Source organism: Georgenia sunbinii, assembly GCF_036421875.1.
Classification (GTDB): Bacteria; Actinomycetota; Actinomycetes; order Actinomycetales; family Actinomycetaceae; genus Georgenia_B; species Georgenia_B sunbinii.
Window position 1 is genome coordinate 683,925 of the sequence record NZ_JAZGOL010000002.1, and the last position, 57,671, is coordinate 741,595.

The window sequence follows — 57,671 nt, forward strand, 5'->3', positions numbered from 1 at the left end:
CGAGTCGGTGACCATGCCGTACTCCAAGCTCAAGGCGGCTATCGCCGAGATCCTCCAGACCGAGGGCTACATCGCCGGCTCGGTCGTCGAGGACGCCCAGGTAGGACAGAAGCTGACGCTGAACCTCAAGTTCGGCCCGCAGCGCGAGCGCTCGCTCGCCGGCATCCGCCGGGTGTCCAAGCCCGGACTGCGCGTTTACGCGAAGTCCACCAACCTTCCCCGGGTCCTTGGTGGCCTGGGTGTGGCGATCCTGTCCACCTCCTCGGGTCTGCTGACAGACCGCGAGGCCGAGAACAAGGGCGTAGGTGGGGAAGTCCTCGCCTACGTCTGGTGACCAGGGAGGAATGTAACCATGTCTCGAATCGGTAAGGTTCCGGTCCCGGTCCCCGCAGGAGTCGACGTCACGATCGACGGCGCGCTGCTCACGGTCAAGGGCCCCAAGGGCACGCTCAGCCACACCATCCCCGCGCCCATCGCGGCGTCGCGGGACGAGGACGGCACCATCGTCGTCACCCGGCCCGACGAGGAGCGCGAGTCGCGCTCCCTCCACGGCCTCACCCGCACGCTCATCCACAACTGCGTGGTCGGGGTGACCCAGGGTTACGAGAAGAAGCTCGAGATCGTCGGTACCGGCTACCGCGCCGTGGCCAAGGGCCAGGGCATCGAGCTCGCGCTCGGCTTCTCCCACCCGGTGTCGGTGACCCCTCCCGAGGGGATCACCATCCAGGTGGAGGGCAACAACAAGCTGACGATCTCCGGGATCGACAAGCAGCTCGTCGGTGAGGTTGCCGCCAACATCCGTAAGATCCGTAAGCCCGAGCCCTACAAGGGCAAGGGTGTGCGCTACGCGGGCGAGCAGGTTACCCGCAAGGCCGGAAAGGCAGGTAAGTGATGGCACTGTCCGTCAAGGGCAAGGGCAAGAACGCTGCGCGTGCCCGCCGCCACGGCCGCGTCCGCAAGCGGATCCACGGCACCCCCGAGCGTCCCCGTCTGGTCGTCACCCGGTCCTCGCGTCACATCGTGGCGCAGCTGGTGGACGACACGACCGGCACGACGCTGGCCTCCGCCTCGACCCTCGAGGCGGACCTGCGCGGGGACGACGGCGAGAAGGTTGCCAAGTCCCGCAAGGTCGGCGAGCTCGTTGCCGAGCGCGGCAAGGCAGCAGGCATCGAGCAGGTCGTCTTCGACCGTGGGGGCAACAAGTACCACGGGCGGGTCGCAGCAGTGGCCGATGGCGCCCGCGAGGGCGGGCTGCGCCTGTGACCAGGGTCAACGCACGAGAGCAAAGGAACATCTGATGGCTGCACCGCAGCGAAGCAGGACCGGCTCCGGTTCCGGTACCGGCAGCGCCGGTGGGACCGGTGCCGCCGGCGGGACCGGCGAGCGCACCGGCGGCGGAGACCGCCAGGGCGGTCGCCGTGGCGACAACCGTCGCGGGCCGGAGGACAAGAACCAGTACATCGAGCGCGTGGTGACGATCAATCGCGTCTCCAAGGTGGTCAAGGGTGGGCGTCGCTTCAGCTTCACCGCCCTCGTGGTCGTCGGCGACGGTGACGGCACCGTCGGCGTGGGCTACGGCAAGGCCAAGGAGGTGCCCGCGGCGATCGCCAAGGGCGTCGAGGAGGCGAAGAAGAACTTCTTCCGCGTCCCGATGATCCAGAAGACGATCCCGCACGCCGTCACCGGCGAGGCCGCAGCCGGCGTGGTGTTCCTGCGTCCGGCCGCTCCCGGTACCGGGGTCATCGCCGGTGGTCCGGTGCGCGCCGTGCTCGACTGCGCCGGTATCCACGACATCCTGAGCAAGTCGCTCGGGTCGGAGAACGCGATCAACATCGTTCACGCCACCGCTCAGGCCCTCAAGGACCTCGAGCAGCCGGAGGCCGTGGCCGCGCGCCGCGGGCTCCCGCTCGAGCGCGTCGCGCCGGCAGTCATGCTGCGCAACCGCGCCCTGGGCGAGGCGAAGAACCGTGACGAGAAGCTGACCCAGGGCGCCGGAAGGGCTGGTGCCTGATGACTCAGCTGAAGGTCACCCAGACCAAGTCCACCATCGGTGGCACGGACAACCAGCGCCACACTCTGCGGTCCCTCGGGCTGCGACGCATCGGCCAGAGCGTCGTGCGTGAGGACCGCCCTGAGTTCCGCGGCATGATCACGACGGTGGCCCACCTGGTCAGCGTCGAGGAGGTCAAGTAACCATGGCCGATTCCAAGAAGGCAGCAGAGGGGACCGACGCCAACGCGGCGCGTCCGCTCAAGCTCCACCACCTCCGTCCCGCCCCGGGTGCCAAGAGCACCAAGATCCGGGTGGGCCGCGGTGAGGGTGGTCGTCGAGGCAAGACCGCGGGCCGCGGGACCAAGGGCACCAAGGCCCGTTACCAGGTTCCCGCCGGCTTCGAGGGTGGGCAGATGCCGCTGCACATGCGGCTGCCCAAGCTCCGTGGCTTCAAGAACCCGTTCCGCACCGAGTTCCAGGTCGTTAACCTCGACCGGCTCGCGTCGCTGTTCCCCGAGGGTGGCACCGTCACCGTCGAGGACCTCGTCGCCAAGGGTGCGGTGCGCGGCGGTGAGCTCGTCAAGGTGCTCGGCACCGGCGAGCTGGCCGTCAAGCTGGACCTCACCGTCGACGCCTGGTCGGCGTCGGCACAGCAGAAGATTGAAGCAGCCGGCGGGTCACTGACCCAGGCCTGAGCTGCCGTCAAGGGCGGTCCGGAGTTCTCGGGCCGCCCTTGTCGTCTCAGCAACCGTGGGTGTCACCGCCAGGTCATCAGGACCAGGTAAGGTACACCCCGGCCCATCCGGTCTCGCTACGATGCGGGACGACGTAAGCAGGAGGAAGTTTGCTCAGCGCATTCGCCCAGGCGTTCCGTACGCCTGACCTGCGGCGCAAGCTGCTCTTCACGCTCGGGATCATGGCAGTCTTCCGGCTGGGGTCGTTCATCCCAGCCCCGGGCGTCTCGTACCCGAACGTGCAGCAGTGCTTGAACCTGGTCGGCGGCTCCAACGACCTCATCGGCCTCGTCGACCTCTTCAGCGGCGGCGCTCTCCTCCAGCTCTCGATCTTCGCGCTGGGCATCATGCCCTACATCACCGCGAGCATCATTGTGCAGCTGCTTCGGGCGGTCATCCCGCACTTCGAGGCGCTGCAGAAGGAGGGCCAGGGAGGCCAGGCCAAGCTCACGCAGTACACCCGCTACCTGACGATCTTCCTCGCCGTCCTGCAGTCGACGACGATGATCACCATGGCGAGATCGGGCAACCTGCTGCCCGGCTGCCCGGTGCCCCTCATCCCGGACGACTCCATCCTCACCATCGTCATCATGATCGTGACGATGACGGCCGGCACCGGTCTGGTGATGTGGCTGGGCGAGATCATCACCGAGCGTGGCGTCGGCAACGGCATGTCGCTGCTCATCTTCACCTCGATCGCCTCGGGCTTCCCGTCGGCGCTGTGGTCGGTCGGAGCGGCCGTCAACGGTCTGGCGAACGTCACGATCGTCGTCGCCCTGCTACTGGTCATCACCCTCATCGTGGTGTTCGTCGAGCAGTCCCAGCGCCGGGTACCGGTTCAGTACGCCAAGCGGATGGTCGGCCGGCGGATGTACGGCGGGTCGAGCACCTACCTGCCGATCAAGATCAACATGGCCGGTGTCATCCCGGTGATCTTCGCGTCCTCGCTGCTGGCACTGCCCGGCCTGTTCGCGCAGTTCGGTGACCAGACCTCCGGCTGGGTCCAGTGGATCACCGTCAACCTGCTCTCGCCGAGCGCGCCGCTGTACATGGTCATCTACTTCGTGCTCGTCGTGTTCTTCACGTTCTTCTACACGTCGATCACCTTCAACCCTGATGACGTCGCGGACAACATGAAGCGCTACGGCGGATTCATCCCGGGCATCCGGGCGGGCCGGCCGACGGCCGAGTACCTGCAGTTCGTCACCTCGCGGATCACGACGTCGGGCGCGCTCTACCTGGGCCTCGTCGCGATCATCCCGGTCATCATCTTCGCCGGCCTCAACCTCGACGACTCGGTGGGCTTCGCACTCGGCGGCACGTCGATCCTCATCGTCGTCGGCGTCGGTCTGCAGACCGTCAAGGAGATCGACTCCCAGCTCCAGCAGCGGCACTATGAAGGGTTCCTGCGATGAGCCAGCGTCTGGTCCTCCTCGGTCCGCCCGGTGCCGGCAAGGGCACCCAGGCGGCCCGGATCAGTGGCGAGCTCGCTGTGCCGGCGATCTCCACCGGCGACATCTTCCGCAGCAACGTCGCTGAGCGCACCGCGCTCGGCCAGCGGGCCCAGCGGTACATGGACGCCGGCGAGTACGTGCCCGACGAGGTCACCAACGAGATGGTCCGTGCCCGGCTCGCCGAGCCGGACGCCGCTGACGGGTTCCTGCTCGACGGGTACCCGCGGACGCTCGACCAGGTCCGCGAGCTCGAGCTCATGCTGCGCGAGCGCGGCGCGGCGCTGACCGCCGTCGTCGAGCTCACCGCCGACGACGAGGCGGTCGTCCAGCGCCTGCTCGGCCGCGCGGCCGAGCAGGGCCGGGCGGACGACACCGACATCGTCATCCGGCGCCGGCTCGAGGTCTACCACGAGCAGACCGCGCCGCTCGCCGGCTACTACGAGGAGCGCGGCCTGCTGCGCCGGGTCGACGGGATGGGCTCGGTCGAGGACGTCACGGCACGGCTGCTGGCCGTGCTGCGACCGCAGCACTGACATGCTCGGCGGCGACCGGATCGAGTACAAGACCCCCGACCAGATCCGCGTGATGCGGCGGGCCGGGCTGGTCGTCGCCGACATCCACGCGGCGCTGCGCGACGCGGCGGCCCCGGGAGTGACGACCGCTGAGCTCGACGACGTCGCGCGTGGCGTCCTCGAGGGCGCCGGGGCGACGTCGAACTTCCTCGGCTACCACGGCTATCCGGCTCACGTGTGCATCTCGGTCAACGAGGAGGTCGTCCACGGCATCCCCGGCAGCCGGGTGCTCGATGACGGTGACGTCGTCTCGTTCGACTGCGGCGCCGTCGTCGACGGCTGGCACGGCGACGCGGCCTTCACGATGATCCTCGGCGAGGCCGACCCGGCGGACGTCGCGCTCAGCGAGGTCACCCGTGACGCGATGTGGGACGCCATCGCGGCACTGGCCACCGGCGAGCGGCTCGGGGTTGTCGGCAGCGCCGTGGAGGACGCTGTCAGCGCGCGAACCGCGGCGGGCGACGGGCCGTACTCGATCCTCGAGGACTACGTGGGCCACGGCATCGGCAGCGCCATGCACCAGCCGCCCGACGTCCTCAACTACCGCACCCGGCAGCGCGGTCCCCGGCTGCGACCGGGGATGTGCCTCGCGGTGGAGCCGATGATCACCCGAGGCGGCCTCGAGACGGTCGTCCTCGGCGACGACTGGACGGTGGTCACCGCCGACGGCGCACGCGCCGCGCACTGGGAGCACACCGTGGCGATCGTCGACGGCGGTGTCTGGGTGCTGACCGCGCCGGACGGCGGCGAGGAGGAGCTCGCGAAGCGGCACCTGTCTGCGGTGTTTCTGCCATGATGACGGTATGGGACGCCTGGGGCGGCAGGGCTCTGTTGCTCTGCCGCGAGCGAGCCGCGGAGCGGCCGTGCACGAGCGCGTCCTCGCAGCGCTGGACCGTCGCACCGCACTGACGATCCTGCGTGCCCCTCGGGGGTTCGGCAAGACCACCTCCATCGCTCGGTGGCTGACGCTGCGCGACGACGACGTCGCCACCGTCTACTGCGCGCTCGACGAGAGCGCCAGGCTGGTTGCCGGTTTCTGGCGGCGGCTGGGCGACGCGCTGGCGGCCGCTAGCAACGGCGACGAGCGGACGGCGGCCGAGCGTACGCGTGAGGATGTCATCGCGTGGCTGACCGGCAACAGCGAGCCGCTGCGGATCGTCATCGACAACTTCCACGAGGCCGGCCACCTCGATGGCACGCTGGCCATCGACGACGACCTGCTCGACATCATCCGCGACAACGACACGATCGAGCTCATCGTGGGCACCCGGGCGCTGCGGTCGCTGGAGACCGCCGGCGCGCTGTCGGTGGACGTGACGGTCGTCCGGCCCGCAGACCTCGCCCTCGACTCGCGCGCGGTGCTCGAGCTGGCGGCCGCCCGCGGCATCACCATCAGCGAGGACGAGGCCGGCGACCTCGTCATGGAGGTCGGTGGCTGGCCCGCCGCCATCCGGTCCTGCCTCGACGCCGCCGCTGTCAGCGAGAGCAACGCGCGGGTGGACAGCACGCTGGTCGACGGCTTCGTGGACACCCTGCTGCGTGACATCCGCTCCGACGACCTGCGGGAGTTCCTCGTCCGGACCGCGGTCCCCGAGGAGTTCTCGGCAGCGGGCGCGAGCGCGATCGTGCCCGGGGGGCGCGCGATCCGCGACCTGCGCAACCTGCTCGTCGGCGGCATGCTGCAGGAGCGGCACACGGTGGCGGGGCTGCGGTACACCTACCCACCGGCGATCCGCGAGTCCATCGTCCGCACCATCGCGGAGCACCGGCCGGAGATCGTGCTCGAGGTCCACCGCGCGCTCATGGTGGTGGCGGCCCGCGAGGATGGGCCGTTCGAGGTGTTCCACCACGCCGTCCACGCCGAGGAGTGGGAGACCGCGCTCCGGGTGCTGGGGGAGGAATGGGCCGCGCTGTCGGTGCAGCACCGCGGTGAGCTGATCGTGCTCGCCCGCCGGTTCCCGCCGGACCTGCTCGCCAACGACCCCCGGCTGGGGGTGATGACCCGGGTGCTGCCCTCGATGCCGTTGGCGGGTGAACGGGACAACGCGTGGTCGCCCGCAGCCCCGCTGTTCCTGGAGGAGGCCGGGCGGTTCCGGGGCGATACCGACACCGTGGCCGATACCGCGATGGTGCTGTTCCAGACCGGCTCCGCGGCGGTGTTCGCGGGCGAGAACGACGGCGCCGGCTATGCCTTCGAGCGGCTGCGCACGCTGGGCCTGTCGACCGGAGATTCCGATGCGTGGCTCATGGGCAGCGCCGGTCTGCTGACGGTCTACGCGATCGTCGGTGAGGTCGACCGGGCGCTGGAGCTGGCGGAAGACCCAGACCTGGCATCGGTAGTGCACGGCGACATGCCGACGAGCGGGGTGGGCGAGATCGTCGCCATCGGCTGTCGGATCGCGGTGGCGCTCGCGGCCGCCGACGGCATGTCGGCAACGGTGGACGAGGCCACCCGGCGGATCGTTGAGCCCCGCCGGCGCGACGAGATCTGGGCGCTGGCGATCTATGCCCGTGCGCTGGGCACGACGGCGAGCCCCTCGGCGGCGGACCGTGACCGGGCGGTGGGCCAGCTCCGGGCCGCGATGCGTCACCTGGAACCGGGCGGCATCACCGAGGCCACCCTGGGTACCACCCTCGTTGAGCTGCTCCTGCTCGCGGGGCAGACCGGTGTTGCGGAGCAGGTGCTCGACCGGCTCGCGCCGTCGCACGTCTCGCAGCCCACCCGGGCACAGCTCTACCTGGCACAACGACGGCTGGCGGAGGCGGTGGTGATCGCCGAGCAGAGCCTGCGGGACCCGCGCCTGACGGTGCGCGCCCAGCTCTGCTGCGACACGACGATCGCCGCGGCGCTGCACGGGCAGGGCCAGCTGACCGCCGCCCGGCGGCAGTTCACCCAGGCGGTGCAGCTGTCCCGGGCTACCGGGCAACGTCGAGGCTTCTTCCTCATGCCCGAAGAGGTGTTCAACGACCTCGCGGCGGGAGATCCGGAGATTCTCGCGCTGCGTGCCCAGCCGCGGGCCTGGAGCGGCACGGGGTCGACGGCGCCGGACGGGATCGCCACGACGTTCGAGGTCGGTACCAACGGTCGCACCGGACCGGCAGGTCATGCTCAGCTCGGGCACCGGTCCGCGGGCGTCCGTACGGTGAGCTCGGCGGCACCGGCACCGACGACGGACCGGCTCAGCCCCCGTGAGGTCGAGGTCATCGCGGCGTTGCGGCAGAACGCGGGGCCGGCGGGCGTTGCCGCCGCCCTCGGGGTGTCGGTCAACACCGCGAAGACGCACGTGCGCAGCGTGTACCGCAAGCTCGGTGCCGCGAGCCGGGAGGAGGCGCTGCGGTTGGCGGACTCGATCGCGCGGGAGGGCAGGTGAGCGGCCAGCACCGACGGTTACCACGGGTGCCCACCAGCTTCGTACCGTCGGCGGCGGTTGCGGAGCTGGCGGCGAAGCTGCCGCCGCTGACGGTGCTGCGCGCACTGCGAGGGTTCGGCAAGACCACCACGGCCGCGTACTGGCTGCGCCGCCGTGAGTTCCAGGACCGTGCCGTCGCCTGGGTGTCGACCGGTGACAGCACGACGGCCGGCGTCCTGTGGCGCGCGGTGCACGACACGCTCGCGCTTGCCGGACTCACGGCCCTGAGGCCGGATCCCGGGCTGCCGGACGTCGAGGACGCCCTGGCGCAGCTCGATGAGCGGCTCGTGCTGGTCATCGACAGTCTCGACGCGGTCGACGACGCCGAGGTCGATACCGCTCTGGTCGAGCTCGTTCAGGCGTCCGACATGCTGCACCTGGTGGTGATGACGCGTCGTCGTCGCCCGATCGTCGACTTCGGTCCGCTGATGGTGGACACCATCGTCCTCACCGAGCGGGAGCTGGCGCTGGACGCCGGCCAGGTACGGTCACTCGCGCGCGAGCTCGGCCGCGAGATCACGGGGGCCGAAGCGCAGCGGCTGACGGAGCGCTTCGCGGGGTGGCCGGCCCCCGTGCGCGGAGTGCTGCTCGACTCCGAGCGTGACGCCCACGGCCGGCTGGACGTCGACATGGGAGCGGTGACCCGGTTCGCCACGCTCGCCATCCGGGACCCGGGCAGCGACGACTGGCACCGGGTGATGGCCGCGCTCGCGGTGCCGGAGACACTGTCCCCAGGGGACCTGGACGCCCTGGTGGAGCTCGGCGAGGACCGGGTCATGGCAGCGGAGCTGATGGACTCACCGTTCGTCGTTCATCACGGTGAGAACGGCAGCTGCGTCGCACCGATGCTGCGGTCGGTGCTGCGCACCGTGCTGAGAGCGGAGGATCCCGAGCGGTTCCGCCGCCTCAACGAGGTCATGGCACGGCGCCGGCGCGACGAGTACCGTCCCGGAGCGGCGCTTGGCCACGCCGTCGATGCCGAGGCGTGGCCGCTGGTCCTCAGCCTGCTCGAGGACAACTGGGCAGAGCTGTACGGCTCCCACCGCGCTGAGCTGAGGGCGGCGGTGGACGCCCTCCCCCGGGAGATCGTCCAGTCCAGCGCACGACTCATCGTCGCCCGGGACTACATGCTCGACAACACGATGGTGGTCAACGCTGCGGACACTGTGCGCAGCGGCCTGCTCGTCCCCGACGCGGACCTGCGGGTGCGCCCGCTGACCACCACCCAGCGCCTCGTCCTGCGCTTCGACGGACGGCCCACCCCGGGGGCGGCCGAGATCCTGCTCGGTCGGCTGGACAGCGACCAGCGTGATCACGGTGACGGACTCCCGCCGCACGTCGCACGCGCGATCCCCGAGCTGCTGACGCAGTGGGGGTTGTCGATGCTCTACGACAACAACGGGGTCGGCGCGGCCTACGGGTTCGCGCTTGCCGGCCGGCTGGCGGCCGACGTGGGGGACGGCGTCGCGGCGCGCGAGGCAGCGATCGGAGCGGGGCTGGCGATGGCGCTGCTCGGGCACCTCCGCGACGCAGAGGCCTGGCTGGCGCGGGCGCTGACCCTCTCCGGCGAGTCGTCGGCCTTCGAGACGGTGGCCGGGCCGATGGCCCGGCGGGTCATTGCCTCGCTGCGGCTGATCGACTCCGGCGAGCTGCCGCTGCACGACGAGGTTGTCGACCACGGGCTCACTCCGCTCGTCGAGCTGACCCGGCTGGCCCGCGCTCAGACCGACCTCTTCCGCGGCGACCTCGCCCGGGCGGCGGCGCGCCTGCGCCGGCCCGACATGCACTCCTTCGGTACCGACCGCCCGTTGGTCGTCTCGACGGCGACCGCGATCCACGCCGAGCTGGCGCTCGTCGAGGGGAAGCTCGACCGCGCAACGACGGTGCTGCGAGACGCCACGGATGACGGGCCGGTGATGCGGTCGGTGCGCGCCCGGCACGCCTTCTACATCGGCGCCCACCGTCAGGTACTACGCATGACGGCGGACGCGCTCGACTACGCCGGCCCCCGTCCCCGTGCCGGTCTCGAGCTCCTGCTCCTGCGGGCGTGCACACTGCTGCGGCTGGGCCGGCACGGAGCGGCCGCCGACATCCTCGGCAGCGCGGTGGCGATCGCGGCCGACAGCGGTGTGCTGCTGCCGTTCCTCACCGTGCCACGCGGCGACCTGCTAGAGATCGCCGCCGCCGACTCCTACGCGCGCGACTTCCTGGCCAGCCCGGCGCTCGCGGACCGGCCGGGCATCTTCCCTGCACCGTTGCGAGTGGACGAGCTGAGCGTCGCCGAGCTCCGGGTGCTGCGCGAGCTTGCCGCCGGGGCGCCGCTCGCCCACATCGGCCGGCGGCTGTTCATTGCCGAGTCGACCGTCAAGACTCACGTGCGCCGCATCTACCGTAAGCTCGGCGTCAGCTCGAGGGCCGAGGCGCTGCACCGGGCGCGAGAGCTGTCACTGCTCAGCGGCCCCGACCCGGCGGATCTGTAGGCGCAGGTGGTCGTCGGACTCGGTTCCTGCTGCCCTGGTTGCTCACCCTCGAGCAGTGTGCGGATCATCTGCTAATCACCCGACATTTCCTCCGATGGGTGGTGGTCCCGGTGGTGAGGTGATGTTCTCGCCGATCACCGAGGAGTCCTGCCGTGCGACATGCTGCCCGTCCGACCCGCCGTCCCACTCGCCTGCGCCGTGGTTCCCGCGCACTGTTCACCGGACTGGTGAGCCTGACCCTCGTGATGGGAGGCAGCTCGTCGATCGCGTCGCCGAGCTCCGATCCACCGACGCCGAACGATTCCGAGGTGGAGGCGCTGCTGCGGGAGGCCATCGAGGCTGACGACGCAGCGCCGGACAGTGAGGTCGTGGGCGACGACACTGCTGATGTCGCAGCACCGGACGAGGAGGCTGCGGCACCGGACGACGCTGCAGCGCCCGAGGGGGAGGTCGCGCCGCCGGCCAGCGTCGTAGACGACGCACCGAGCGCCACCGCCGACGACGTACCCATCGCCGACGACGACGGCGCGGATGTGGCGCCGCAGGCGTCCGACGTGACCCCGTTCTTCGTGCCAGAGGGCCCCCCGGGCGAGGACGAGGCGAAGCTCATCATCCGCACAGGTGGTGACCGGACCGGTACCGGCCCGACGAGCACGACGGTGACCCCCCTCGAGGGCGCTACCTTCGAGTTCTTCCAGACCGACAACCCGAACAACCTCACCGGCGGCACGACCACCGGCGAGAGCTGTACCACCGACGCGACCGGCGCGTGTGGCGTCTTCCTCGACCTGGAGTCCGGGACGAACTACTTCTACGCGGTGCAGACGGATGCCCCGGCCGGCTGGATCATCCCGACCGAATGGGCGGAGGGTACCAACTACCGCTTCTCCACCCGCCTCGGCGTCAACAGCAATGACAGCGCAGCAGAGCGCACCCAGTTCCTGCCCCAGCAGATCCCGGGCACCGCGCCGGACCCGGTGTGGGCGAGCGTGCGGCCCAACCCGACAGCGCCGCCGCAGTGTGGCCTGGACATGGCGATGGTCGTCGACCTCTCGAACTCCGTGACGGACAGCAATGACCTGCTGGCCCAGTACAAGGACGCTGCGACGGGCTTCGTCGATGCGCTGACCGGCACACCGTCGCAGATCGCGTTGCACACCTTCGCTACCAACGCCCCGGCCAACGGCTCGAGCAACGGCGGCATGCCGCTGACCACCGTCGCCACCGCGAGCGGTGCCTCCGCGCTCACCGCCCGCATCAACGGCTTCACCGCGACCCCGGACAACAACGACGGCGGCACGAACTGGGACCGCGGCTTCCACCAGGTCGCAGAGTCCGCTGACGAGTACGACGTCGTCCTGTTCCTCACCGATGGCGCCCCCACCTTCCACCGGAACGCCTTCGGCACCGGCAGCACGACGAACATCCGCGAGGTCAACGAGGCGATCCTGTCGGCCAACGCCGTCAAGGCGACCGGCGCGCAGGTCGTGCTCGTCGGCATCGGTCCGGCGGCAACCCTTCCTGGCGCCGACATCCGCATCCCGTTGGTCTCCGGCCCGGTCGAGGGCACCGACTACTTCGTGACCGCCTTCGACGAGCTCGCCGAGACGCTCGAGGAGATCGCCACCGCGAACTGTGCCGGCACGCTGACCGTGGTCAAGGAGGTCCAGGAGCCCGACGGTGACGTGGTCGACGGCGGCGCGGGCTGGAACTTCACCACCGCCACGGCGGGCGTGACGCCCGCCTCTGCCACGACCGACGCGACGAGCGCGGTCAACTTCGAGGTCTCCTACCCCGACGACTTCACCCGTCCGGTGACCATCACCGAGACGCCGCAAGAGGGGTACGAGCTCGCTCAGGTCGACGGTCAGAACGCGGTCTGCGTTGACACCGGCGCCGGCACCGCTGTGCCGGTGACCAACGTAGGCGCGCTCGGCTTCACCGTCGACGTCCCTGCGGCGGACATCATCAGCTGTACCGTCCGCAACGCCGAGGTGCCGCCGGACTACGACGACCTCACCGTGACGAAGACCGCCCTGCCGAGCTTCGACCGGGACTACGACTGGGAGATCGAGAAGCTGGCCCAGGTGGATCGGATCGAGGTACCTGCCGGTGACGACGCCACCTTCACCTACGACGTCAGCGTCACCCCGAGCGCGCCGGTCGACTCCGGGTTCGAGGTCACCGGCGTCATCTCGGTGACCAACCCGAACGACGACGTCACCTTCACCGGTGTCGACGTCATCGACACGCTCGCCGACCTGCCCGGATCCACCTGCACGGTGACCGGCGGGACCGACCTCGAGATCGCTCCTGGCGCCACCTTCGAGGTGGCGTACTCCTGCACCCTTACCGGCGCCACGGCAACGACGGTCGGCACGAACACCGCCACCGCCACCTGGGACGCCGCGGCGTATCTCGGGACCAGCGGCGAGGCGACCACCTCCGAGCCGTTCGACTTCGCCACCACGGCACCGAGCGTGACCGACGGCGCCGTCGTCGTCACCGACTCCGAGATCGACCTCGCCGACTACGACGACGGCACGCAGGTGGGCAACATCGTGCTGGCCGAGGACGGCCCGGCCGTCTTCACCTACGAGCTCGACTGGCCCGGCGTCCCGGGCCAGTGCGTGGACTACCCGAACACCGCCACCATCGTCAACGCCGTCGGCCCCGCCATCGCGGCCGTCGGTGACATCGGGATCCTCGCCGTCGACGACTCGAGCACCGAGATCGTCACGGTCTGCGCCGGGCTCGACCTGGACGTCGAGAAGAACGTCGTCCACTCCTTCGACCGCACCTACCTGTGGACCATCGACAAGGTCGCCGACGAGACGGTCGTCGACGGCGACCCGGCCACCGGGATCGCCACCTTCGACTACACGGTGACCGCCACCCCGGTGCTGCCGCCGAACGGCTGGACCGACAGCGCCTGGGCGATGTCTGGTGAGATCACGGTGACCAACCCGAACGAGTGGCTCGACATCACCGCGGACATCACCGACGCGGTCGACGTCGGCGGCGGCGCGACGTGTGCCGTCACCGACGGCACCGACGTGCTGGTCGGCGCGGGCGCGTCGGTCACGCTCGACTACCTGTGCACCTTCACCGCGCAGCCCGCCTACGCAGGCACCAACACCGCGACCGCCACCTGGGCGGACTCCGTACCGACGCCGACCAGCTCGGCGACCGGCACCGGGGACGTCGCCGCGGACGCGTGGTCGGTGAACCCGGTCAACAACGTGATCGACGTCGTCGACGACAAGACCGACCCGGCCAACCCGGTCAACCTCGGTCCTGCGACCTGGAACGAGACCGGCACTCCGACCGTCTTCACCTACTCCCTCGAGCTGCCCGGGACCCCGGGCGAGTGCGTCGACTTCACCAACACGGCCTGGATCGCGCAGACGCAGCAGGAGGCGACCGAGGTCGTCACCGCCTGCCTCACCGCACCGCTGGAGGTGACCAAGACCGCCGAGGCGTCGTTCGACCGGACCTACCTGTGGGACATCACCAAGGAGGTCGACGCCACCACGGTGACGGTCGACGAGGAGACCGGCGAGGCGGAGTTCGAGTACACCGTCAGCGCGGTGCCGAACGGGTCGACCGACTCCGGCTGGTCGCTCGACGGCGAGATCAGCGTGACCAACCCGAACACCTTCGAGTCCGCGACGGTCACCGTGACCGACGCCGTGGACGTGGGCGGCGGCGCGGTCTGCACCGTCGCCGACGGCGTGGACGTGGAGATCGCGGCCGGCGCCAGCAAGGTGTTCGACTACTCCTGCACCTTCACCGGCGAGCCGGACTACGAGGGCGTGAACACCGCGACCGTCGTCGCCGGTGGCGAGACGTTCAGCGGCGCCGCCGACGTCACCTTCGACCTGGATGGCGAGACGGACCTGACGGTCGACGTCGTCGACGACCAGACCGACCCGGCCAACCCGGTGCCCCTCGGTCAGGCGACGTGGAACGCGGCCGGCACGCCGGTCGAGTTCACCTACTCGCTCACCCACGTGGGTGTCCCCGGGGAGTGTGTCGACTTCACCAACACCGCCTGGCTCGAGGTCCAGGGTGATGATCCGACCGCCGAGCAGACCGTCGAGGTCTGCGTCGAAGCACCGCTGGTGGTGACGAAGTCCGCCGACGCCACCTACGACCGCCTCTACGAGTGGGACATCGACAAGTCGGTCGACGACACCGACATCGAGGTGGACGAGAACGGCCAGGCCACCTTCACCTACACGGTGGACGCGGTCGCCGAAGGGTTCACCGACTCCGGCTGGGAGATGACCGGCACCATCACGGTCCAGAACCCCAACGAGTACGACTCCGGCAGCATCACGGTGGACGTCGCCGACGTCACCGACGTCGGGGCGACCTGCACCGTCGACGGTGGCACCGACCTCACCGTGGCCCCTGGGGCAACCGAGGAGCTCACGTACTCCTGCACCTTCGACGAGGAGCCGGATTACACGGGCAGCAACACCGCCACCGTGACCTGGACGAACGCTGACGGTGACGTCGATGGAGCCAGTGACACGGTCCCGGTCGAGTTTGTTGCCGATGTGGTCACCGACGAGACCATCGAGGTGTGGGACGACAAGACCGACCCGGCCAACCCGGTGCTCCTGGGCGCGGCCACCTGGTCCGACGAGTCGAGCCACCAGTTCAGCTACGACGTCGTGCACCAGGGCGTCGGTGGTCAGTGCCTGGAGTTCACCAACACCGCCTGGCTCGAGCTCGAGTCCGGACCCGGCGATAACGACTCCACCACCGTGGAGCTGTGCGTGGACTCGCCGCTGACGCACGACAAGACAGCGGTGTCTGCTGACCAGCTGCCTGACGGCACGTGGCAGGTGCGCTACGAGATCGACGTCGTCAACGACGCCCTGTTCGACGCGGTCTACAGCCTCTCCGACACCTTGGAGTTCGGCGAGGGCATCACCCCTGAGTCCGCGATCTGGCTCCTCCAGGGCACTGCCACCGGCGGGGCCTGGTCCGGGCTGCCGGACGAGACCACCACGGTGCTTGCGACAGACGCCACGATCGCTGCCGGTACCACCCACACCTACGTCGTGCTGGTCACCGCCGATGTCGCCGAGGGCGTCACCGGCACCGTGCCCGCGCAGTGCTCGGGCGACGATGGCACGGATGGTGGCGGGTTCCTCAACGCCGCCACCCTCACGTCCGGTGACCTGGAGGAGACGGCTCGCGACTGCGTCGAGCCGGCCGCTCCGTCGATCCTCAAGACCTTCGAGACGCTGACGGAGAACGACGACGGGACGTGGGACGTGGTCTACACGCTCGCGGTGGCGAACCTCGACGAGACGGCGTCGGTCGCCTACGACCTGGTCGACGAGCCGGCGTTCGTGTCCGGTGCGGTGATCGAGGGGGCGTCGGTGGTGAACACCGCGCCCGGTGACATCGTCACCAGCCCGGACTTCGACGCGATCGCCAACGTCGACATCGTGTCCGGACAGACGCTGGCGCCCGAGACCACCGATGTCTACACGGTGACGGTGACGGTCGATCTTTCGGACCTCACTTTGGTCGAGGAGCCGGGGAGCCGCGAGTGTGGCGTCAACGGGTCCAACGGGGGCCGCGGGCTGTTCAACGAGGCCACCATCACCTCGGGCAACGACGACTACGCCGACGAAGCCTGCGTGCCGGTCCCGGGCCCTGAGCTCGACGTCGAGAAGACGGCGGTCTCGGCGATCCAGAACGCGGACGGTTCGTGGACGGTGACCTACGTGGTCGTCGCCGCCAACGTGTCCAGCGTCGGTGCGCTCTACGACCTCACCGACACCATCGAGTTCGGCGACGGCATCACGCCGACCGAGGCCACCTGGACGCTGGCCGACCCGGCCAACGCGGGGGAGTGGGCCGACCCGGCCACCGACCCGACGGCCGTGCTGGCCACCGACCGGCCGCTGGCCGGTGGGGAGACCCACACCTACACGGTCGTCGTCGACGCGACGGTCGGGGCCGGAGTCATCGGCTCCGACCCCGGACAGTGCGAGAACTACCTCGGTGAGGACGGCGGCTTCCTCAACAGCGTCATCCTCACCGCCCACGGCCAGGAGGTCACCGACGAGGACTGCCTCGAGCCGGAGCTGCCGGATCTCGAGAAGCTGTTCGGCTCGGCCGTCCAGCTGCCGGACGGCACCTGGGGCGTGACGTACACCCTGGTCGTGGACAACTCGGGCAATGACTCCCGCGCCTTCTACGACCTGGCCGACGCGCCTCACTTCGCCGACGGCGTGACGATCCTCGACCAGTCGGTCCTGGACGTCACGGACGGGGGGACCCCGGTGGAGATCGCATGGGACGGCACCTCGGCGATCGTCGAGGATGTGGAGGTCGCCGCCGGTGACGTCCACACCTACCAGGTGACCTTCAACGTGCAGGTGTCGGCCGGTATCCCGGCCGATGACCTCGAGTGCGAGCCCGGACAGGGTGGGCGTGGGTTCTTCAACTCCGCGACGCTGACCACCGGGCCGGACTCCATCGAGGACGACGACTGTGGGCCGATCACCGAGTCGGTCGTCCCGACGGTCACCAAGACCGTCGCCGACGGCTCACCAGTCCTTAACGCCGACGGCACGTGGACGATCGTCTACGACGTCCTCGTCACCACCCCGGAGGCGAACACCCTGGTCGCGACGTACGACCTGTCCGACGAGCTCGACTTCGGGGAAGGCATCACGGTCCTCGACGCGGCCATCGCTGCCGGCAACGCGGACACCCCCGACCCGCTCGGCTCGTGGACCGGGATCGTGCCGGACATCGCGGTGACCGACGGCGAGGTCCTGCTGCCGGCCGGCGTGAGCCACGTGTACACCGTCACGGTGGACGCAGCGGTCGGCGAGGGGGTCATCGGGACGGAGGCCGGCGAGTGCTACACCGGTGAGGTGCCGCACGCCGGCGGCTTCCTCAACACGGTCACGCTGACCACCGACGGGATCGAGCGCACCGACGACGCGTGCGCCGAGCCCGTCCCCGCACCGTGGACGCTGGAGAAGACGTCCGACCCGGTCTCCGGATCGACGGTCGACCCGGGTGACGTCATCACCTACACGCTGACCGCGACCCCGACCGGTGAGCACGGGCCGGTGGGCGTGGAGGTGCGCGACAACCTCTTGGACGTCCTGGAGCATGCAGCCGGCTACGGCGACATCGTGGCCTCAACGGGCACGACCAGCTGGGACGGCGACGTGCTGGTGTGGGACATCGGGACGTTGGCGGAGACGGCGACCCTCACCTACGCGGTGATCGTCGACGACGATGCCTGGGACGTCACCCTGGTCAACGTCGCCACCGGCAGTGGGTCAACCCCGCCGACCTGCGTGGGGGACTGTTCCACGACCCACATCACGCCACCCGAGCCGGGGAAGCCGGACCTGCCGACGACGGGTGCGCAGCTGGGCGGATGGATCGCCGCAGCGTTCGTGCTCACCCTCACCGGCCTCGCACTCACGACTGTCCGGCGGCGCCGGCAGACGTGACACGAGCTGGTGCGGACCGCGGCGTCGTTCCCCCCGATGACACCGCGGTCCGCACCACCATCCGGAACCGGACCGATCCCGCCCGATCGGTGAAGGAACCGGGCGGGGACGGTCGAACCGCACCATCGACGTGGCGTTTGTGATCGGCGCCAGTCGACGCGCACCGACCGTCCCAGCGGGCGGGGCAGCTGACAGCTGCCCCGCCCGTTCGTCATTCCCGACGGTCCGCCCTGCCTGGGGGTGAGGACCGCAGCTCACGGGGTGAGCCGCGGCCCTCACCCTCTCTTCGCCCTCGACGAGAAGGTGGTCAGGTGTCGATCACCCCGACATAGCGCCGTTTGCAGGCGATTCCGGTGATGAAGTGACATCCTCGCCGATCACGAGGAGCCCCCTCATGCGCCATGCCGCACGCCCATCTCGTCGCCGTTCGACCACCCGTCGCGGCCCACGTGCCGTCTTCACGGCGCTGGTGAGCCTCACGCTCATCATGGGCGGAAGCTCATCGATCGCCACCCCGGACGACGACCCGCCCCTCGACCCCGCGGAGATCGAGGCGCAGCTCCTCGCCGCGATCGAGAGCGACGCCGAGGTCGAGTCCACCGATGAGGCGGACGTCGCGGGCGGCAACGACGCGGAGGTCGCTGCGCCGGCCGACAGTGACGACGCCGCGGCAGCGGACGGTGCTCAGCCGACGCCCGTGGAGGTGGAAGCACCCGCGGCGGCGGCGGCCGCCACGGACATCGGCGTCATGGCCGTCGGAGTTCCGCCTGGAAACCCAGGGAACAACCAGGCCAAGCTCATCGTCCGGGCGGGCGGTGACCGCACCGGGACGGGTAACACCAGCCAGACGGTGAATCCGCTGGCGGGTATGACGTACCAGTTCCATCGGACGACCAACGGCGGCATCAGCGGAGGCACGAACCTCGGTACAGCGGGGCAGTGCACGACCGACGCCACGGGCATGTGCGGCATCATCACGGGCCTGCCCGAGGCGGGCGGCGGCTGGTTCGGGAACTATGACCACTTCTACGCCGTCGCGATCGACGCACCGGCGGGCTGGCTCGCTCCGTCCTCGTGGAGTGAGGGCAACAACTACCGCTTCGAGTCCGGCCCGATCACTCGGAACGGCAACGCCAGCGACCGCACCGTCACCCTGCCGCCCGCGGGAGTGAGCAACAGGACCGTGTCGAACCCGACGTGGGCGAACGTCCGCGACAACAACCCGGCGCCTCAGCAGTGCGGCATCGACCTCGCGGTCGTCGTCGACCTGTCGAACTCGGTGGCCAACCCGACGCCCGCCAACCCGAGCCTGCTCCTCCAGTACAAGGCTGCAGCGAACGAGTTCGTCGACGCGCTCACCGGCACCCCGTCGCGGATTGCACTGCACACCTTCGCGACCAACGCCCCCGCGAACGGCCCGTTGAACGGGTCGCAAGCTCTGACGTCGGTGGCCACACCGGGCTCGGCCTCGCCGGTCAAGGCACGGATCGACGGCTTTACGCCAACAACGGACAGCAACGACGGTGGCACCAACTGGGACCGCGGCTTCCACCAGATCGTCGAGTCCAACGAGGTCTACGACGTCGTCATGTTCCTCACCGACGGCGCCCCGACCTTCCAGCGCAACGGTCTCGGTCCGGGGAGCTCGACGACGAACCACGAGGTCAACGAGGCGATCCACTCGGCCAACGCCGTCAAGGCACTGCCCAACGCGCCGGCCGTGCTCGCCGTCGGTATCGGTGAAGGTGCAAGCACGGACGCAGCGGCGAACCGTCTCTCGCTCATCTCCGGCCCTGAGGACGGCACTGACTATTTCCGCACCGACTTCGACGAGCTCGCCGAGACCCTGCGTGACATCGCCACCGCGAGCTGCGGTGGGTCGCTGACCGTCGTCAAGCAGATCGTCGACGCCGACGGCGACGTGGTGGACGACTCCCCCGGCGGCTGGGAGTTCACCGCCACGAGCGACGACGCCATCCTCGAGGGCGACAGCGGCCTCACCGGCGTCCTCGCGCGCGACACCGACGCCGACACCGGCGCCGTGAACTTCGGCCTCGACTTCGGGGACAACATGACCGCCGCCCGGTCGGTCGGGGTCACCGAGACCCAGCAGGCCGGCTTCGAGCTCGTGGAGCAGGGCGGCCAGAACGCCGTGTGTACCGCCGACGGCGCAAACCGGACAGTGACCGACGCCGGGGCGCTCGGCTTCACGGTCGACGTCGGCCCGGCAGAGGTCGTCAACTGCATCGTCCAGAACCGCGAGCTGCCGCCGGACTACGACGACCTCGTCGTGTCCAAGACCGTCCTCCCCGCCTTCGACCGCGACTACGACTGGCAGATCGAGAAGCTCGCCCGCGAGGACCGCATCGAGGTTCCCGCCGGGCAGGACGCGACCTTCACCTACGACGTCGCCGTCACCCCGAGCGAGCCGGCCGACTCCGGCTTCGCGATCAGCGGCACCATCACCGTCGAGAACCCGAACGACATCGCGATCAGCGGCGTCGACGTCAGCGACTCACTCGTCGACCTCCCTGGCGCGACCTGCGCGGTGACCAACGGGACCGGTCTCACGATCGACGCCGGCGGCAGTTACGACCTGCACTACTCCTGCACCGTCATCGGAGCAACGGCGGCCACGGCCGGCGTCAACACCGCGACCGCTACCTGGGACGCCGCGGACTACCCGGGCACCACCGGCACAGCGACCACCACGGCGGACTTCGACTTCGCCGCTGCCGAGCCACGAGTCACCGACGACGTCGTCGTCGTCACCGACACGGAGATCGAGCTCGAGGACTACGACGACGGCACGCAGGTGGGCAACCTCGTGCGCGCCGAGGACGGCGCGACGGTCTTCACCTACGGGATGACCTGGCCGAGCGAGCCCGGTCAGTGCGTGGACCACCCGAACACCGCGACGATCTCCAACGGCCCTGGCGCCAACGTGGCGCGGGGCATCGGTCCGATGGCGGTGAGCGACTCGAGCACCGAGATCGTCACCGTCTGCGCCGGTCTCGACCTTGACGTCGAGAAGAACGTCGTCAGCTCTTTCGACCGGACGTACCTCTGGACGATCGACAAGGTCGCCGACGAGACCGTGGTCCACGCGGACCCGGCCACCGGGACCGCGACCTTCGACTACACGGTGACCGCGACCCCCATCCTGCCGCCGAACGGCTGGACCGACAGCGCCTGGGCGATGTCTGGTGAGATCACGGTGAGCAACCCGAACGAGTGGCTCGACATCACCGCGGACGTCACCGACGAGGTGAGTGTGGGCGGCGGCGCGATCTGTACCGTCGCCGGCGGCACCGCTGTCACCATCGGCGCCGACGAGTCCGTCACGCTCGACTACCTGTGCACCTTCACCAGCCAGCCGAGCTACTCGGGCACCAACACCGCGACCGCCACCTGGGCAGACACGGTCCCGACGCCGAACGGCTCCGCGACCGGCACCGCTGATGTCGCCGTCGCCGAGTGGTCGGTGACCCCGATCAACGACGTCGTCGACGTCTACGACGACAAGACCGACCCGGACGCCGAGCCCGTCCACCTCGGTGAGGCCGAGTGGAACGCGACCGGCACCCCGACCGTCTTCACCTACTCCCTCGACCAGCAGGGCACCCCCGGCCAGTGCGTCGACTTCGACAACCGCGCCTGGATCCAGCAGACGGAGCAGGACGCGGACGAGACCGTCGCCGCCTGCCTCACCGCGCCGCTGCAGGTGTCCAAGACCGCTGCGGCGTCCTTCGACCGCACCTACCTGTGGGACATCGAGAAGGACGTCGACCGCACCACGGTGACGGTGGACGAGGAGACCGGCGAGGCCGAGTTCGACTACACGGTCAGCGCAGTACCCGGCGGTGCCGAGGACTCCGGCTGGACCCTCGATGGCCAGATCACGGTGACCAACCCGAACGTCTTCGAGTCGGCGACGGTCACCGTGACCGACGCGGTGAACGTCGGGGGCGGCGCTGTGTGCGTCGTCGTCGACGGCGTGGACGCGCAGATCGCAGCCGGTGCCACCGAGGTGTTCGACTACTCGTGCTCCTTCACCGACCAGCCCTCCTACGAGGGTGTGAACACCGCGACCGTCGTCTCCGACGGCGAGACGTTCACCGGCACCGCCGACGTCGAGTTCGAGCTCGACGGCGAGACCGACAAGACCGTCGACGTCGTCGACGACAAGACCGACCCGACCGACCCGGTCGTCCTCGGTGAGGCCACGTGGAACGCGGCCGGCACGCCGGTCGAGTTCGACTACTCGCTGACGCATGCGGGTGTTCCGGGGCAGTGTGTCGACTTCACCAACACCGCCTGGCTCGAGGTCGCCGGGGACGACCCGACGGCAGACCAGACCGTCGAGGTCTGCGTCGAGGCGCCGCTGCAGGTGTCCAAGACCGCTGCGGCGTCCTTCGACCGGACCTACCTGTGGGACATCGAGAAGGACGTCGACCGCACCACGGTGACGGTGGACGAGGAGACCGGCGAGGCGGACTTCGAGTACGTGGTCGCCGCGATCCCGAACGGCTTCGACGACTCCGGCTGGACCCTCGATGGCCAGATCACGGTGACCAACCCGAACGTCTTCGAGTCGGCGACGGTCACCGTGACCGACGCCGTCAACGTCGGCGGCGGCGCGGTGTGCGAGGTTGTCGGCGGTGCGGACGCGGAGATCGCGGCCGGTGCCACCGAGGTGTTCGACTACTCGTGCTCCTTCACCGGCGAGCCCTCCTACGAGGGTGTGAACACCGCGACCGTCGTCTCCGGCGGCGAGACGTTCACCGGCACCGCCGACGTCGAGTTCGAGCTCGACGGCGAGACCGACAAGACCGTCGACGTCGTCGACGACAAGACCGACCCGGCCAACCCGGTCGTCCTCGGTGAGGCCACGTGGAACGCGGCCGGCACGCCGGTCGAGTTCGACTACTCGCTGACGCATGCGGGTGTTCCGGGGCAGTGTGTCGACTTCACCAACACCGCCTGGCTCGAGGTCGCCGGGGACGACCCGACGGCAGACCAGACCGTCGAGGTCTGCGTCGAGGCGCCGCTGCAGGTGTCCAAGACCGCTGCGGCGTCCTTCGACCGGACCTACCTGTGGGACATCGAGAAGGACGTCGACCGCACCACGGTGACGGTGGACGAGGAGACCGGCGAGGCGGACTTCGAGTACGTGGTCGCCGCGATCCCGAACGGCTTCGACGACTCCGGCTGGACCCTCGATGGCCAGATCACGGTGACCAACCCGAACGTCTTCGAGTCGGCGACGGTCACCGTGACCGACGCCGTCAACGTCGGCGGCGGCGCGGTGTGCGAGGTTGTCGGCGGTGCGGACGCGGAGATCGCGGCCGGTGCCACCGAGGTGTTCGACTACTCGTGCTCCTTCACCGGCGAGCCCTCCTACGAGGGTGTGAACACCGCGACCGTCGTCTCCGGCGGCGAGACGTTCACCGGCACCGCCGACGTCGAGTTCGAGCTCGACGGCGAGACCGACAAGACCGTCGACGTCGTCGACGACAAGACCGACCCGGCCAACCCGGTCGTCCTCGGTGAGGCGACGTGGAACGCGGCCGGCACGCCGGTCGAGCTCCCCTACTCCCTGACGCACGTCGGGGTGCCCGGGCAGTGTGTCGACTTCACCAACACCGCCTGGCTCGAGGTGGCCGGGCAGGTTCCGGCCGCTGGCCAGACCGTCGAGGTCTGTGTCGAGGCACCGCTGCAGGTGGCCAAGACCGCCGAGGCGTCGTTCGACCGCACGTATCTGTGGGACATCAGCAAGGACGTCAACCGGACAACGGTCGAGGTCGACGGCTCCACGGCGAGCTTCAACTACACGGTCAGGGCGGTGCCGAGCGGATTCGTCGACTCCGGATGGACCCTCGACGGCGAGATCAGCGTGACCAACCCGAATGTCTTCGAGCCGGCGACGGTCACCGTGACCGACGCCGTCAACGTCGGCGGCGGCGCGGTGTGCGAGGTTGTCGGCGGTGCGGACGCGGAGATCGCGGCCGGTGCCACCGAGGTGTTCGACTACTCCTGCAGCTTCACCGGCGAGCCCTCCTACGAGGGTGTGAACACCGCGACCGTCGTCTCCGACGGTGAGACGTTCACCGGCACCGCCGACGTCGAGTTCGAGCTCGACGGCGAGACCGACAAGACCGTCGACGTCGTCGACGACAAGACCGACCCGGCCAACCCGGTCGTCCTCGGTGAGGCGACGTGGAACGCGGCCGGCACGCCGGTCGAGCTCCCCTACTCCCTGACGCACGTCGGGGTGCCCGGGCAGTGTGTCGACTTCACCAACACCGCCTGGCTCGAGGTGGCCGGGCAGGTTCCGGCCGCTGGCCAGACCGTCGAGGTCTGTGTCGAGGCACCGCTGCAGGTGGCCAAGACCGCCGAGGCGTCGTTCGACCGCACGTATCTGTGGGACATCAGCAAGGACGTCAACCGGACAACGGTCGAGGTCGACGGCTCCACGGCGAGCTTCAACTACACGGTCAGGGCGGTGCCGAGCGGATTCGTCGACTCCGGATGGACCCTCGACGGCGAGATCAGCGTGACCAACCCGAATGTCTTCGAGCCGGCGACGGTCACCGTGACCGACGCCGTCAACGTCGGCGGCGGCGCGGTGTGCGAGGTTGTCGGCGGTGCGGACGCGGAGATCGCGGCCGGTGCCACCGAGGTGTTCGACTACTCCTGCAGCTTCACCGGCGAGCCCTCCTACGAGGGTGTGAACACCGCGACCGTCGTCTCCGACGGTGAGACGTTCACCGGCACCGCCGACGTCGAGTTCGAGCTCGACGGCGAGACCGACAAGACCGTCGACGTCGTCGACGACAAGACCGACCCGGCCAACCCGGTCTCGCTCGGGACTGCCACCTGGAACGCGGCGAGCACGCCCCGGACCTTCACCTACCCGCTCACCCACGAGGGCGTCCCCGGACAGTGCGTGGACTTCACGAACACCGCGTGGGTCGCGGTCACGGGTGACGACCCCGAGGCCGGCGTCACGGTCACGGTCTGCGCCGAGGACGACATCACCGTCGTCAAGACGGCGACCGCGAGCTACGACCGCCTCTACGGGTGGGACATCGACAAGTCGGTCGACGACACCGAGATCGAGGTCGACGAGGACGGCCGAGCCACCTACACCTACCTGGTCGACGCCGTCACCGACGGCTTCGTCGACTCCGACTGGGAGATGGCCGGGACCATCACGGTCCACAACCCCAACGAGTACGACGACGGTGCCATCACGGTGAACGTCGTCGACGTCACCGACGTGGGGGCGACCTGCGCCGTCGAGGGCGGCTCGAACCTCATCCTGGCACCGGGAGCGACGCAGACCCTCGACTACTCCTGCACCTTCGACGAGGAGCCGGAGTACGAGGGGACCAACACCGCCACGGTCAGCTGGACCGGCGCCGGCGGCAACGCCGACGAGGTCAGCCACACCGTCCCGGTCGAGTTCGCGGCCGACGTCGTCACCGACCTGACGATCGACGTCTGGGACGACAAGACCGACCCGACCACGCCGATCTACCTCGGCGAGGCGACCTGGACCGACGAGGCGAGCCACGAGTTCAGCTACGACGTCGTCCACCAGGGCGTGGGCGGGCAGTGCGTGGAGCTCACCAACACCGCCTGGCTCGACCTCGCGGCCGGTCGTGGACCGGACGACTCGACCACGGTCGAGCTGTGCGTCGACTCCCCGGTGGCCCACGACAAGACCGCCGTCTCGGCGAACCAGCTGGACAGCGGCAAGTGGCAGGTGCGCTACGAGATCGACGTCGTCAACGACGCGCAGTTCGACGCGGTGTACAGCCTCTCCGACACGCTGGAGCTCGGCGGCGGCATCACCCCCGAGAGCGCCTTCTGGCTCCTCCAGGGCACGGCCACCGGTGGTGTCTGGGCCGGGCTGCCGGACGAGACCACCACGGTGATCGCCACGGATGCCACCATCGCCGCGGGCAGCACCCACACCTACGTGGTGCTCGTGACCGCTGACGTCGCCGCCGGCGTCGTCGGCAGTGGGGCCGGGCAGTGCTCGGGCGACGACGGCACCGACGGTGGCGGGTTCCTCAACGCGGCCCGGCTCACCGCCGGCCAGCAGGACGAGACTGCCCGTGACTGCCTCGAGCCGGCCGCGCCGGAGACGAGCAAGACCGCCGGCGATCTCGTCGAGAACGCCGACGGCACCTGGACGGTCAGCTACGAGCTGACCGCCACCAACCCGACCGCCGATCAGGACCTGCACTACTCCCTGGTCGACCAGCTCGACTTCGCCGGTGGCGTCTCGATCGTCTCGGCCACCGTCAGCGGTGCGGCGGGATCGCCGACGCCGAACACCGGCTGGGACGGGATCACCAACGCCTCGGTGGTCGAGGACGAGCCGATCTCGGGAGGCCAGAGCCACACCTACGCGGTGACCGTGGTCGTGGACCTCTCGGGTGACATCGCCGACGCGGACCGCCAGTGCTCGACCGACGTCGGGGGTGGTACGGGCCTGTTCAACGGCTCGACGCTGACCTCCGGCAACGACGACTACGACGACGACGCCTGCGTCGACATCCCCGAGCCGACGGTCGAGGTCGGCAAGACCGCGACGTCGGTGGGCCAGAACGTCGACGGCTCGTGGACAGTGACCTACGAGGTCGTCGCGTCCAACGACACGAGCCTGGGCGGCACCTACGACCTCACCGACACCCTCGAGCTCGGTGCGGGCATCACCCCGACCGTCGCGACCTGGTCGCTGGCCGACCCGGCCGACGCGGGGGAGTGGACCGACCCGGCCGCCGAGCCGACGGCCACGCTGGCCACCGACCGGCTGCTGGCCGGCGGGGACAGCCACACCTACACGGTGACCGTCACCGCCGAGGTCGCCGCCGGCGTCATCGGCTCCGAGCCCGGGCAGTGCTCGGGTGACGGCGGCACCGACGGCGGCGGTTTCCTCAACGCTGCGACCCTCACCGCCTACGGCGACCCGCAGACCGACCGCGACTGCCGCGAGCCGGTGGCGCCCTCGATCGACAAGACCTTCGAGACGCTGACCGAGAACGCCGATGGCACGTGGGACGTGGTCTACACGCTCGACGTCGTCAACCCGCACCCGGTCACGGTGGCCTACGACCTCGTCGACGAGCCGGCGTTCGTGGCCGGCGCGGCGATCGAGGGTGCGTCGGTGGTCAACACCGCCCCCGGTGACATCGTCACCAACCCGGGCTTCGACGCCGTGAGCGACCTGGCGATCGTGTCCGGCCAGGTGCTGACGGCCGACTCCACCCACAGCTACACGGTGACGGTGACGGTCGACCTGTCCGGCGTCACGGCGACCGACGGGGCGGGCGCTCGCCAGTGCGGCGACGAGGGCGACCGGACTGACCACGGGCTGTACAACGACGCGACCATCACCTCGGGCAACGACGACTACGCCGACGACGCCTGCGTGCCGGTCCCGGACCCGACGGTCGAGGTCGCCAAGTCCGCCACCTCGGCCCTCCAGAGCTCGGACGGCAGCTGGACGGTGACCTACGAGGTCCTCGCGACCAACACCTCCAGCGTCGGTGGCGCCTACGACCTGACCGACACCATCGAGTTCGGCGAGGGCATCACCCCGACGGCGGCGACCTGGTCGCTCGTCGACCCGGTCGTCGAGGGTGAGTGGGCCGATCCGGCCACCGAGCCGACCGCCACGTTGGCAGCCGACCGGCCGCTGGCCGGCGGCGACAGCCACAGCTACGTCGTCGTCGTGGACGCGACGGTCGCGGCCGGTGTCATCGGCTCCGAGCCCGGGCAGTGCTCGGGCGACGACGGTACCGACGGCGGCGGCTTCCTCAACTCCGTGACGCTGACCGCGCACGGCGCAGAGAGCACCGACGCCGACTGCCTCGAGCCGGCGCTGCCGGACTTCGACAAGCTGTTCGGCTCCGCCGTCCAGCAGGGCAATGCCACGTGGGACGTCACGTACACGCTGGTCGTGGACAACTCGGGCAACGACTCCCGGGCGTACTACGAGCTGACCGACGCACCGCACTTCGCGGCGGGCGTGACCATCCTGGGTCAGTCGGTCAACGACGTGACCGACCCGGCCGCCCCGGCGGACATCGCCTGGGACGGCACCTCGGCGATCGTCGAGGGCGCGGAGGTCGCCGCTGGCGACGTCCACACCTATGAGGTGACCTTCAACGTGCGGGTCTCGGCGGGCATCCCGGCAGAGAACCTCACGTGCGACCCGGTCGAGGGCGAGGGCTACGGGTTCTTCAACTCCGCGGAGCTCTCGTCCGGCCCGGACACCATCCCGGGCGCGGACTGCGGCGACATCACCGAGTCCGTCGTCCCGACGGTCACCAAGACGGTGACCGACGGCTCGCCGGTGCAGAACGTCGACGGAACCTGGGCCATCGTCTACGACGTCGTTGTGACCACCCCGGTGGCCAACACGCTGACAGCCGTCTACGAGCTGGACGACACCATCGAGTTCGGTGAGGGCATCACGGTGAGCTCCGCGGCGATCGCCGCGGCGAACGGCGACACCCCCGCCCCGCTGACCACGTGGACTGGCGTCGCGCCGGACACCGCGGTCACCGACGGCGAGGTCGTGCTGCCGGCCGGCACCACCCACACCTACACGGTGACGGTGCAGGCCGATGTCACCGAGGGCGTCGTCGGCTCGGAGGCCGGCCGGTGCTACACGGGCGAGGTGCCCGTGGCCGGTGGCTTCCTCAACACGGTCACCCTGACCACCGACGACGTCGAGCGCTACGACGACGCCTGCGCCGAGCCGGTGGCGCCGTCGATCTCGAAGACCTTCGAGACGCTGACGGAGAACGCCGACGGCACCTGGGACGTCGTCTACGAGCTCGACGTGGTCAACCCCCACGACGTGGGAGTGGCCTACGACCTCGTCGACGAGCCCGTCTTCGCGACCGGCGTGGTGATCGAGGGTGCCGCGGTGGTCAACACCGCCCCCGGCGACATCGCCACCAACCCGGCCTTCGACGCGGTCAGCGACCTCGGGATCGTCTCGGCTCAGGTGCTGGCTGCCGGTACGACCCACACCTACACGGTGACGGTGACCGTCGACCTGTCCGCCATGACCGCGACGGACCTTTCCGAGGACCGGGTCTGTGGTGTCAACGGCTCGAGCGCCGGCCACGGCCTGTTCAACGGGGCGACCATCACCTCGGGCAATGACGAGTACTCCGACGACGCCTGCGTCGACATCCCGGACCCGACGGTCGAGGTCGCCAAGACCGCGACGTCGGCGCTGCAGAACTCGGACGGCAGCTGGACGGTGACCTACGAGGTCGAGGCCTCCAACACCTCCAGCGTCGGTGGCGCCTACGACCTCACGGACACCATTGACTTCGGTGAGGGCATCACGCCGACGGCGGCCACCTGGTCGCTGCGGGACTCCGAGCTCGACGGCGAGTGGGCCGACCCGGCCACCGAGCCGACCGCCACGCTGGCGACCGACCGGCCGCTGGCCGGCGGGGCTGACCACACCTACGTCGTCGTCGTGGACGCGACGGTCGCGGCTGGTGTCATCGGCTCCGAGCCTGGGCAGTGCTCGGGCGACGACGGCACCGGTGGCGGTGGCTTCCTCAACTCCGTGACGCTGACCGCGCACGGCGAGGAGAGCGCCGCCGCTGACTGCCTCGAGCCGGCGCTGCCGGACTTCGAGAAGCTGTTCGGTTCCGCCGCTCAGCTGCCGGACACGACCTGGGGTGTGACGTACACGCTGGTCGTGGACAACTCGGGCAACCTGTCGAGGGCGTTCTACGACCTGGCCGACGCGCCGCTGTTTGCCGAGGGCGTCGAGATCCTCGGTCAGTCGGTGCTGGATGTGACCGACGTGACCACCCCGGTGGAGATTGAGTTGGACGGCACCTCGGCGATCGTCGAGGGCGCGGAGGTCGCCGCCGGTGACGTCCACACCTACGAGGTGACCTTCAACGTGCGGGTCTCGGCGGACATCCCGGCCGAGAACCTCACCTGCGACCCGATCGAGGGCGCCGGATCCGGGTTCTTCAACTCGGCAACGCTGACGAGCGGCCCGGACACCATCCCGGGTGAGGACTGCGGTGACATCACCGAGTCCGTCGTCCCGACGGTCACCAAGACCGTCACCGACGACTCGCCGGTGCTGAACGACGACGGCACGTGGACCATCGACTACGACGTGGTCGTGACGACGCCGGAGGCGAACACGCTGGCGGCGGTCTACCAGCTGGATGACGAGCTGGTGTTCGGTGAGGGCATCACGGTCCTCGGCGCGGCCGTTGTGGCCGGCAACGGGGACACACCGGACCCGCTGGGCTCGTGGACCGGCCTCGCGCCGGATATCGCGGTGACCGACGGTGAGATCGTGCTGCCGGCCGGCGTGAGCCACATGTACACCGTCTCGGTGGACGCGGGGGTGGCCGACGGCGTCATCGGTTCGGTGGCGGGGCAGTGCTACACCGGTGAGGTGCCGCAGGCCGGTGGCTTCCTCAACACGGTCACGCTGACCACCGACGGGATCGAGCGCACGGACGACGCGTGCGCCGAGCCCGGGCCCTCGCCATGGACGCTGTCCAAGACGTCCGACCCGGTCTCCGGGTCGCAGGTCGACCCGGGTGACGTCATCGAGTACACCCTGACCGCGACCCCGGCCGGCGAGTACGCGCCGGTGGGAGTGCAGGTGCAGGACGACCTCGCCGACGTCCTCGAGCATGCCGCCGGCTACGGCGACATCGTGGCCTCCACGGGTACGACCAGCTGGGACGGTGACGTCCTCGTCTGGGACATCGGAACCCTTGCGGAGACGGCAACCCTCACCTACTCGGTGGTCGTCGACGACGATGCCTGGGACGTCACCCTGGTCAACGTCGTCACCGGTGGCTCGACCCCGGCGACCTGCATCGGCGACTGCGCCACGACCCACACCACGCCACCGAGGCCGGACCACCCGGACCTGCCGACGACGGGTGCGCAGCTGCGCGGCTGGATCGCCGCGGCGCTCGTCCTCACCCTCGTCGGGGTTGCGCTCACGACTGTCCGGCGGCGCCGGCAGACGTGACAAGAGCTGGTGCGGACCACGGTGTTGTTCCCCCCGATGACACCGCGGTCCGCACCACTAGATGGCACCGAACCGATCACCCCCGATCGGTGACGGTGCCGGACGGGGACGTGTTCGGACCGCACTAGCGAAGTGGCGTTGTGATCGGCGCCGCTCGATGCGCACGGACCGTCCCCCGCGGGCGGGGCAGCTGATCAGCTGCCCCGCCCGTTGGTCATTCCGGGCGGACCGCGTGACGCATCCTGTGCGCGGAGCCGCCGCGCCGGCGGCGGCGACACCCCGGGCTCACCCCCGGCACTCACCCGCGCACCGGCACGCGTCAGGTCCGGGTCACCCTGGTGGTGGACCCGAGTCGCAGAGCAGACTTGCGGTGCGATGGAAGCCGAGCGACGTGCGTCCGACCGGACGTCCGCCAGCTCGCGAGGACATCGGCTCATGAACTCCCGCTTTCGGCGCCGGCACCGCCCGGCAGGCGCTGGGGACGGGTGGCCGGACTGGGTGCAGCCAGGGTTGAGCAGCGCTTGTGATCGGCGCGGCTAGGTACGCTCGGACCCAGCTGTCCCACCGGCCGGCGGACGGGGACACCTCGTGTGTCCCCGTCCGTTCCGGACGTGGGAGCGCGTCTGCGCCTGAACGGCGCAGCTGAGTAACCCCCTTCACCCCCAACGCCTGCCAACGGATCACCCGCTCCTCGGCCTCGATAACGGGAGGCTGCGCCTTAGGCTGCGATGTACCGGCTCTCGCCTTGGAGGAGGGGAATGGCGCGCTTGCTGCATCGCGATGTAAGTGCACGTTCTGCCGCCGGCGCCACAGTCGACGAGTGGCTCGAACGATCGGTCCAGAGCGGCGAGCTCGGCCGCACCGTGACCAGGGGGATCAGTTGGACCCTGCTTGGTAGCTGGCTCTCCACCGTCGTGCAGATCGGCACCACGATGGTGCTCGCCCGGCTCCTCACCCCGGCAGACTTCGGCATCATGGCGATGGCCCTCACGCTCACCGTCGTCGTCAACCAGTTCCGTAGCCTCGGGCTGAGCCAGGCGGTCGTGCAACGGATCGATCTGCGATGGAGCCACGTCAACGCCCTCTTCTGGATCAACACCGCTGCGGGGGTCGTCCTCGCCGGCCTCGTCGCACTCGCCGGATTCCCGCTCGCCGAGTTCTACCGGGAGCCCGCGCTCGTCCCCATCTGCCTCGCGCTCGGAGCGGGTTTCGCGATATCCGGGGTGGCGGTCCAGCACGGGGCTCTGCTCAACCGCGCCATGCGCTTCAGGACGATCTCGTTGCGCAACGTCGCCGCCGGCGTGCTCTCAAGCGTTGCCGCGGTCGTCGCGGCCTTGCTCGGGATGGGGATCTGGGCGCTCGTCGTCCAGAACGTCAGCATGCTGGTGTTCGCCACGCTGCTCAACTGGTGGGCGGTGCCGTGGCGACCCAGCCGCCCCAGCGGGCTGCGGGAGGCGCTGCCCTTGCTGGGCTTCGGTGCCCATGTCTCGATCGCGAACCTGTTCCACACGCTCTCTCGGGAAGGGGACAACGTCATCATCGGGCGCGCCCTCGACGCCGGAGCGTTGGGCCTGTACACCCGTGCATACAGCTTGCTGATGCTGCCGCTGCGGCAGCTCAAGACCCCCGTCCAGGCCGTCATGGTCCCCACCTTGGCGGCCCTCCAGGAGGAACCCGCGCGCTACCGCCAGGCGTACCGGATGGCTATCAGTGGGCTCGGGCACCTCGGGATGCCGGTCATCGTCGTCCTCGCGGTGACCGCGCACGAGCTCATCGCTGTTGCGCTCGGTGACCGGTGGCTGGCCGCGGCTCCGATCTTCCAGATCCTCGCCGTCGCGAGCTTTGTGCAGCTGGTTTCCACCACCACCGGCTGGATCTACACGAGCACCGGCCGCGGCGCCGTCTACGCGACGTGGGCGGTGATCAACGGCGTCGTCACCGTCGGTGGTTTCGTCATCGGCGTGCGCTGGGGCATCACCGGTGTTGCCGTCTCCTACGCGATCACGCAGGTCCTTCTCATCCTGCCGGGCTTCGCGCTCGCCTGCCGTCATACACCGGTCGCCGTCGCGGACCCCTTCCAGGCCATGGTGCGCCCCGCGCTCGTCTCCCTCCTCCTTCTCGGTGCTGCCGTCGGTGTGCGTTCCCTCGTCGTGCCGGGCGTGACGGAGCTGGTGGCGCTCGTCGTCGTCGCTGGCTGTACAGCCGCCACGTGGCTGCTGACCATGGTGGTCTGGCGTGGTGCGCGCGCTGAGCTCCTCGCGCTGGTCGCGGTCGTCCGCAAGAAGAAGCGGCCGACGTCATGAGCGCGGGCCGACGCCCCGGCGTCGCACGACCGGCCTTCGTCGCCTCGACCGGGGGGCACCTCATCGAGATGCGCCTCCTGGCGGAGCTGCTTGAGCCGGAGCGGCACCATCGTGCGCTGTGGATCACCCACCGCACCCCGCAGAGCGAGACGGTCTTGGCGGGGGAGGACGTGCTGTTCGTCGATCTCGTCCAGACCCGCGACCTCAAGGCTGCCGTGCGCGTGACGCCGGAGATCGTCCGCGCGATGCGCGACAACCGGGTGGACGCGGTCTACAGCACCGGGGCAGCGATCGCGCTGTCGGCGCTGTCACCCGCCCTCCTGGTGGGAGCGCGCGCCAACTACGTCGAGAGCCTCACCCGTCCGCTCGGCCCGTCGATGACCGGCCGGCTCCTGAGCATGCTGCCTTGGGTCAGGACGCTGACGCAGTACGAGGCCCGCGCCGGCCGACGCTGGCGGTACCAGGCCAGCCTGATGGACACGTTCGTCACCCGCGTAGTGGCGACCCCGCGGCCACGGCGGGTCTTCGTCACCGTCGGCACTGCCGGCCGCTACGAGTTCCGGCGACTGCTCGACCGTCTCGTCGAGGTGCTCCCCGACGACTGCGAGGTGGTGTGGCAGACCGGCTCGACGAGCACGGCGGGGCTCGGCATCAACGCACGGCCGATGATGACTGATACCGAGTTCCAGCACCAGATCTCTCGCGCCGACGTCGTCGTGGCGCACGCGGGGTGCGGCACGTTCCTCAGGTGCCTCGAGCTCGGCAAGGTTCCGGTGCTGGTCCCGCGACGCGCCGTGCACGACGAGCATGTGGACGACCACCAGGCGCAGCTTGCCCGTGTGGCCGAATCACGGGGGCTAGCAGTGATGCGGGAGGCCGACGCCGTGGCCTGGACGGACCTGTGCCAGGCAGCCGGCATCGCCGTCGCCCGGCGCCGCAGCGCGGTGGACGAGCGCCGTGCGAGCTGACCGACGAGCCGGCAGGACCGGCCCTTCCCTTGCTGATCACGGAGGAGGAACACAGGTGCCAAGACCTACCCGTCGCCGCGGCGTCTCACTCATCGTTGTCACCTATAACAGCAGTGCCCATCTTGCCGGCCTGGCCGCCAGCCTGGAGGACGCGCTGGCAGGCGTCTGCGAGTGGGAGCTCATTGTCGCGGACAACGACTCGTCCGATGGCAGTGCCGACCTCATCGCTGACCTCGTGCCGTCAGCCAGGATCGTCCGGATGGGACGCAACGCGGGCTACTCGGCAGCGATCAACGCCGCCGCGAGCCGCGCCAGACCGGACTTCGACACACTGGTCCTCAACCCAGACGTGCGGTTGGGGCCAAGGTGTGTCACTCAGCTGCAAGGTGCGCTGGTGGACGGAGGGGCAGGTGTTGCCGTCCCGAGGTTGGTCGATGAGCACCAGCGAACCTGGCCCTCGATCCGGCACGACCCGAGCCCGTTACGGGCGTGGGGCGAGGCACTGCTCGGCGGGCGGCTCGCCGCGGTGATGGGTGTCTCGGAGACTGAGCACGGTAGCCGGGCCTACGAGGACGGTCGCCCGATCGACTGGGCGACCGGCGCAGTCCTCCTCATCGCTGCCGAGTGCCGGGAGGCTGTTGGTCCGTGGGACGAGCGTTACTTTCTCTACTCCGAGGAGGTGGACTATTTCCAACGCGCGCGGGCTGCCGGGTACGTACCGGTCTATGTGCCCGGAGCGGTGGCTTTTCACGCTCAGGGGCAGTATCGGACAGATCCCGGCCTCTGGCGGCTACTGATGGCCAACCGGGTTGTCCAGTTCGCCCGCCAGCACGGGGCCGTCAGGACGGCGGTGTTCCGCTGCGGCCTGGCGGTGGGCGAGCTCATCCGCTTTCCTCGGGGAGCCGTGCACCGGGCCGGGTTCCGTGGTGTGCTCGCGCCGTGCGCGTTCGCAGGACGGCCGCCGCACACGGTCGGCGATGACGACGGCGTGGTGTGGTTCGCTGCGCAGGACTGGTGGTACCACAATCAGGCCCACTCGGACTTCCAGCTCATGCAGCACGCCGCTCGGGATCGTCCGGTACTGGTGGTGAACAGTCTTGGCCTGCGGATGCCGCGCAAGGGCGTGAGCGTGGCGCCGTGGCAGCGGATGGTGCGCAAGGCTCGCAGCACCGCCAAGCTGCTCCGCCGACCGGATCCCGACAATCCCAACTACTACGTCATGAGCCCGGTGTTCATCCCGGTCTACGGTGAGAGCCGGGCCGCCCGGCTGAGCGCCTGGCTGGTACGTCAGCAGGTGCGCGTCGCCGGCTACGTGGTCGGCCTCGGCGCCCGTCCAGCCGTCGTGGTCACGATCCCCACCGCCTGGCCAACCGCCGCGCGGCTACGCCGCTCGACCCTCGTGTTCAACCGGTCCGACCGGCACTCGGAGTTCCCCGAGGCGGACGGCGCGGCGATCCGGCGCCTGGAGGACCAGCTGCTGGAGCACAGCGACGTTGTCCTGTACGTCAGCCACGAGCTCATGCGGTTGGACGCGGAGCTGGTTGGTGACCGGGCCTACTTCCTCGACCATGGCGTCGAGGTCGACCACTTCACCCAGGACTCGGCCCCTCTGCCGGACGACCTCGCCAGCATTCCGGGGCCTCGGATCGGTTTCTTCGGCGCGCTCGACGACTTCGTCGTCGACATGGATCTCTTCCGCGAGACAGCCCTCGCGCTGCCGGATGTCAGCCTCGTGCTCATCGGTGACGCCTCGTCGGACATGTCAGAGCTGGTCGCGCTCCCCAACGTGCACTGGCTCGGTTTCCGGCCCTACGCCGAGATCCCTGCCTACGGCCGCGGTTTCGACGTGGCGCTCATGCCGTGGCTGGACAACGAGTGGATCAGGTTTGCCAACCCCATCAAGCTCAAGGAGTACCTTGCGCTGGGGCTGACTGTCGTCACGACGGAGTACCCGGAGATCGATGCCTACCGCGACCGGGTGCATGTTGCCGAGCGCAGGGAGGATTTTCCCACGACTGTCCGGCGTGCCCTCGGCCAGCGTTTCGCCCCGGCCATGCTGCGAGAGTCGGTGCTCCCCTCGTCATGGGAAAGCAAGACGCGCGAGCTCCTGGACCTCTTCGACGGTCCTGGACAGGGACGACGCACGGGGCTGGCCACGGACCAGCACTCGGCGCCGCCGAGCAGTCGCTGACGCCAGCGCGCGGTCACCAGCGCGCCGGCCGCCCCACGAGGCGCTCGACGCGCTTGCGCACTGACCTCGCTCGCCGGCGCCAGCCGCGGTATGCCCGCGGGTCCAGCGAGGCGCCTTGCAGCACCCGAGCGCTCTGCTCCAGCTGCGCGGTCCAGGCCGCCACGGTGGTCACGCCGTTCGCCCGTGCCGACAGCGGCATCCGGTCGACGAGGTCGGCATCGGTGTGGATCAAGCTGTGCGGGGAGCGAGGATCGTCCATGTGGTCCTCAGCCACGAAGGGGAAGTAGTAGCCGTTGACCGCCCCACCGGCGGCGAGCCGGATGCAGTACTCGGTGAAGCTCTCCGTCGGCCCGATCCCGCCGTGCTGCTCCGTGAGCGCTCGCGGCATCAGGTAGCCGCTGCCCTGGACCCACAGGTTGCGCATGAGCTGGTGACCACCGGCGAAGGTCTCGATCTTGCGATGGGCGAGCTCTGGGAAGAAGTCCGCCTCGGGGTGGCGCCAGCTCGCGACAGCGCCGAAGGACGGATTAGCAGCATGAGCGTCGGCGAAGGTGCTCAACCAGCCGGGACTGACGCGGCAGTCGTCATCCACCTTGGAGACGAACTGTGCGGTGGACTCCTGCCACAGCCAGTTCGTCGGTTCGCGGAGCCGGACGTTCTCGCGGCTGTGGTGGAAGCGGTGCACCCGCGGGTCGTCACGCCAGTCGCGCAGCGCCTCGAGGGTGGCCTCGTCGTCGCCGTTGTGCCAGAGCCAGACGCGGTCGTCCTCGCCGAGGGTCTCCAGGAGGCGCGGAAGGCTCAGGTGCAGGTAGCCGGCACTGCGGTAGGTGATCATGAGGATGTCGGCTCGGTGGGGCACGGTGACACTCCTTCCAGGTCGACTTCGGGTTGCCGCAGGCCGCGCAGCCGTGCGCGTCGGTACGTGCCCCCGAGCGAGGTGAGCTTGATCCGTACCGGAAGCCGCAACCACAACCGCAGGGACGGCAGGCCGCGGTACCGCGGGGTTCGTAGCCCCATGAGGCCCATCGTGAGCACACGGCCCCAGACCGCGCCGCGGGTCTCGGCCAGGTTGGGCTGCGACGTGGGCAGCAGGTCCACCGGTACCTCTCCGCCGGCGAGCGCTCCGTCCGCGAGTGCGGCGAGGACTGCCGCCCGTCCCCGCTCGGTACGCACGACGACGAGGGACCGTCCCGGCTCGTCCGGGCTCAGCTCCCGGTACCAGGGGTCACCGACGGACAGGTCGGCGAACTCACCGGTGTGGTCGGGACAGATGAGGCAGCGCCACTGGCGGTGCTTGGTGAGCGTGCCGCCCCACGACTCCGCGTAGGTCATGCTCCGGTGGTCACCGTCCCGGGTCCGGAAACGGAAGTGGCCCGGCCACCCCTCGCCGCGGTAGTCGACCTTCGCCACCTCCTCCGGCTCGGCCCCGAGCTCGCGGATGAGCTTCTCGGTTGCTGCCGTCGATGGCGTCCCGGCACAGAAGATCGCGATGGTGAGGTCGGTCTTCGCCGCTATCCCGGGGCGTACCTGTGTGACGCGGGCCAGCGCAGCGACGTCGCAGGGCTTACCGACGAACACCGACGTGCCGTTCGCCTCCTCGAGGAGGTCGAGGCGCTCAGCCGGGCTCGCGGGCGAGTACCGCGAGCCGGTTGCTGCGGTGATCGTCTCGTAGCTGGTGTTCCGCACCGTCACGTTGCGGATCGGGTCGCTCGGGTCGGCCTGCACCTGGAGGGCGCCGGTCGCTCGTCCGGAGGTCACCGCGTGTGCCGACAGTGCGGTGGCCACGCCGCCGGACGAGCCGCGGTGACGGACGTCGGGGTCGGTGGACCAGCACTCGTAGAGAGCGAGCACCGGTCCCCACTCACCGCGGAAGGGTGCGTCGTCGAGCGTTCCCGGCGGGTGCTCGAGCTGCCGCCCGGGGCACGCCGCCAACGGGGCGCCGGTGACCCGGCCGTTGACGCCGGCGATCGGTAGCGGGCGGCGCCCGGTCTCGTGGATGTCGCGCATCTCGAGCCGGTCCGGAGCGAGGAACGCGCAGGCCCCGCACCCGGTGCAGAGGTGGGACGCGACGACCTCGTCGATAGAACGTGGCGTCCTCATGCGATCACGCTGCGGGGCCCGGGGGAGTGCCGCCACGTGGTGACGGCGTCCAGGACGTCATCCAGCTGAGCACGCGCACGGGCCGCGACCGCGGGCACGTTCTCGGCGAGCACCATGCCGGCCCGCTCCCGTGTGGTGAATGACGCCATCGCCCGCTCGACCGCCTCAGGGCCTGCCACCTCCCGTGCGTCCGCGACGTGGTCGGACACCCCGCAGGTGCCGAACACCCCGGCGGTCTTGTCGCTGTAGGCGTAGCCGAAGGCCGGGACTGCCGAGCCCAGCGCGGCGATAGTGGCGTGCATCCGGGACCCGGCGAACCAGGCGGTGCGCGCGATGCACCACTTGAGCTCGGGAGCCCGCAGGTGTGCCGGGAGCGACCACACGCGATCACGCTCAGTGGCACTGAGCGCCTCGCGCACGACCCGGATCGACGTCGCGTCGCTCTCGTCCACGCCGTCGCCGTGCACGTGGGAGACGAGCACGACGAAGGCTCCCGCGGCGATGAGTGACCGGACCAGGTCCGTCATCGTCCGGAGGTAGTCGCCGGCGAGTCCGAAGCGCTGCCAGTCCGCTGCCGTCCGCAGCAGGCCGCTGATGTTCACCCCGACGACGAGCTCGTCGTCCAGGCGCTGGAACTGCTCGACGATGCGTGGATCCGGTTCCCGGGGGACGAGCCCGAAGGCCACGTCCACCCCCTCTCGCACGAGGCTGCGGTCGGCGTCCGGCCCCGCCAGGGTGAGCAGCTGGTCATGGCTCCACGCGTCGCGGGAGTACGCGAGGGCGGAGGCACGGACGATGCGCTCGGCCTGTCGACGAGCCGCCACCGTCGTGAACGGCCCGAAGGTCTGGGGCAGCAGCACCAGTGGTCGTCCGCTGCGCAGGGCTGCCTCTTTCGGCGCGGACACCGTCGCCAGCCGGTGCGGGCCGTACAGATCGGTGAAGCTGTCCCCGCCACTGAGGTCGAGGACGGCGTCGGCCGCCCCGAGCCGATCGGCCACCGGGTTACCGAGCCCGCCGAGCCGCTGGTCGAAGCTGACCCGCGCCCAGCTCTCCCGCCGGTACCAGCGCCGGGAGTAGCGGGCACCGAGGAGCTCGACCTCGCCGCGGTACCCGGGCTGCGACTCGCTCGGCCGCACCCCCCAGCCGTCGTCGAGCACGCTCACCCGGCCCGGAACCGACTGCGCGAGATGGTCGACGACGGACCGGCCGAGCGCCTCCACCCCCCGGTTGTCGTTGTGCAGCGGCGCACCGGCGAGGAGGAGTCGGGCGCCTGCCTGGTCGCGGTCCTCGCCGGCCCCCGGCCGAGGGCGGGTGGAGGTCCGTTCTGCCTCGAGGCCACCCGCTGGTGCGTCCGGTGAATGCGTCACCTCAGCAGTGCCGCGAGGTCCGGTGGAGTCGTCCATGGTCGAGCCGCCCTTCGGTTGGATGAGGAAGTCACGGTGCGTCCGGCAGCTGGAGCACCTCGTGGAGCGAGCTCCACGACGCGCCCGCCGCGGTGCCGCCACCGACGAGGTGGAGCCGGCCGTCGACCACTGCCGCCGCGGCGCCGTGCCGGCCGGTCGGCATTCGACGGAGGGTCGACCACTCGTCGGCGACGGGGTCGTAGAGCTCGGTGGTGTCGAACGGTGAGCCGTCGGCCTGGGCCTCGCCACCGGCGAGCACCACCCGGCCGTCGACCACGCCCGTACCCATCGTGCGGCGGGGTGTCGGCAGCGGCGCCCTCTCCTGCCATGTGCCGGTGGCGAGGTCGAAGGCCTCGACCGAGCCGAGCGTCGGCGCCGGGGACTGGCCGTTCGCCAGCCGGGTGCGGCCACCGAACACGTACAGGACGTCATCGACGACGGCGGAGCCCGGGTTGTCCCGTGCCACCGCCATGGCTGGGACGGTGCTCCAGGTGCCGCTGGCGAGATCGAACCGCTCGACGACGTCGGTCGAGGCGCCGTTGCTCGTCATGCCGCCCGCGACGTAGACCGAGCCGTCCAGCACCTGCGCCGTCGCCCCACCTCGGGCGGTCGGCATGTCGGGCAGCGCCTGCCACGCGTCGGTCCCCGGGTCGTAGGACCAGGCGGAGGCCACCGCGCCGGAGAAGGGTGCGGTCGAGCCACCGAGGACGAGCACCTTGCCATCGGCGGTCGTGATCGCCGGGTTCTCGACACCGACGCCGGGGAGGTCGGCGATGCGCGCCCAGCCGTCCGTCGCGGTGTCGTACCGGTAGGCCTGCGTCGAGTGGCCCGCGGAGCCCTTGCCGCCGACGACGTACATGGCGCCGTCGACCGTCGCGCCGCCGGCGTCCAGCAGGCTCACGGGCAGCGGTGCACCGGACTCCCAGCAGCCGGTGTCGCGCGGGGTGAGGAAGGTGACCTGGCCCCCGGCGAACTCACCGACGACGATCCGTCCGTCCGGCAGCTGGGCGATCGGCAGCGGGTCCTTGAAACCGCCGATGATGCTCCTGGCGGTGACCACCGACCGGCCGTCTGAGGCGAGCTTGACCGCGGTGATGTCGTCACCGACGGAGTAGTTGGTGATGAGCAGGTCGTGGTCGAGGGCGCCGCAGAAGGCGTCGCCGGAGAACTCGATGATGCCGTTCGCCGACCGGTTCGGCCCGAGGTCCTGGAGCGGCTCGGTGAAGGTCGGTAGCGGGTCGACGCCCTGGTAGCTGCCGTTCTTGAAGACGCACTCGTCGCGGGCAGGGTTGGGGTGCCCGTAGTACCTGCCCTCCTCGAGGACGTTGAGCACGTCGTTCTGGTTGCCCGGGTTGCCACCGCCCTGGGACCACGGCGCGGTGCTGCCGAAGCCGGTGCACGGGGCGACCGGTGAGGTCGGGAAGCTGCCGACGATCCCGAGCCCGTTGTCCGGGCCGTAGATGAGCCCGTTGGAGTGCTCGACGAAGTCGTAGGTGTTGCGCAGGCCCGAGGAGAAGACGTCGACGTCGCAGTCGCCGGAGAGGTAGATGTCGGTCGGGTGGGCGCAGTCGCCGTCGAACCCGGGCGCCGTGACGTCGGCGACGAGCAGCGCGGCCGACAGCGGCTGCTCGCCGCGCTCGCCGAACTCGGTGTTCGCGGTGTTCGGTGCGCCGGCCCCGGTGTTGCCGCCCTGGGCGAGGTAGAGCCTGCCGTCGGCGCCGAAGGCGATGGAGTTCGTGCCGTGGTTGGCGAACGACCGGGGCAGGCCGGTGATGACGTCGGTCCGCTGTGTGAGCCCAGGGCCCGAGAGCCGTGAGACGACTCCGGAGTCGGCGATCCCGTTGCTCGCGGACGGGGAGGAGTGCCCGGCCCACACGATGACGTCCTCGGCCGTCGAGGCGGGGTCGATGGTCAGCCCGAGCGCCAGCCTGGTGCCCAGGGTCGACACGACCTGGGTGTCGGTGACCGAGCCGTCCGCGGCAAAGGAGAGGACATAGATCTTGCCGAACATGGACTGTACGTAAAGCCTGCCGTCCGGCCCGTAAGCCAGCGACGTCGGGAACTGCACGTCCACCGACGAGCGGTCGAAGGGGAAGTCGGGGATGTTCGAGGGGTCGCGCTCGCCGGTGACGGCGAACTGGGAGAACCGGAAGACCGGTGCCTGCGCCGCGCCGCGCTGGCTGGCGAAGATCCCGCCGAAGCTGCGGGTGCCGATGACCGGGTCGATCCCGGCGCCGTCGAAGCTGAAGAACTCGCCCGGCACGTCGAAGCTTCGCAGGGGAGCCACGCCGGCGTCGCCGACCTTGTAGGAGCCGGTGACCTGGCGGGTGCTCGGGTCGACCCGCAAGGAGAGCTCGATCGGGACGTCGCTGGGGATGGTCAGCGTGGGCGAGTTCCGCCGTGCGACCTCCGTGCCGTCGACCTCGAGGACGTGCTCGACGCGCCAGCCGGTGGACGTGTGGACGAGTGCTATGCGGTCGACGTGGTCCTGGTCGTAGCCGAACCACACGCCGGCCTGCTCGAACTTCCCGCTGGCCGGGGGCGGTCCGGCGATCGTCGCGCTGATCACGGTGGTGGCGCTCGGACCGTCGAAGCCGACGCCCAGAGCGTTGTCCAGGGTGTTCTCCTTGACGGAGCCCTGGGTCCCGGTGACGTCGAGCGTGCCCTCACCGAGATTGACCGCGATCCGGTCGCGCTTGAACTCCGAGCCGTCCGGTCGCGGCAGCAGGGTGGTGAAGCCGGTACCGGTGCCGTTGGTGTCGATGATGTTCCCGGCGTCGTAGCGGAAGCCGAGGTTGTACGGGGTGCCGACCTTGATGAGCGAGCAGGTCACGGGCGCACAGTCGCCGGGGTCGCCGACGACGAGCGTGACGGCGAACGTGGCGGAGAACGTGCCCGGCGCCGAGGCGACCAGCTCACCGCGCCACACACCCTCGGTGAGACCGCCGGGCTCGATCGTCACGTCGACGGTCGCCGGCGTCGTGGCCTGGTTGACGGATGCACGGAGCCACGAGGTGTTCGACGTGATGTCAGCGACAGTGCCCGGGGCGGTCGCGGTGAGCTCGAGCGTGTGGGTCTCGGCTGCGCCGTTGGCCGGGGCAGCGACGTCGAGCTGTGACTCGCTCCAGCTCAGCGCGCTCGTGGCGTTGGCCGTGAGGAACGTCGCGTGGCTGACGTGGGTGGTGCCGTCGGCGGCGAGCACCTCGACGGTGATCGTGTGCTGGCCGTCGCGGATGCCCGCGGTGTCGAAGGGCGCCGCGGCGTGCGTGACCGAGCCGGGGGTGAAGTCGAAGGGCACGGTGGAGTCGACCCGCAGGGGCTGGCCGGTGCGCTCCGGGTCGTCGAGCCACCAGGACGTGCTCGAGACGTCATCGGCCGAGCCGAGGAAGGGATAGACCACGCCGCTGACCGTGGTCCCGGTCAGCGGCTGGGGGGAGCCACGCTTCTGGTGGAGGCTGTAGACGACGTCGAAGGACAGGCTCGCTTCCGTGCTGACCTCGAAGGTGACCGGGACGACGACGTCCGGGAGCCCGGGAGAGGAGAGCGTGACGTCCGCGGTGTGGTCTCCGAGCGGCAGCATGCTCGGATCGGCTGTGGCGGTGATCTGGGCGGGCGTGACGGTCGAGCTCGGGTCGACGGCGAGCCAGTCGGCGGAGACTGTGGCCTGGACCGGCATGCTGGAACCGTCACTCGCCACGACGGACAGCGTCGCGTCGACCGGCCCCGTGCCCTCCGTTGCGCTCAGGGCGAGGGATGCGGGGTCGACGATGAGGCCGGGGGCCGCGTCGACGACGAGGGAGACGGTGAGGACGGCGGAGAGCGCGCCGTCCGCCGTCGCCGTGACCCGACCGGTGTGGGTGCCACCGGGAAGGCCGGTGGGATCGATGGTCAGCGCGACGTCGACCGGCAGGGCGCCGGTGGGGGAGTCGGCGGTGAGCCAGGCGGCGTCGCTGCTGAGGGTGGCTACGGTGCTGGCGTCGGTCGCCGTCAGCCGGGCGGTGCGGTCCAGTGGACCGTCCCCCTCCTCCGCCTCGACCACGAGCGTCTCCGGCTCCCAGGTGACGGTGTTCGAGCCGTTGTCCGTCGCGAAGGCCGCGGTGCGGACCTCCTGGGCGCCGTCAGTCGTGACGACGAGCACGGTGATGGTGTGCTCGCCGTCGGGCAGGGTCGCCGTCGGCAGTGGCTCGGCGCGGTGCCTGACCGAACCGGGCGCGTAGTCGTAGGGCGCGACGGTGTCGGTGCGTACCGGCTCACCGCCCATGGCGGGGTCATCGAGCCACCAGCTCGTGCTGGCGACGTCCGCCTCGGGCGCAAGGAGCGGGTAGACGTCCCCCTCCACGGTGGCGCCGTTGAGGCGTGCCGGACTGGTGCGCTTCGGGTCCGCGCTGTAGACGACGGTGTAGTCGTCGATCGCGGCCGGCTGGACGGTGAGTGTGACGGGCAGGGAGACGCTGGGCAGGTCGGGCGACTCGACGATGACGTCGGCACGGTGGGTGCCGAGCGGGAGGTCCGTGGCGGCGACCAGGGTGACCGCTGACGGGGTCGTGCCGCCGCCGGTGACCGAGAGCCACGTCTCGGTGCTCACGGCGGTGAAGGGCCGGGCAACGCCGTCGGAGGTGCCGACGTCGACCGTCGCCGTCGGTGGCTGGCCACCCTGCCGCATGGTCAGGGCCACGCCGGGCGTCGAGGTCGTCAGCAGTGCCTCGACGTCATTGTCGGTGACGAAGGTGGCCTGGTGCGTGAGTGTGCCGCTGCCGGTCGAAACCTGTGCGGTGATGACGTGCTCGCCGTCGGGCAGTGTCGCGGTGTCGAACGGCGCCGACGCATGGGCGACCGAGCCGGGGGAGAAGTCGAACGGGGAGGTCGTGTCCACCCGGAGCGGCTCACCCGCCATCTCGGGGTCGTCCAGGTACCAGCTCACCGCGGTGACACCGTCATCCCCGGTGAGGAACGGGTAGACGAGGCCGTCGACGACAGCGCCGTCCATGGCGACGGGGGAGGTGCGCTTGCGGTCGAGGCTGAACGAGACTTGCGCCCCTTCGTCAGCGGCGGCGATCGGTGCCGCGCTCATTCCGAGGAGGGTGAGCACGAGCGCGGCAGCGGAGAGCGCCGCCCATGCGCGGGTACTGGTACGACTCATCGTCGGTGATCCTTTCGAGTGACGCCATGCGGTGCCCACCGCATGACCCGTGACGGCGCGACCAGCGCCTCAGTACGCGCCCTTGCCACCGAGGACTGCTCGCGCGGTGCGCCACAGGATGGTGAGGTCCATGGCCATCGACCAGTTGTCGGCGTAGCGCAGGTCCAGCCGCGCCGAGTGCGCGGCGGAGAGGTTCGACCGCCCGCTGACCTGCCAGAGCCCCGTCAGCCCGGGCTTGACGCACAACCGATGACGAGCGTCCTCGTTGAACGCGGCGACCTCCTCGGGCAGCGCAGGCCGTGGGCCGACGAGTGACATCTGCCCGGTAACGACGTTCCACAGCTGGGGAAGCTCGTCGATGGACAGCCGCCGAAGCACCCGGCCGACCGGTGTCACCCGGGGGTCCTCGCGGAGCTTGAAGAGGACGCCGTTGCCGTCGTTGTGCTCCCGTAGCGCCGGTAGCCGCTTCTCGGCGTCGGTGGTCATGGACCGCAGCTTGTGCATCGTGAACGGACGTCCGTCGATCCCGACCCGCGTCTGCTTGAAGAGCGCCGGACCCCGGGACGTCGACCGGACCAGGATCGCGGCGATGGTGATGATCGGGAGAGCGACGATGAGCATCGTTGCACCGACGGCACGGTCGAAGACGGCCTTGGTCCATCGGCTCGGCCGCGGCGTCGTGAGTGCGACGCCCAGCAGCGGTGTGCCACCGAGAGACTCCATGTGCACCCGGCGCGGCACCACCTCGGTGATCGAGGGCAGCACCAGGAGGCCGGTGGGCCGGTCAGCGAGCCGCCACCCGAGGCGGCGCAGGTCGGTCGCCTCCATGGCGTCGGCAGCGATGAGGACCTCGTCGACGTTGAACTCGTCGACGAGCTGCGGGATGGATTCGTACCGGCCGAGGACCGGGCTCCTGGTGGAGGTGCTGTCCGGAGGCGTCGGGGTGCACACCCCGACGATGACCAAGCCGTGGGACCGTGCCTCGTCGAGCACCTCGAAGATGTGGTTGAGGCTCTCCATGCTGCCCACGAGGAGGGTGCGGCGGACGAACATCCCGCGAGCCCGCAGGTGCCGCACGACCAGCCGGGTGAGCGCGCGGGCGACGAGCGCGAGGGCGATGGTGACGCCCAGTGCCTCGATGAACGTGGCACCGGGCAGCTCGGTCACGCCGACGTAGTGGACCGCCAACGATGCGACGGCTAGCACGCCGGCGACTCGGAACAAGCTGTGGAACTCCCCGGCCCCGGAGGCGACCCGGATGCCGCGGTAGCCGCGGCAGCCGGCGATGGTGATGATGAAGCCGAGGCCGGCAGCGAGCGCGAGGGCAGCAGCCTCGGTGATGCCTCGCCCACCGGTCGTGAGCACAGCGACCACGATGGCGGCGATGGTGAAGTCGCAGAGCACGGCAAGGGCGAGGTACCGGCCCACCGAGGCGCGCCACGGCCGGATGGTCGTCGGCAGGCGAGCCGGGAGCAGCTTGGCGAGGAGTGTCGGAAGGTGCTGAGCAAGGCCGAGCCCCTGAGCCTGGCCATCGGTCCGCAGCGTCATCGTGCTGCCTGTGCCCGGTCGCTGCGAGGCGCGAGGCGCTGGCGAGTGATGGACCGCCATTCTGGAACGCGGCGAGACGACGGGTGGCTCTCGGACGGCCGGGGGATGCTCACAGTGATCCTTCGCCCTTCCATGTTGGTCGTGCGTCGTGCTGCCGGCGGAAGGGCCCTTGCGTCGCCGTCGCCCGCGCTGAGATCTCAATCTGGCACGCGCTCTGACTGTGGGAAAGGATGAGAGCCGGATGATGGCTTGCCCCTGCACCTCAGTCGCGAGGGTGAGGGTTGGCGCGTGATCACCGCTGCGGACGCGGATTCTCGGTGCTTCATTGGCATCGGCCTCTCACCCCGTGGTTGGGCGGCTCTGACCGTGGCAGGCACTGCGATGCCGAACGTCCGCAACCGGCACAACCGCACGGCGGTGGCCCGTACGCTGGCGCTGATCACGACGACGGGCAAGGTCGCGCCGACGGTGACGGTGGTCGTGCCGGGCTCACGGGTCGGCGGAGGGAAGGGGTGCCACGTGCAGCTTCGGGACGAAGGGCCACGTCGATGACGGCGGGAGGGTCTGACTTCGTCGACCCGCTGGACCTGCAGATCGAGAGCCGGAACCAGCGGCGATCGGTCGGCCGGTTGTGGCACCTCATCAGCCGGTCCGTGCGGTTGGTGTGGTCGGCGGGGAAGATGTTGTTCCTCGCGCTGCTCGTGGTGCAGGTGGTCGCCGCGATACTGCTCGCGTTGCAGGTGGTTGTTGTCGAGACGCTCCTCGGTGCGGTGCTCGACCTCGGACCGGCCGGGGGTGCGTCGTCCGCGCTCCTGTGGCCGACGCTGGCTCTGGCCGGGCTCATGGCGGCTGCCTCGCTGCTCAGCGCGGTCCTCGGGAACATGAGCCGGTACCTCGGCGAGGCCGTGGCGCGCCGGACCTACCAGGAGGTCCTCGGCATGGCCACCGGGGTGTCGTTGCGCTACTTCGAGTCGGCCGTGTTCTACGACCGGTTGCAGCGGGTGGAGGCGAGCGCAACGACCCGGCCGTTCCAGGTGACGCGAGCGTTGTTCAACGTCATCGGCGGTCTCACCGCAACCATCGGGGTCGGCGCGGTACTCGTCGGCATCCATCCCCTCCTCCTGCCGCTCCTGCTGGTCGGGGGAGCCCCGGTGATTCTCACCAACCGGCGCGAGAGCCGGTCGGAGTTCGGGTTCACCGTCGACCAGACTCCGCGACAACGTCAGCGCTCCTACCTCAGCTTCTTGATGACCGGGCGTGACGACGCCAAAGAGGTCCGGGCGTTCGATCTCGGCCCCACGTTGCGCTCGCGCTTCGACGAGAACTACCGCCGCTATCTCCTCGACCTGGCGCGGCACCTACGCCGGCGCAGCTTGTTGAGCCTGGTCGGTAACCTCGGCTCCGCGGTGGTGCTCACCGGAACGCTCCTCGTGCTCGTCTGGTTGATTGCGCAGGGGGAGGTGACGGTCGCTCAGGCCGGAGCTGCCATCGTCGCGATCCGGATGCTCCAGGGACAGATCCAGACACTCCTGCGCGGGACGCAGTCGATCTTCGAAGCGGGACTGTTCCTCAACGATGTCGACAGCTTCATGGCGGTCGGCGCCCAGGCGCGAGGTGAAGAGACGGGTGACGACCCGCCGGTCGGTTTCGAGGAGATCGTCGTCGACGACGTCCACTTCTCCTACCCAGGTAGTCAGCACGAGGCGCTCCAGGGCGTCGACGTGCGCATCGGTCGCGGTCAGGTCGTTGCCCTCGTCGGAGAGAACGGCTCGGGAAAGACCACACTGGCGAAGATCCTCGCTGGCCTCTACGACCCGTCGGCTGGCGCCGTGCGGTGGGACGGAACCGATACGCGGACGTACTCGCGGGTCGCGCTGCGGGAGCAGGTGGCGGTGATCTTCCAGGACTTCGTGCGCTACGCCTTCACCGGTCGGGAGAACATCGAGCTCGGCCGAGTCGCCGTGGGTGGCGACGACACCCGGATGCAAGAGGCTGCTCACCGGGCCGGCGCCGACTCCTTCCTCAGCGGGCTGCCGCAGGGGTACGACACGATCCTCTCCAGGATCTTCAAGGGCGGCCGGGACCTCTCCGGGGGCCAGTGGCAGCGGGTGGCGATCGCGCGCGCTTTCTACCGGGACGCCAGCCTGATGATCCTTGACGAGCCGACGGCAGCACTCGACCCCAGGGCGGAGAGCGCGCTGTACGGCTCGTTGCGCAAGGTGCTGGCCGGCCGTACCGCAGTCTTCATCTCCCACCGCTTCTCCTCGGTCCGGTCCGCCGATGTCATCTACGTCCTGGACCAGGGGCGGGTGGTGGAGACGGGCTCGCACGAGGAGCTGATGGCGCGAGAGGGCAGATATGCCGAGCTCTTCCGGCTCCAGGCCGCCGCCTACCTCGACACGCCGGTGCACGACTGACAGCCCGTTCACAATTGCTGCGGCGCCACGGTCGTCGAGATGTGGTGCTGATCTGGTGAAGACGGCCCGGGGGGCCCCTGGTGGATGGCACGATGTCCATGCATCGGTGCGGATGAGTGGAGGCCACGTTGGACGTCTGGCAGATCACCTTGGCGACGTTGCGCCGCTGGTACATCTTCTTGCCGCTGCTCGCGCTCACCGGAGTGGCGGTGTACCTGGCGGGCGACAGCGTGCAACCCGAGTACGAGGTCACCGGCACTGCACTCATCACACCGGGGAGCGCGCCGGCCACGGTTCCCAACCCCTACGGTGGCCAGGACCAGGCGAATGCGGCCGTGGCGATCGTGCTCAACAGCATGGAGACCCAAGCGCGGATCGCTGCGGAGGGTCTTGCTCCGGCGTACGAGGTGTCCAGCCAGAGCCGGAGCACGATCATGAACGTGAGGGTGCGCGCCGACGACCCTCATGTCGCACTCGAGACCGGCAGGCGGGTGTTCGAGCTGGCTGCCGAGGAGCTGTTCACCCGGCAGGGGGCCGCCAGCGTGAGCGCCTCGTCCCAGTACGGGGTGGACGTCCTCGCCGAGCCCTCGGTGGAGAGCGTCGTCTATGACGGCAAGCGCAAGGTGCAGGCTGCAGTCGGAGTCCTGGGCGCCGGCCTCGCCCTGCTCGTCGCGGTGCTGTTCGACGATATCGTCGGGCTGTACCGTCGCCGTCGTGCGAAGCGCCTAGGGCGGCGCCGAGATGACGCTGAGCTGGCCGAGGCATCAGCGCTGCCGCCCATCGAGGCCCGTCCGCCCGAACGTCAGCGGGACCGCGCACGGCTATGACCGGCTCCGCGGCTGCATCGTCGAACGGCTCGCGGCGATCCGCCGAGCTGCACGTTGACCCTGCCGCGAAGTTCCAGCCGATCCTGCTGCGGCGGCCACGGCGCGGTGCCCGCGAGTGGCTCCCGGTCCTGCTCCGGCAACGCCGGCTCAGTACGCTCGGGGTACTCGTCGTCTTCCTTGCGCTGCAGTTCCTCATCCCGGCACGCCTGGTCATCGGTGGTCTGGGAGCGGTGGGCCGCCCATCCGTCGCCGTCGGGATCCTCCTCGCATGCCTCTGGCTCCTCTCAGCCCGGCGCAGAGGAGGACTCCCCGCAGGCCGCCAACCGATCCGCTGGTTGCTCGGGGGCTATCTCAGCGTCCAGATCTTCAGCTACGCCGTGGGTTACGACCGGATGCTGCCGCAGATCGAGGCCAACAGCGCTGATCGCTGGCTGATCTTCAACATCGCGATGGTGGGCGTCGGTCTCGCCGTCGCCGACGGCGTCCGCACCCGCAGGCAGCTCGACGTGCTGCTGAGAGCAGTTGTCGGCTTCTCCGCGGTGATGGCATTCGTCGGCCTGCTGCAGTTCCTCCGGATCGTCGACCTGACTCAGTTCATCCGCTTCCCGGGACTGCGGCACAACTACGCTCTCATCGGCGTGGGAGCGCGTGGTGATGCCGACTTCGCTCGGGTGGCCGGGACGGCGAACCATTACATCGAGTTCGGGGTGGTGCTCGCGCTGGTGCTGCCGATCGCCCTGCACTACGCCTTCTTTGCCGCACCAGGGTGGCGGCGGGTTATCCACTGGGTCTTCGTCGGGTTGATCGCGTCGAGCATCCCGCTGTCGATCTCCCGCTCCGCCATCTTGACCGTCGCAGTGTCAATGGGCCTGCTGGCCGTTGTCTGGCCATGGCGGCGGCGCTACAACGTCTTCGTCATCGCCGTGCTTGCCACCGCCGTCTTCCACGTGGTCAACCGCGGCGTGCTGGGAACCATCCGAGCCCTGTTCTCGAATCTCGATAATGATCCGAGCATCCAGGGCAGGCTCTCCGACTCGGCATTCGTGTCTCAGATGTTCGCCGAACGGCCGTGGACCGGTCGAGGGGCCGGCACTGTTATTCCGGAACGCTATATTCTGCTCGACAACCAGATTTACGGCACAGTGATAGGGGGCGGGGTCCTCGGGCTTCTCGCCCTAGTGTCCCTGTTCGTCGTTCCCTATCTCATTTCGAGAAGCGTGCGTTTACGTGGTCTGAGTGAGGAGTCTCGGCATCTTGGGCAGGCACTCGCGGCGGTCATGCCAGCAGCACTCCTGGCGAGTGGGACCTTTGACTCGTTCGGTTTCGCCACATTCGTCGGCGTATTGTTCGTCGTTATTGGAGCGACTGGCGCACTGTTGCGTCTCGAAAATGTACGCCCATCGTCCGCAATCACGCGTACAGAGCCAGGGAGTCGCTACGTCACCACACCACTGACTGCTGGGTTGCGTGATCATCTTCAGCGAAACGTGAAAACCTGCGGTCAGCCACTAAATGTCTCGACCAGTGACCAGGAGCAGCCTTGAACGACGACCGACCACTTCGCGTCCTGTACAGCTTCCCGCAACGTATGGGTGCGGGCAGGGTCTGCTACACCGCCTGGCAGCAAGTGCGCAGCCTCCATGGAGCGGGCGCCCATGTCACGGTATTTACCGGGTCGATCGCTCGGCCGGTGCCGAACGGTGTGGATGTACGCACAACTCTCAGTCGTGGAAATATTCGTCTCCCTTACCGACTTGTTGGTATGACCCGCGCCTGCATGTGGCACGACCGAATGGTTGCGCGTGCCCTACCGCGTCTCGCCAATCGAATCGACGTCATACACGCGTGGCCGAGAGGTGCTCGTCGCACGCTGCGGGCGGCGCGTGAGCTGGGCATACCGACCTTCCTGGAACGCCCGAACGCACACACCAGATTCGCCTTCGCGACGGTGGCCGCCGAGAGTGAGCGGCTTGGAGTCGACTTGCCTCGCGGTGCTGAGCACGCGTTTGACGCCGACGTTCTCCGTCTCGAAGAGGAAGAGTTTGCCCTCGCAGATCAGCTCCTGTGCCCGTCGAAATTTGTGGTGACAACTCTTCTGAATGAAGGTGTACCGGCGGAGAAACTCGCCCGGCATACGTACGGAGTTGACCTAGAGAAATTTACGCCAGCGAAGGGTCGGGTGCCTGATCGTCCGTTCACCGTACTGTTTGCTGGTTATGCAGCCGTTCGCAAGGGTCTCCACCTTGCTCTTGACGCGTGGTTGCGTTCTCCGGCCTCCGAGAATGGCACGTTCCTCGTCGCGGGCGGCATCCTGCCGGAGTACGCCCAGATTATTCGGAAACAGCTCAGCCATCCGAGCGTTCAAGATCTCGGTCACCGTGACGACCTGCCCGACCTAATGCGGCAGGCCGACGTGATGGTATTACCTAGTCTCGAGGAGGGCTTCGGTCTGGTCTGCATCGAGGCGATGGCCTCGGGTTGTGTCCCCCTTGTTTCCGATGCGTGCACGGAGATCTGCCGTCACGACGAGAACGCCCTCGTGCATCGGGTAGGCGATGTTCCGGAACTGACGAGGCAGTTCACGGAGCTTGCAGGGGATCCTGTGAGGCTCGAACGGTTGCGGGTGGGTGCGCTTAAGAGTGCACCGGGTGTTACGTGGGCGGCCGCTGGCCGTCGCTTGATGCACACCTACCGTGCCTACCTTGGCAGCCTGTCCGGCTGACCCGCGCCGTGTGCGCGAGGGGCGCCACAGAGCAGACCTCGTCGATCCGGCTCGCGGTGGGCGGTGATTCACTACGCTGCGTCGTAGGGCGGGCGCGCCGGGCGGCCGGCACGAGAGAGGTGGCACCGCCATGACGCAGCGCACCTCGGCCAGCGCGAGCCGCGCAGCTGCTCAGGTCCTCGTGGCGATCTGTCGAGGTGAGCCGACAGCGGTGCCGCAAGCACTCACCGACGTCGTGGTCGATTCCGCGCGTCACCATCGAGTTGCGCCCCTCACTCACGTGCACCTTCGAGAGACGGCGCCGGCAGCCGCAGAGCTGCTGCGGCTCGACCGAGACTTGGCGAAGTCGTTGCACATCCGGGCGTCGATGCTCCTTGCCAACGTCAACCAGCTCCTCGGTGACATCCCATGGGTGGTCTTCAAGGGACCCGTGCTGTCCGAGGTGGCGCACCCGGTCCCTGGGCTGCGTCCGTACGGCGACCTCGACCTGCTGGTGGCGCCGAGCGCCCTGCGGGCGGTGAGTGAGGTGCTGCTGGATGCCGGCTGGGTCGTCGGGGACTACGAGGACATGCTCCGCAATCCGCAGACACCCGGGGAGATGCACTGGTTCACGCCCGCCGGCATCCCGGTCGACCTGCACTGGTCGATGATCAACATGGAGTCCCGGCGCCGGCACTTCGAGATCCCGACCGTCGATCTCCTCGCACGACGGCGGCGGGTGAGCATCGGCCTCGGGTCCGCCTGGACGATGGACGAGGTCGACACCATGGTGCACGTCTGCCTCCATGCAGCGCTCGCGGGCGCCAACAAGCTGGGATGGACGCTCGACGTCGACCAGGTCGCCCGGCAGGTCACGTCGTGGGACGAGGTCGCGCAACGTGCGCTGGACTGGGGGGCGCAGGCTCAGGTAGCACTGGTGCTCCGGCGCGCCACCGCCACCCTCGGGACCCCGGTTCCCGGCTCCTTCTACCGTTCGCTCGGAGTGTCGACTGCGTTGCTGCGCATCATCGACGCCGTGGACCGGCTGGCCCCGGTCGCCCGACAACGAAAGTCGGCCTCTCTCTCGCGGCTCCTTGCCCGCGCGGTTCGGCCTGGTGCAGCGGCCACGGTGGCCGCTGTGAGCCGTAACGCGGCACGCGGCATCGTCGATCGGATCCGCCCGGTACCGCGGCGTGGTGCGGCCGAGCGAGTCGCTGCGAGCCCCGGCGCCCTGGCCGCCTACCTGGAGGCCGTCGAGGCGCGGGGGAGCGACCCTGCCGGCGTCGCATCCCGGTCGTCATCGCACCGGTCCTGACGAGCGCCGACGACGCGCGCATCTTCGCTCACGCCCTCGTGCGCTGCCGGCGGGTCCGGAGCGCGAGGTCGGTGGCGTACCAGGCAGCCGCGTAGCGGTGGTAGAACTCGCCGACGACGAACGCGCCGCGAGCGCGCCTCGTGACCAGCTGAGGGGCGCGGCGCGCGCGCCGGATGGCGCCGAGGGGCGGGACGAGTGTCCGTGGTCTGGGCCACGGGGCCGGGGTCGGTCCGCCGTCGAGGACATCGCGATCGTAGCGACCGTGGATCACCCGTCGGAGCTTGGCGCGCAGGGCTGCGTAGGACTGCCGAGCGGGATGGTGCACGGCGGCGGCCGCGCAGTAGACAGTGCGCAGCCCGAGCGAGGTCGCCCGCTGCGACCACTCGATGTCGGCCCCGGAGTACAGCTCGGGCCGAAAAGGGCCGGCCTCGTCGAAGGCCGCCCTCGTCGTGCACATGTTCGCGGTCACCGACGCGCCACCGCGGCTGACGTAGATCTCCTGCGGAAACGCATGGACCAGCTCGTACGCCTCGACCGGGTGAGGTGTGCGCGCGTCGCGTGCGTAGACGGTCACGTGGCCGGCAACGACATCCGCCCCGGCGAGGAGCGCAGCGACTGCCCGTTCGAGCCAGGTCTGCTCGGGGAGGCAGTCGGCATCGGTAAAGGCAAGCACGGCACCAGTGCTCGCCAGCACCGCGGCATTGCGTGCCGTGTATGAACCGCCGGTCGGTTCGCTGATGTACCGCACGCCGGGCCACGGCGCGAGCAGCTCGTGCACCGGCATGGTGCTGCCGTTGTCTGCCACCACAACCTCGATCAGGTCCGCTGGGTAGGTTTGCCGGTGGACGGACTCCAGGCATGCGGCGAGGCGACGGTCGTCACGGACCGGGATGATGACCGACACACGCGGCTGGACGTCCATCCCGATAGTCTGGGCCAGGGCGAGGCTCGCCGCGGGAGAACGCCGGTCGATCACGTGACGCATCTCATGCGCAGGGCCGCCGGAGGTCACCATGCTGTGGTTCCGTGCGGGGCGAGCGTGTCGTATGATTGAGCGCTGGACGTGTGTGCCTGCTGCTACCCCTGCCTGGAACCGGGGGTGGGGCGTCAGACTTCGGCACACCGCGTCGTCGTCGGACCAGCACGTCTCACCGATGACGACGGCCACGCGTGAGAGAAGAGTTAGCGGAGGACATGGCGAAGAAGGACGGCGTCATCGAGATCGAGGGCAGTGTGCTCGAAGCGCTGCCCAACGCGATGTTCAAGGTGGAGCTGAGCAACGGCCACAAGGTACTCGCACACATCTCGGGCAAGATGCGTCAGAACTACATCCGGATCCTCCCCGAGGACCGGGTCGTCGTCGAGCTGAGCCCGTACGACCTCACCCGAGGTCGCATCGTCTACCGCTACAAGTAACCACCAGAACCAAGCAATCGCCGTCGCGGCGCGGGACTCACTCGCGCGCCGAACGGCGGCGGAGGAAACCATGAAGGTCAAGCCGAGCGTCAAGAAGATCTGCGATAGCTGCAAGGTGATCCGGCGTCACGGTCGCGTGATGGTGATCTGCAGCAACCTTCGCCACAAGCAGCGTCAGGGCTGACCTGAGGCTGGGCGGACACGCATCAGCGTGAGCCGCCACCAACGCACTGCCAGGCCCGGGAGCACCCGGACCTACCCCCGGTCGGAGGCCGGGGCTCGCCTGCTCGGCGAGGAGGCAGTGCTCCACACCTCCGGCAGAGATACGAGGAGCACAAGTTGGCAAGACTCGTTGGCGTCGACCTCCCCCGCGAAAAGCGGCTTGAGATCGCGCTCACCTACATCTTCGGCGTCGGACGCACCCGCGCCCAGGAGGCGCTGGCCGCCACTGGCGTCAGCCCCGACCTGCGCGTCAAGGACATGACGGACGCAGACCTTGTCGCACTGCGCGACTACATCGAGACGACCTTCAAGGTCGAGGGTGACCTCCGCCGTGAGGTCCAGGCCGACATCCGCCGCAAGGTCGAGATCGGCTCCTACCAGGGCCTGCGTCACCGCCGCGGGCTGCCGGTGCACGGACAGCGCACCAAGACCAACGCGCGTACCCGCAAGGGACCCAAGCGCACCGTGGCCGGCAAGAAGAAGGCCCGCTAAGTAGTCCGGTCTGCCGTCCGCCACTGCCGGGCGGCCCACCGGTCCGACGACCAGGAGAACAGATATGCCCCCCAAGACTCGTACAGCCGCGGTGCGCAAGCCCCGTCGGAAAGAGCGGAAGAACGTCGCTCATGGCCATGCCTACATCAAGAGCACGTTCAACAACACCATCGTGACGCTGACCGACCCCACGGGTGCGGTCATCGCCTGGGCCTCCTCCGGCCAGGTCGGCTTCAAGGGCTCGCGCAAGTCGACGCCCTTCGCCGCCCAGCTCGCCGCCGAGTCGGCCGCGCGCAAGGCGCAGGAGCACGGCATGAAGAAGGTCGACGTCTTCGTCAAGGGCCCCGGCTCCGGTCGTGAGACCGCGATCCGTTCGCTCACCGCTGCCGGCCTGGAGGTGGGCTCCATCCAGGACGTCACGCCCCAGGCCCACAACGGCTGCCGTCCCCCCAAGCGCCGTCGCGTCTGAGTTTCGTCCGTGCGGTGCGCCCGCCCCCTCGTGGTGGCGGGCGCACCTGGGCACCGCCCGGGTGCCCGTCCCCGCGCGTCTCTCACCGGAGCGCGCCGCTCGACCCCGCCGATCGGACCGATGGTCGGCGGGCTACTGCTAGGCGTCATATAGCGGACGTCTGCTGAAAGGAACACACCGTGCTCATCGCACAGCGCCCCGTCCTGACCGAAGAGGTCGTCACCGAGCAGCGCTCCCGGTTCGTCATCGAGCCGCTGGAGCCCGGCTTCGGCTACACCCTCGGCAACTCGCTCCGGCGGACCCTGCTCTCCTCGATCCCCGGTGCGGCCGTCACGAGCATCCGGATCGACGGCGTGCTCCACGAGTTCACGACGGTTCCTGGTGTCAAGGAGGATGTCACCGAGATCATCCTGAACATCAAGAACATCGTCGTCTCCTCGGAGCACGACGAGCCGGTCGTCATGTACCTGCGCAAGCAGGGCCCCGGCGTCGTCACCGCCGCCGACATCACCCCGCCGGCCGGTGTCGAGGTGCACAACCCCGACCTCCACATCGCGACGATCAACGCCAAGGGCAAGCTCGAGGTCGAGCTGACCGTCGAGCGTGGCCGTGGCTACGTCTCGGCGAACCAGAACAAGAGCTTCGACTCCGAGATCGGCCGCGTGCCGGTGGACTCGATCTACTCGCCGGTCCTCAAGGTGACCTACAAGGTCGAGGCCACGCGTGTCGAGCAGCGCACCGACTTCGACAAGCTCATCGTCGACGTCGAGACGAAGAACGCGATCACCCCTCGTGACGCGATCGCTTCCGCCGGCAAGACCCTCGTCGAGCTCTTCGGCCTCGCCCGCGAGCTCAACGTCGAGGCCGAGGGCATCGAGATCGGCCCCTCGCCGACCGACGCCGCTCTGGCCGCCGACCTGGCACTGCCGATCGAGGAGCTCGGTCTGCAGTC

Annotated in this window: 32 protein-coding genes (2 of these 32 cut by a window edge); 26 read left to right on the forward strand and 6 right to left on the reverse strand. The window is 69.6% G+C overall.

What is annotated here, in order from left to right; all coding sequences use genetic code 11:
- The 16 genes from rpsH to V2J52_RS07630 form a co-directional block, all read left to right on the forward strand.
- Positions 1-334: the 3' portion of a 30S ribosomal protein S8 gene (gene rpsH / locus V2J52_RS07555; protein WP_331227052.1), read on the forward strand. 65 nt of this gene lie to the left of the window's left edge; the window shows 334 of its 399 coding nt (coding positions 66-399); its start codon lies off the left edge, out of view; the stop codon is at positions 332-334.
- Positions 335-352: 18 nt separating this feature from the next.
- Positions 353-892 (forward strand): 50S ribosomal protein L6, encoded by a 540-nt coding sequence (gene rplF, locus V2J52_RS07560; RefSeq protein ID WP_331227053.1) that lies wholly within the window; start codon positions 353-355, stop codon positions 890-892.
- Entirely contained in the window at positions 892-1,263 is a 372-nt protein-coding gene (rplR, locus tag V2J52_RS07565) for a 50S ribosomal protein L18 (protein ID WP_331227054.1), read from the forward strand. Before rplF ends, rplR begins: the two co-directional genes overlap by 1 nt.
- 34 nt (positions 1,264-1,297) lie before the next feature.
- Complete coding sequence (gene rpsE / locus V2J52_RS07570; protein ID WP_331227055.1) at positions 1,298-2,011, forward strand: 30S ribosomal protein S5; 714 nt, start codon at positions 1,298-1,300, stop codon at positions 2,009-2,011.
- Positions 2,011-2,193, forward strand: coding sequence for a 50S ribosomal protein L30 (gene rpmD, locus V2J52_RS07575; RefSeq protein WP_331227056.1), 183 nt, complete (start codon positions 2,011-2,013; stop codon positions 2,191-2,193). Before rpsE ends, rpmD begins: the two co-directional genes overlap by 1 nt.
- 2 nt (positions 2,194-2,195) lie before the next feature.
- The gene (gene rplO / locus V2J52_RS07580) at positions 2,196-2,687 is read left to right on the forward strand and encodes a 50S ribosomal protein L15 (RefSeq protein ID WP_331227057.1); all 492 of its coding nucleotides are present in this window, start codon (positions 2,196-2,198) and stop codon (positions 2,685-2,687) included.
- Between the two features lie 149 nt (positions 2,688-2,836).
- Positions 2,837-4,141: a preprotein translocase subunit SecY gene (gene secY / locus V2J52_RS07585; RefSeq protein ID WP_331227058.1), complete on the forward strand. Its 1,305-nt coding sequence runs from the start codon at positions 2,837-2,839 to the stop codon at positions 4,139-4,141.
- Positions 4,138-4,713 carry an adenylate kinase gene (locus tag V2J52_RS07590; protein ID WP_331227059.1) on the forward strand — a complete coding sequence of 192 codons (576 nt, stop codon included), beginning with the start codon at positions 4,138-4,140 and terminating at the stop codon, positions 4,711-4,713. The genes secY and V2J52_RS07590 overlap by 4 nt, the downstream gene beginning before the upstream one ends.
- 1 nt (position 4,714) lies before the next feature.
- Complete coding sequence (gene map / locus V2J52_RS07595; RefSeq protein ID WP_331227060.1) at positions 4,715-5,548, forward strand: type I methionyl aminopeptidase; 834 nt, start codon at positions 4,715-4,717, stop codon at positions 5,546-5,548.
- Positions 5,549-5,615: 67 nt separating this feature from the next.
- On the forward strand, positions 5,616-8,123 hold the full coding sequence (locus V2J52_RS07600) for a helix-turn-helix transcriptional regulator (protein WP_331227061.1): 2,508 nt from the start codon (positions 5,616-5,618) through the stop codon (positions 8,121-8,123).
- Positions 8,124-8,149: 26 nt separating this feature from the next.
- A complete protein-coding gene (locus V2J52_RS07605) occupies positions 8,150-10,642 on the forward strand; it encodes a helix-turn-helix transcriptional regulator (protein ID WP_331227062.1) in 2,493 nt (830 codons plus the stop codon).
- A 227-nt stretch (positions 10,643-10,869) separates the two neighbouring features.
- A complete protein-coding gene (locus tag V2J52_RS07610) occupies positions 10,870-18,147 on the forward strand; it encodes a DUF7927 domain-containing protein (RefSeq protein ID WP_331227063.1) in 7,278 nt (2,425 codons plus the stop codon).
- Between the two features lie 469 nt (positions 18,148-18,616).
- Positions 18,617-31,207 carry a DUF7927 domain-containing protein gene (locus V2J52_RS07615; RefSeq protein ID WP_331227064.1) on the forward strand — a complete coding sequence of 4,197 codons (12,591 nt, stop codon included), beginning with the start codon at positions 18,617-18,619 and terminating at the stop codon, positions 31,205-31,207.
- Positions 31,208-32,070: 863 nt separating this feature from the next.
- A complete protein-coding gene (locus tag V2J52_RS07620) occupies positions 32,071-33,510 on the forward strand; it encodes a lipopolysaccharide biosynthesis protein (protein ID WP_331227065.1) in 1,440 nt (479 codons plus the stop codon).
- Positions 33,507-34,478 (forward strand): glycosyltransferase, encoded by a 972-nt coding sequence (locus V2J52_RS07625; protein ID WP_331227066.1) that lies wholly within the window; start codon positions 33,507-33,509, stop codon positions 34,476-34,478. Before V2J52_RS07620 ends, V2J52_RS07625 begins: the two co-directional genes overlap by 4 nt.
- A gap of 55 nt (positions 34,479-34,533) precedes the next feature.
- On the forward strand, positions 34,534-36,669 hold the full coding sequence (locus V2J52_RS07630; protein WP_331227067.1) for a glycosyltransferase: 2,136 nt from the start codon (positions 34,534-34,536) through the stop codon (positions 36,667-36,669).
- Positions 36,670-36,682: 13 nt separating this feature from the next.
- Here V2J52_RS07630 and V2J52_RS07635 read toward each other — a convergent pair whose 3' ends face one another.
- The 5 genes from V2J52_RS07635 to V2J52_RS07655 form a co-directional block, all read right to left on the reverse strand.
- Positions 36,683-37,528, reverse strand: coding sequence for a glycosyltransferase family A protein (locus V2J52_RS07635; protein WP_331227068.1), 846 nt, complete (start codon positions 37,526-37,528; stop codon positions 36,683-36,685).
- Positions 37,501-38,769 carry a Coenzyme F420 hydrogenase/dehydrogenase, beta subunit C-terminal domain gene (locus V2J52_RS07640; RefSeq protein ID WP_331227069.1) on the reverse strand — a complete coding sequence of 423 codons (1,269 nt, stop codon included), beginning with the start codon at positions 38,767-38,769 and terminating at the stop codon, positions 37,501-37,503. The genes V2J52_RS07635 and V2J52_RS07640 overlap by 28 nt, the downstream gene beginning before the upstream one ends.
- Positions 38,766-40,136, reverse strand: a complete 1,371-nt coding sequence (locus V2J52_RS07645) for a polysaccharide pyruvyl transferase family protein (RefSeq protein ID WP_331227070.1) — start codon at positions 40,134-40,136, stop codon at positions 38,766-38,768. Before V2J52_RS07645 ends, V2J52_RS07640 begins: the two co-directional genes overlap by 4 nt.
- Positions 40,137-40,203: 67 nt before the next feature.
- Positions 40,204-45,312: a Kelch repeat-containing protein gene (locus V2J52_RS07650; RefSeq protein ID WP_331227071.1), complete on the reverse strand. Its 5,109-nt coding sequence runs from the start codon at positions 45,310-45,312 to the stop codon at positions 40,204-40,206.
- A 69-nt stretch (positions 45,313-45,381) separates the two neighbouring features.
- Entirely contained in the window at positions 45,382-46,860 is a 1,479-nt protein-coding gene (locus tag V2J52_RS07655) for a sugar transferase (protein WP_331227072.1), read from the reverse strand.
- Positions 46,861-47,408: 548 nt separating this feature from the next.
- Here V2J52_RS07655 and V2J52_RS07660 point away from each other — a divergent pair.
- The 5 genes from V2J52_RS07660 (at position 47,409) to V2J52_RS07680 (ending at position 54,120) form a co-directional block, all read left to right on the forward strand.
- Positions 47,409-49,277, forward strand: coding sequence for an ABC transporter ATP-binding protein (locus tag V2J52_RS07660; RefSeq protein WP_331227073.1), 1,869 nt, complete (start codon positions 47,409-47,411; stop codon positions 49,275-49,277).
- 116 nt (positions 49,278-49,393) lie between these two features.
- Positions 49,394-50,104, forward strand: a complete 711-nt coding sequence (locus V2J52_RS07665) for a YveK family protein (RefSeq protein ID WP_331227074.1) — start codon at positions 49,394-49,396, stop codon at positions 50,102-50,104.
- A complete protein-coding gene (locus V2J52_RS07670) occupies positions 50,101-51,648 on the forward strand; it encodes an O-antigen ligase family protein (RefSeq protein ID WP_331227075.1) in 1,548 nt (515 codons plus the stop codon). Before V2J52_RS07665 ends, V2J52_RS07670 begins: the two co-directional genes overlap by 4 nt.
- On the forward strand, positions 51,645-52,826 hold the full coding sequence (locus tag V2J52_RS07675; RefSeq protein ID WP_331227076.1) for a glycosyltransferase family 4 protein: 1,182 nt from the start codon (positions 51,645-51,647) through the stop codon (positions 52,824-52,826). The genes V2J52_RS07670 and V2J52_RS07675 overlap by 4 nt, the downstream gene beginning before the upstream one ends.
- A 130-nt stretch (positions 52,827-52,956) precedes the next feature.
- Positions 52,957-54,120 carry a nucleotidyltransferase family protein gene (locus V2J52_RS07680; protein WP_331227077.1) on the forward strand — a complete coding sequence of 388 codons (1,164 nt, stop codon included), beginning with the start codon at positions 52,957-52,959 and terminating at the stop codon, positions 54,118-54,120.
- Between the two features lie 28 nt (positions 54,121-54,148).
- Here V2J52_RS07680 and V2J52_RS07685 read toward each other — a convergent pair whose 3' ends face one another.
- On the reverse strand, positions 54,149-55,042 hold the full coding sequence (locus V2J52_RS07685; protein WP_331227078.1) for a glycosyltransferase family 2 protein: 894 nt from the start codon (positions 55,040-55,042) through the stop codon (positions 54,149-54,151).
- Between the two features lie 272 nt (positions 55,043-55,314).
- Between V2J52_RS07685 and infA the strand changes: the two genes are divergently transcribed.
- From infA to V2J52_RS07710, 5 genes are all read left to right on the forward strand, one after another.
- A complete protein-coding gene (gene infA / locus V2J52_RS07690) occupies positions 55,315-55,536 on the forward strand; it encodes a translation initiation factor IF-1 (RefSeq protein ID WP_331227137.1) in 222 nt (73 codons plus the stop codon).
- A gap of 70 nt (positions 55,537-55,606) precedes the next feature.
- Positions 55,607-55,720 (forward strand): 50S ribosomal protein L36, encoded by a 114-nt coding sequence (gene rpmJ, locus V2J52_RS07695; protein ID WP_166845672.1) that lies wholly within the window; start codon positions 55,607-55,609, stop codon positions 55,718-55,720.
- Positions 55,721-55,875: 155 nt separating this feature from the next.
- Positions 55,876-56,250, forward strand: coding sequence for a 30S ribosomal protein S13 (gene rpsM / locus V2J52_RS07700; RefSeq protein ID WP_331227079.1), 375 nt, complete (start codon positions 55,876-55,878; stop codon positions 56,248-56,250).
- 64 nt (positions 56,251-56,314) lie between these two features.
- The gene (gene rpsK, locus V2J52_RS07705; protein WP_331227080.1) at positions 56,315-56,719 is read left to right on the forward strand and encodes a 30S ribosomal protein S11; all 405 of its coding nucleotides are present in this window, start codon (positions 56,315-56,317) and stop codon (positions 56,717-56,719) included.
- A gap of 179 nt (positions 56,720-56,898) precedes the next feature.
- A protein-coding gene (locus V2J52_RS07710) for a DNA-directed RNA polymerase subunit alpha (protein WP_331227081.1) crosses the window boundary here: on the forward strand, positions 56,899-57,671 show its 5' portion. The gene runs 247 nt beyond the window's last position; only the first 773 of its 1,020 coding nucleotides appear in the window; it begins with the start codon at positions 56,899-56,901; the stop codon falls past the right edge of the window.

Excerpts from the sequence above, each read along its gene's own strand:
- rplF (WP_331227053.1), top strand. The coding sequence starts at position 353 with ATGTCTCGAATCGGTAAGGTTCCGGTCCCGGTCCCCGCAGGAGTCGAC.
- rplR (WP_331227054.1), top strand. The coding sequence starts at position 892 with ATGGCACTGTCCGTCAAGGGCAAGGGCAAGAACGCTGCGCGTGCCCGC.
- rpsE (WP_331227055.1), top strand. The coding sequence starts at position 1,298 with ATGGCTGCACCGCAGCGAAGCAGGACCGGCTCCGGTTCCGGTACCGGC.
- rpmD (WP_331227056.1), top strand. The coding sequence starts at position 2,011 with ATGACTCAGCTGAAGGTCACCCAGACCAAGTCCACCATCGGTGGCACG.
- rplO (WP_331227057.1), top strand. The coding sequence starts at position 2,196 with ATGGCCGATTCCAAGAAGGCAGCAGAGGGGACCGACGCCAACGCGGCG.
- V2J52_RS07590 (WP_331227059.1), top strand. The coding sequence starts at position 4,138 with ATGAGCCAGCGTCTGGTCCTCCTCGGTCCGCCCGGTGCCGGCAAGGGC.
- map (WP_331227060.1), top strand. The coding sequence starts at position 4,715 with ATGCTCGGCGGCGACCGGATCGAGTACAAGACCCCCGACCAGATCCGC.
- V2J52_RS07625 (WP_331227066.1), top strand. The coding sequence starts at position 33,507 with ATGAGCGCGGGCCGACGCCCCGGCGTCGCACGACCGGCCTTCGTCGCC.
- V2J52_RS07640 (WP_331227069.1), bottom strand. The coding sequence starts at position 38,769 with ATGAGGACGCCACGTTCTATCGACGAGGTCGTCGCGTCCCACCTCTGC.
- V2J52_RS07650 (WP_331227071.1), bottom strand. The coding sequence starts at position 45,312 with ATGAGTCGTACCAGTACCCGCGCATGGGCGGCGCTCTCCGCTGCCGCG.
- V2J52_RS07655 (WP_331227072.1), bottom strand. The coding sequence starts at position 46,860 with ATGACGCTGCGGACCGATGGCCAGGCTCAGGGGCTCGGCCTTGCTCAG.
- V2J52_RS07660 (WP_331227073.1), top strand. The coding sequence starts at position 47,409 with ATGACGGCGGGAGGGTCTGACTTCGTCGACCCGCTGGACCTGCAGATC.
- V2J52_RS07670 (WP_331227075.1), top strand. The coding sequence starts at position 50,101 with ATGACCGGCTCCGCGGCTGCATCGTCGAACGGCTCGCGGCGATCCGCC.
- V2J52_RS07680 (WP_331227077.1), top strand. The coding sequence starts at position 52,957 with ATGACGCAGCGCACCTCGGCCAGCGCGAGCCGCGCAGCTGCTCAGGTC.
- V2J52_RS07685 (WP_331227078.1), bottom strand. The coding sequence starts at position 55,042 with ATGGACGTCCAGCCGCGTGTGTCGGTCATCATCCCGGTCCGTGACGAC.
- infA (WP_331227137.1), top strand. The coding sequence starts at position 55,315 with ATGGCGAAGAAGGACGGCGTCATCGAGATCGAGGGCAGTGTGCTCGAA.
- rpmJ (WP_166845672.1), top strand. The coding sequence starts at position 55,607 with ATGAAGGTCAAGCCGAGCGTCAAGAAGATCTGCGATAGCTGCAAGGTG.
- rpsK (WP_331227080.1), top strand. The coding sequence starts at position 56,315 with ATGCCCCCCAAGACTCGTACAGCCGCGGTGCGCAAGCCCCGTCGGAAA.